The following is a 50,520-nucleotide window of genomic DNA, read 5'->3' as shown; positions in this document are numbered from 1 at the left end:
GCAGCCAGACCACGTGGGCCCACGTGACGCTTGGCTGCAGCGCCACGAGCGTGAGCAGCCACCGCTCGGCGGCCGCGACCACGGTGGGCTCGTGGGCGAGCGTCGTACGCAGAACGACGCCTGAGGCGTTGCCGGCCGCGCAGCGCTCGACCAGCTCAACCGCATCCTCCGCGTCGCGGAGGCCCAGCCCCAGCACCAGGTCGCCAGGCTGGCCGGTCGCGGGCTCCTGCGGGTCGGCGAGGAAGACGTCACGGACCTCTCCGTCGCCCTTGCCGGTCACCACCACTTCGAACAGGGCGGGGCCGACGGCGACGATCAGGTCAGGCGCGGTGATCATGCAGGTTATTGTGCTCTGAGCACAGTGATTTGTCTCTTCAGTGGTGTGATCGCACCATGACAGCCGTGCGCGGCGGCCGCACCATCGATACATGGCCGCTGTTGGTTCCACACACATCGTTCCCGATCGCGTCGCTGTCGTCGGCGCGGGCATGGTCGGACTCGCCACCGCCTGGTTCCTCCAGGAAGCCGGCGTCGAGGTCACCGTGCTCGATCGCGAAGGCGTCGCCGCGGGCGCGTCCTGGGGTAATGCAGGCTGGCTGACGCCCGGCCTGGCCACCCCGCTGCCGGAGCCGGCAGTCCTCAAGTACGGCGTCCGTGCGGTGCTGAGCCCCTCGTCACCGGTGTACGTTCCGCCGACCGCGAGCCCGCGGCTCCTCAAATTCCTCACCCGCTTCGCTCGCAACAGCACCGCCGGACGCTGGAAGACCGCGATGGAGTCGCTGGTCCCGATCAACCGTCAGGCCCTGCCCGCGTTCGACTTCCTGGCCAAGGCCGGCGTCGAGGCGCAGACGTACGAGGCCAAGTCGTTCCTGGCCGCGTACCGCACCGAGGCCGAGCGCAGCGTGCTGCTCGAGGAGATCGAGCACATCCACGCGGCCGGCCAGGGCATCGAGTTCGAGGCGATCAGCGGTGACGACGCCCGTGAGATCGAGCCCTCGCTGTCGGACGAGATCGGGGCCGCGATCCGGTTGCACGGGCAGCGGTTCATCAACCCGGGCCAGTACGTGCAGATGCTGGCCGACTCGGTGACCGCCCGGGGCGGGCAGATCATCAGCGGGGTCGTCGTGAAGGACATCGTCGACGAGATCCGCGGCGTCCGCCTCGTCACCGGCGACGGCGAGACCGACCCGTTCGACGCCGTGGTGATGGCGACCGGCGCGTGGCTCGGCGACCTGTCCCGGCAGTTCGGCGTGAAGAGCGTCGTCCAGGCCGGGCGTGGGTACAGCTTCAGCGTGCCGATCGCGCACGTGCCGGCCGGCCCGGTGTACTTCCCGGCGCAGCGGATCGCCTGCACGCCCCTCGGTGACCGGCTGCGGGTCGCCGGGATGATGGAGTTCCGCAAGCCCGACGCGAAGCTCGATCCGCGCCGGATCGACGCGATCGTCGAGGCGGCCCGGCCGCTGCTGCGCGACGCCGACCTGGACGCCCGGAGCTTCGAGTGGGTCGGACCGCGGCCCTGTACCCCGGACGGTCTCCCGCTGATCGGCGCGACCGCGTCGCCGCGTGTGTTCGCCGCCGGCGGTCACGGTATGTGGGGTATCACCCTCGGACCCATCACCGGACAGTTGCTGGCCGAGACCATCACCACCGGCCGTACTCCGAGCGAGTTGGCTCCGTTCGACCCGCTCCGCTGACGGCAACGGGAGGGACCCCAACGACGTGGTCCCTCCACCCGGCGCTGACCCACACGTCGTGCGGCCTCCGCAAGGTGGCCCTCCCGGGCGGTTTCTGCCTCACCCGCCCTGCGCCTCAACGGCTCACCTCCGCCGCACCGGTCAGCCCCCGGAGCGGGCCCTGGCGAAAGATCTCCTGCCCAGGGCCCGCTCCCGCCGTTTTGTCGGCGGCTGATGACAGGGTGGCCTCCTTGACCCTGCGAGGAGGACCGTCTTCATGGTGCTGCGCTGGTACACCCTTGTCATCGACTGCCACGACGTGCGCAAGCAGGCCGCCTGGTGGGCCGAGGCACTCGGCTGGAAGACGATCTACGAGACCGACGAGGAGTGCGTGAACGTCCCCGGCTGGGTCGACGAGCAAGTCGTGCGCGACACCCCTTGGGAGCGGATCGGCCCGGGCATGACCTTCGTCCCGGTCCCCGAAGGCAAAACCCTCAAGAACCGCCTCCACCTGGACCTCGCCCCGCACACCACCCAAGACCGCGACGCGGAAATCGCCCGGCTGGAAGCCCTGGGCGCCCACCGCACCGACGTCGGTCAACCCGCCGACGCCGGCTTCACCGTCCTGACCGACCCCGAAGGCAACGAGTTCTGCATCCTCAGTTCACGGGACGACTGACCTCCAACGTTGCCGAACGTCCGCCCTGGGCGCACCATCGGACTCAACCGCACCAAATCAGGGAAGGCCGGGGGATGCCAGACACGTACGACGGCCCGCCGGCCACGGCTCGCGGCGCTCCACCGCAGTTCCAGCCGCGGCCTCCGACCGAACGGCAGCGGAAGAGCAGCTGGCTCGATCAAGCACCGAGCACGCTTGATGTAGCCGCCCGTGCTGCCTGTTTGCTCGCGGGGGCGGCGTTGCTGGTCACGAGCATCGTCGCGCTCTTCGCGGACGTCGATCGGACCAGCCTGTTCGCCGTACTCGTCGCGGGCCTGCTGTTGCTGATCATGCCGACCGTCGTCGATCGGATCCGGACGCAGCGGCTCGGCCAGTTCGAGGTGCAGCTGGTCCGGCAGATCGCCGGGAGCGCCCGGGGTGCGGCCCAGACGCTGCAGCGGCTCGGCCTCGGCCGCGAACTCGACGCCTATGCCACCGTGTACACCGAGTTGCGCGGACCGGAGCTCAAGGACGTCCGGGGGATGGTCCTGGACCGGATCGTCGACCGCGTGGCCGGCGCCGCCCGGGTGGAGAAGTTCGACAAGGACGAGGTGAAGGCGATGTTCACCGAAGGCACGCCGGTCGTGCGCGTGCTGGCGCTCGGCCTGATGGAGGGCGATCCGTCCTTGGTGGACGCTGCGGTGCTGCTGGAGGCGGTCAGCCGATCCTCGAGTGGGAACGAGCAGTACCACGCGCTGAGGCTGGTTCGGGACCAGTGGAGCCGGCTGTCGCCGGCCGAGCGCGCCAACCTGCGGTCAGCGATCGAGGCAAGTCCTCAGATCGAGCCTGGAACGGCCCGGCACCGGGTGGCAGACGAAATCCGGATGCTCACCGTGTGAGCATCCGGATTCGTTCGGGCACGTGCGGTCAGTGCGTGTGCGGCTCGGTGCCGTGCTCGGCTTCGTGGGCGGCGATCTGGGCGCGGACCTCTTCCATGTCGACCGCGCGGAGCTGGCCGATCAGGTCCTCGAGAGCCGCGGCCGGGAGGGCGCCGGGCTGCGAGTACAGGACCACGCCGTCACGGACCGCCATCAGGGTCGGGATCGAGCGGATCTGGAACGCCTGGGCGAGCTCGACCTGCGCCTCGGTGTCGACCTTGCCGAAAGTGATGTCCGAGTGCGTCTCGGACGACTTCTCGAACACCGGTCCGAACATCTTGCACGGGCCGCACCACTCCGCCCAGAAGTCCACCAGCACGAGGCCCTCGCCACTGACGACCTCGTTGAAGTTCTCCTGGGACAGCTCGACCGTTGCCACTACGACCTCCGAAGTTAGACGAATACAGCCTCTACAACACCAGGCCGGCCGCCGGTGTTCCCGCCCGGCTCGCGGGTCCGCCGTACAAGCGCTTGACCCTGACCGGAATGCGGATCGGCGAGTGTGACCTGGCACACGTCGAGGTCAGATCGGCATGTCCACGAAGGGTGACGAGTAGTCCTGCACCTCGCCGAGGATCGACGCGGCGTCCTCCGGGGTCAGATCGGCCCGCTCGCGCTCGGCGATCACCATCTGCTGCAGCAACCGGGTCTCGCCGGCGGTGGCCAGGCCGGTGATCTCCGGGTGCCCGTTCAGCAGCCACGCGGTCGCCGCGGTGATGTAGCGCTGCTCGTCGAACGGCCGGTACCAGGTGTCGTACGTCTTCTCCTCGCCTTCCTGCCAGTTGCGCCGGGCAATCATCTTGATCGTCATCAGGGCCGCGTCGGACGCCTTCACCGCGTCCACCAGGGCTGCGTAGTCGGCGGCGTACTGCGGATCCGTCGACAGCCGGTAGTTGAGCGGGGTCAGCACACTGTCGAAGTCGAACCGGCGGAGCCCCTCGGTGTGCACGGCCGGCGCCTGCGCGGTGTGCCCGGTGATTCCGATTGCCCGGACCAGTCCTTCTTCCTTGGCACGGATCGCGGCTTCGAGCGATCCGCCTTTGCCGGTGACGAGATCGAGGTTCTCCAGGTCGCAGACGGCGTGCATCTGGATCAGGTCGACATGGTCGGTCCGGAGCCGCTCGAGCGAACGGTTGATCTCGGCCCAGGCTTCTTCGTAGGTACGGCGGCCGGTCTTGGTCGCGAGGAAGATCCGGTCCCGGATCTCCGGCATCCGCGGACCGAGCCGGATCTCCGCGTCGCCGTAGTCGGCGGCGACGTCGAAGTGGTTGATGCCGGCGTCGAGGGCCTCCTGGATCGAGGCGTCGGCCCGATCCTGGTCGACCCCGCCGAGCGACGCGGCGCCGTAGATCAGTACCGAGCTCTCGTGGCCGAGTCTGCCCAGTCGGCGAGTTTCCATCCTGGTCCTCCAGGGGGTAGCAGGGTTACTGAGACCCTATGCCCGCACCGCGGTTTTGACCCCTCGCCACGGGAGAGTTTTCCACAGGCTGGACGCATCAATCGGTTACTATGCGTGATCAGTTGATGCATTCTTTACCATGTTGTTCGCACGGATCTTCGAACCTGTCCGCCGCGTGTGGCATGGTGTGCGCTGCCCGATCGACCGGATCGGGCATGAGAGAGGAGCTATGACGACGGTACCGAAGGTGTCACTCTTGCCCATTGAGGGTGACACTGCCCGCGAGCGGGGTAACAGTATGGCTGCGGGGAGCGATGGAGCATCCGGATCCTGGTCTCAGGCCTCCCGGAGGGCAGTTGCTTGCCGTATTGTCCCGGCTACTGTCCGCGTAACTGCTGTCTGAGGGGCGGGTAGCGATGAGTTGGTGGCGAACGTTGCTGAACCTGCCGCCAAAAGGTGAGCACTGGTCGGACCAGCGCCGCACGAAGAAGCCGGGCAAGAGTCGCCCGTCGAGCACCGCGCCGGAGTGGTGGGACCACCCGGATGGCCCGGTGTCACCCACCCCTCGCCAGGCACAGGGCGTAGCCGCGCAGTACTCGGCTCCGCAGCCGCATCCGCCGACCGGCGGAGTGATGGCTCCGCCGCGCCGCCCGTCCGGTCGCACGCCGGACAGCGCGCATCGCACACCCGAACGTTTGAAACAGCGTTCGCCTCATGGTGCGCACCCCGCGCCCGCTCCGGTCCGGGAGCCGTTCGATCACGGGCAGCCGCCGTGGTCGACCGAGCCCGAGTCGTCGTTCTCCACCTGGGCACGGCGGTTCTTCCGCGGCCTGGTGGTCGTCGTGCTGCTGCTCGCCGCGATCAGCGGAATCCGCTCCTGGGTCGCGCCGAACCGCGCGCCGGAGACCGTCGTCAGCAATCAGAACAGCTTCCCGGTCGACGAGGCCCGTGCGGTCGCGACCAGGTACGCCGTTTCCTACCTGAACTGGGACGAGGCGAACCCGGACGCCCGTCCGAACCTGATCGCCCTCGACCTGGCGGCCGGCCTGGATACCCGGGCCGGGTGGAACGGTCGCGGGAAGCAGACCGCCGACACGGCGTACCCGGGAGAGGTGAAGGTCGACTCCGCCGGCGTCACGGCGGTGGTCGACGTACGCGTAGAGGTTCGGTCGTTCACCAAGCGCGGGCAGGCCTGGGTTGCCGGTCCGTACTCGTGGGAGCGGCTGTCCGTCCCGGTCGCCCGGACGGCGTCGCGCGTGGTGGCCAGCGGGCCGCCGACGTTCGTGCCGGACGAGCGGGCCGCGCTGCCGGAGAACATGCCGGAGGCCGGCATCGCGGACGACGATCTGACCGCGGCGACGCTGAAGGACGCGGAGGCCTTCTTCAGCGCGTACGCGGAGTCCGACAACAAGGTGTCGGCGGTGACCGCGCCGGGCTCGACGATCCGCAGCCTGAACGGCTCGGTGAAGTTCGGCGAGCTGAAGGACTGGCAGGTCTACACCGGCAACGACGACGAGCGGCGGGCGACCGCGGCCGTCACCTGGGACGGGGCGGGGGAGATCACCCTGGACCAGACCTACACGCTCACGCTGCGGCGGACAGTCGCCACGGACGGAGCACAGCGATGGCAAGTGGCTGCCGTCGGATGACACCAGCGACCCGCCGTCGGATGACCGAGGCAACAAGGGAGACACCGCAATGATGACGCACGAACTTGCTGCGAGCGTGGTTCAGCTCGCCGCGCCACTGGTCGACAGCAACGTCCCGACGGGCGCGGACTTCAAGGACTGGGTCCTGGTCATCGCGGGGAACATCTTCATCGCCATCCTCGTGCTGCGTGCCATCGGGCACTACTTCAAGCGCGAGTGGGGCGAGCTGTTCGGCCATATCGCGGCCGGGGTGCTGGTCGGTGGGCTGATCTACGCCAACAACCAGACCATCAACGTGCTCAAGGGCTTCTGGGGATTGCTGTCCGGAGGTAATTGATGCGCGTCGGCCGTACCCTGACCCACCACTTCGAGATCGAGACCAGGCAGTACGACCTGCTCGGCATCGACCTCGGAGAAGGCGCCCGGCGCCGGATGATCATCTTCGGAGCGGTCATCATCGTGCTCTGGGTCGCGCTGCTGATCCCGTTCATCGGGGTGCCGCAGAAGACCACCGTCAGCCTTTACATCGTCCCGCCGTTCGTGATCACCGCGTTCGGCTGGCGACCCGGTAAGTTCCACGAACGCCGCCGCCGCGTGACCGAGTGGGCGCTGGCCGTCCGCTACGCGTTGCGCGCCCACCGCCCGATCATCGGACTCGGCGCCCGGGCCGCCGACAAGACGGAGTACTTGCCATGGCGTGAGCGCGTCGCGACCCAGAAGGTGGCCAACCTGGCCAAGGCCAGGGTGACCCCGGAGTGGGAACGCGAGGTCGTGGTGGAGCTGGATCCGAGAGTCCGCGCCGGCGCGGACATCACTGTGAACCAGCGGGCCCGCCTGCTTGGGGCGGACCACGTGCAGCGGGTCAGTCGCAGGACGTCGTCTGGGAAGGTGCACGGATGAAGATCGCTGACAAGCTCCTGAACCTGGTGGGGGTCGGTCGTGAGCGCGGCCTGCCGCCGCCCCGGCTGGTCGCCATCGCGGACGGCCTGCTCGTCACCGAACGCAGCGCCGAGGCGTGGTTCCTGATCTCGGTGGCCAACACCGACCTCGCCACCGAGGCCGAGCAGGACGCGGCCCTCGACGCCGCGGTGAGCGCCGCCGCGACCATCCTCGGCGACCGGCTCAGCCACTTGAAGGTCGTGTGGGGCCGGTCCACCGGCCAGGACTACATCGACAGCGTGACCGGCCATTACCGGCTCGGCGACCACGAGTCCTGGGCACAGACCAGGGCCGACCGCATCGACGAGATGCGGATGCCGGAGCGGTACGTCGCCCTCGGCGTCCACCTGTCCGACCGCGACCCGCGCGCCACCGCCCAGGTCCGCGGCTCGATCAGCGACGCCCTCGGTACGACGTCCTGGCGCGTGAGCGCCCGTGAGCTCGCCCACCTCGACGAGCGGGTGCGCAAGCTCGCTCGCCAACTCGGCTCCACCGTCTGGCGAGCGCACACGGCGCCGGCCGAGGTGATCTCCTGGCTGATCAGCCGCGAGATGCACCGCGGCGCTGTCGCGGCCCCGCGCCGCGGCCTCATCACCGGTGCGTCGCTGGCCCGGCTCACGTCCGGTCGGGTCGTGCCGTACACCGACCACCTGCGCATCTACGACACCCGTGGCCAGATCGCGGCGTACACGACCGTGCTCGCGATGACCGACTTCCCCGAGGAGCTCGAGACACCGGGTGCGGGGGAGTGGCTGCGGACGCTGTCGGAGATCAAGGCGATCGACGACGACGGCGACGAGATCGACGTCACCGTCGAGGCGTCGGTCCGGTTCCGGGTGCTGACCAAGAAGACCGCTCGGCACCTGGTCGACGAGACCCGCAAGAGCGCCAAGGAACAACGTAGGTCCGCAGCCAAGGGCACCGCGGAGGAGACCGCTGACGAGATCGTGGAGACCGAGCGCGTCATGCGCGAGGTCAAGCGCGACATCAACCGCAGCGGCCTGACCCTTGTCGAGGACCACCCCCGTCTCCTGGTCAGCGCGGACACCCGCGAGGACCTGGAGGCGTACGTCGACGCCGTCATCGCGCACTACGCCGACCGCGGCATCACCGTCGCCGTCGGCGCGGACGAGCAGCGCGACCTGTGGCTGGAATCCTTGCCAGGTGACCAGTTGCGCGTCCCCGACCTCGGTCATGTCCGGGAGTCGACCGCGTTCTTCGGCTCGTGGTTCTGGGGTGGCGCGTCGATCGGTGACGCGACCGGTCCGGCCATCGGCTACCTGACCGGGTCGACGCCTGGTCTGGTGCGTTTCGATGCGGCGGCCGGTTCGGCTCTGGGTGACGCGACGACGACCTTGTTCCTGGGCCGTTCCGGTCGAGGCAAGACGACGGCCGCGATGCTTGGTGGTCTGGATTCGGCGTTCGCCGGCGCGTGGGTGCCGCTGCTCGACCTGAAGGGTGACGCGGCCGGCGTGTCCGCGGTCGCTGCGGAGTACGGCGTACCGACGGCTGTCATCGAGATCACCGCACAGTTCTCCGGCGCTGCCGACCTGCTGCGCGTGCTGCCGGTCGACGACGCGTTGCTGCAGGCGCCTTCGCAGCTGATGCTGCTGCTTCCGCCGCACCTGCGTGGTGCGGCCGAAGCTCCCGTCGTCGCCGCGACCCGGGCCGAGATCCAGTCGCCCGACCCGTCCTCGTGGGGCGTGATCCAGCGGCTGTGCCAGTCGGACTCCGAGACCACGCGTACGGTCGGTTTCGCCCTGCGCGACCTGGTCGAGACCGGTCTTGGCTCGGTCGTCGCCGGCCCGCCGTCCGGCCTGTCGTCGCTGACCACGAACCCGGGCCTGTGGGTCGTCCAGATGCCTGGCCTGACGCTGCCCTCACCCGAGTCGGCGCCGGAGTCCTGGTCGCCGATCGAACGTGTCGGCATGGCCTGCCTGCGCGGCTGCCTCGCCTGGATGGTTCGTACGACGGGACGCCGCGAGTTCCGTGGCCGCTCCAAGGTCGTCATCGTGCCTGAGGTCCACCTGCTCACGAAGACCCCGGACGGCGCGTCCTTCCTCGACTACATCGCGCGTGTCGGCCGTGCGCTCGGCGCCTCCCTGGTCCTCGACACCCAGGACCCGGCGTCGATCCTGAAGCTGCCGGGTCTGGTCGAGCAGATCACCACGCTGTTCGCGTTCAGCCTGCGCTCGCGCGAGCAGGTCGATTCCTTGCTCGAACTGCTCGGCCGGCCGCAGACCCCGCCGTACCAGACGCTCGTCCGCGGCATCAACACCGCCGCCAACGGCAAGAGCATCCGCCACGGCCACTGCATCATGCGCGACCGCTGGGACGAGGTCGCCACCGTCCAGATCGACATCCCCAGCCAGCAGGTGGCCGCCCTCCTCCGCACCACCCCGGAGTCCGAGCACGCCACCGAACCCACCCAACCCATCCTCCCGCCCGTCGAAGCAGACCCCTTCGCCGACGACGAGGAAGAAACCCCCCAACCCGCCGCCACCGCCACCGCCCAAGCCGAGGCCCACACCACCCAACACCCCGAGCCCGCGCACCCTGGCTCGACGCACCCCGCGCCGGCTTACGCCGAGCCAACACCCAACGGCTCGACCCAAGCCCAGCCGGCCTACGCCGAGCCATCGCCCAACGGGGCAACCCAGCCCAACCCGACGTACACCGAGCCAACGCAGCCGATCCCGACGCAGCACAACTCCCAGCCTGCGCCCGACCCAACGCCTGCCGAGCCGGCCCCCGCGGTGGCACAACAGAACGGCCACCCCCCAACCCCCAACGGCCAAGACCACACCCACCCCCTCCGCTACGAGTCCCCCATCGGCCCCGACGAGGTCTACGACCAAGAAGCCGACGAAGCCGCCTACAACGAAGCCATGTACCCCGCCTACGGCGAAGCCGGAGGCGAACAAACCCAACCCAAACCCCCCGGCAACAAGGAGCACGTCGCATGAGATGGCGGCGCCGAACCCGAACGGCGCTCACCGTCCTGGCGATCTCGACGATCCTCATGAGCCAGGTAGCCCTGGCCGCGGACCCCAACCAGGGGCCCACCAACCCGACAGGCTTCGCCGACCTCCTCCCGACCCCGGACCTGACGCACGGCGATACGCGCACGTTGTTCGAGCAGTACAGCCCGATGGTCTACGGCCTGGATTTCGACACCGGGATCTCGGACTCGTTCAACATGATCTTCAACGGCTACGCGTATCTCGTGATGATGTACATCGTCGCGCTCACGCGAGCCGCGATCTCGGTAGGTTGGTGGCTGTTCTCGTTCACTGATGTCAAGCCGCTGACCGACGCGACCTCGGCCGTCATTGGCGCGACCGGGAACCAGTTGGTTGGTTGGCTACTTCCGTCAGCCCTCGCGTTCGGTGCGGTCGCTGCCTACACCCAGCGACGGGCCACTGGAAGTGCCATGGGCCAACTGGTGTGGGTCTTCGTCGCAGGCATTCTCAGCATCAGCTTTGCGCTTGCTCCTGCGACCTGGCTCCGTGGGGTCGATGGAGCCCGCCAGTTGGGCGCCGGGGCAGTTATGACCGCCTCCTCCGATGCGTTGGGGCCGACGATGCAAACCCCGATCCCATGGCCGGAGCCAGGTTTCGCCGGTACGCCGAGAGACACTCTGCTGAGGAAGTCAGCGGATGCAAGTTGGCGCGGGTTTGCTGTTACACCGTGGTGCATCGCCGAGTTCGGTTCGATCGCCGCCTGTGAGCGATACGGCAAGGGGATGCTGGACGTCGGCAGCAACCCCGCTGACAGACGTGAATACATCAACAAGGTCGTCATCCCCGCCGAGGGAGGTGAAGACTCGCCCACTGCCAAATGGGTCAAGGGAGACAACCCGTTCGGCCGCACGGCAGTCGTCATGCTCGCTGCCATCGCGGCCACTCTGTTCGGTTTCCTCAACATAGGCCTGGCATTCACGGCGTTGATGGCGTTTATCGGTGCTTTGCTCCTACTTGTCGTCGGTGTCTTCTTTGCGTGTCTGTGGATCATTCCAGGCAGACCTCGCCAGTGGGGTTTGAACTGGTTCGAAGCACTCGTCGGTCTCGTGCTGCAGTCATTTCTCGCGATGCTCGTGTTCGGCACCGCGCTGACCTTGGTCACTGCGGTCTTCACGTTGAGCGGGTCGCTTGGCTGGCTTCCTGTCACCGGTCTGGCGATTGCTGTTCTGATCGTTGGATTCAAGCTGCGCCGGCTGTTGGACAGTCTCACCACAATGATGCGTCCGGGTGCTGGAAGCATCATGCTCGGTGGGCTTGCCCGACGTGGTGCCATGACAGCTGTCAGGCGAGTCATGGGTGCGTTGGGCAGCCGTGGTGCCGCGCCGGTTCCGGCCGAGCGGGGTCGGGACCGCGTACGCACTGGAGAGAGCGCCACTCAACGCGTGACATCGGTTCGCGTGTACCGCCAGGCTCCTGTCGTTGGTTCGTTGGGGCGGGGAGCTGCTGCCAGTTCGCCATATGAGCTCACGGCCGGGCCTGAGCGGCGGAAGGCGGATGGGACTGGAGCCCCAGGTGGATCCGGGCCAGGTGGACAGCAGGCGGGCGCTGAAGGTGGGGCCGTGCGGGCAGCGGGCGTGAGCGGACCCACCCGGAGCACCTCGGCCCTGAACCTCGCCCGCGCACGATCCCAGTCCAAGGGCGAAGGTCGCCGTACGATCTCCGTCTCGGCCGCCAACGTCGCGTCGGCAAGCGGCTCAGGGACCCGCAGCACCTCGGCAGAAGCCCGGAAGGCCCGTCACTCCCGCCGGCCGGCCCCGGCCGCGGCGTCGGTCAGTGAGCCGCGGTACGAGCCGAGGGCGTACACGCATTCGGCCAGCCTTCGCGAGGGGCCGCCCAAGGGCCGTCAGCGGCGTCGGGCGCCGGCTCCGCAGCCTCGCCGGTTCCGCGAGTACTCCGCGATGACGAAAGACGGCGTGACCATCCACGTGCCGACGCGCAGGTGATCGCGGATGGCACGCAAGCACCGATCGCCTGAGGATCGACGGGAAGGCGCGCGTCGCGCCTCGAGCCGGCACGCCCGCGACACCGGCTCCGAGTACGACGAGTCCGGCGAATACGAGGAGTACGACGACCGCGGAGAGCGTCGGCGTCCGGACGCACCGGACGGTTGGCGTTCGCTGATGAGCACGGACTACGACTATCCCGAGGAGATGAGCGAGCTCCGCGGTCGCGATCGCCGTCGCGCAAAGAAGGAATGGCGGCGCGACGACCACGCGCAGCGGATGGCTTGGCTGCGCAACCAACGTCAGGCCGAGCCGACCAGTCCGGCCGTCATCGTCGCGTTGGTCGTCGTACTGGCGATCATCATCCTCGGCCTCGGTGGCGGTCTGCCGCGCCTGCTCGGCCGCGAAAGCTCCGACGACGGCGCTCCCGTCGGCCTGCTCACACCCGGACGCTCAGTGGTCCTGCCGACCGCGCCATCGAACACCCAACCAGGACCAGGAAGTTCCGAAGCCACACCGCCGCCCCTGACAACTCCGCCGCCGCAAACCCAGCGCCCGGCGGCCGAGGCGACCGCGCTCGCCACCGATGTGGTCGGCACCTGGGCACGTGCCTTCTACACACGCGATCCAACCACCGAGTCGTACTCGGCTCTGGTCGCGAAGGCTGCGAAATACATGACGGCTGAGGTCGCGTCCAGCTTCACCTCTGCGGGCGATCCGACCTTCGAGGCCCTCAAGAAGGACGGCGGGAAGTCGACGGTGATCGCCGCCCCGGTCAGCGCTCCACCGGCCAACGCGGAGGCGCCGGTCGATACACCCGACCGGATCACGAGATTCGTCAAAGTCACCATCGACGTCACCGGAAAGCACGCTCAGCGATTCGACGTACCCCTGCTCGTCACGCTGGTGAATCAGAACAACCAATGGGTCATCAGCGAGGTTTCAGGCGGTACCGGGCCATGACCACGTCGGTGGAGGGCTGCGATGTTCGATGAGCGCGATCTCGGCAGGGGCATTTTCGCAGTCGCGAACAGGGGCGTGTTCGTCAAGGCAGCGGCCGCGCTGGCGGTGGTCGGGGTGGCGAGCCTGCTGATGCTCGCGCCGTTCGGCGGAACGAGCAAGCCGCAGGCTGCCTGCCTGCCGCTCGACCCCGGGCAGGCTGTGAACCCGAATCCGCGCGGACCGTTGCGGGCCACCCAGATCGCCTGGGCCAAGCTCATCGACCAGGTCGCCGTCGAGCGCGGCCTTCCCGGGCAGGCGACGCTGATCGCGCTGATGACGGCCCTGGTGGAGTCGGATCTGCAGAACCTGGCCTACGGCGATGCCGACTCGGTCGGGCTCTTCCAACAGCGGCCCGGGGCGGGATGGGGCGACGCTAAGAAGATCACGTCGGACCCGGTGTATTCGATCAAAGCCTTCTTCGGTGGTAAGGACGCGCCGGATCCGCCGGGCTTGGTGGACATCAACGGCTGGCCGTCGATGGCGTACGGCGACGCCGCGCAGGCCGTTCAGGTTTCGGCGTTCCCGGACCGCTACGCGCTGCGTGAGCAGGAGGCGCGGGAGATCGCCGCACAGGCCGGCATCGACCTCACGCGCCCCGGTAACCCGTACGCCGGCCGAGCAGGCACGGTTCCGAGCGGCGGCATCGAAGGCGTCGCACAGGACGACGACTGCGGCAGCGGCGAGGGATTGATCTCCGGCAAGCCGGTCAACGGCGTGTGGCCGCCGGAGGAGCAGTCCGTCACGGACCCGACCGGCACCGGCGGCATGGTCACCCCGCGTACGGCGGCCTGGGTCGCCCAAGCCCGCCAGAACCTCGGCACCCTGAGCATGAGCTGCTGGGACGCACACGTCTGGAACCCGACCAGTGACCACCCCCGCGGCAAGGCCTGCGACCTCATGGTCGGCGCCGACGCCCGACGTTCGTCCCCGGCGCGCGCCCGCGGCGACGAGATAGCAAACTGGGCCGTGAAGACCGCCGGCCAGACCGGCGTGCGCTACGTCATCTGGTACGGCAAAATCTGGTCCGCCCGCCGAGGCACCTGGATCCCGTACAACGGTGGCGGCGTCTACAGCCCCACCGACGCCACCGGCGGCCACTACGACCACGTCCACGTGTCCGTGTACTGATAACGGATGACGACTGCCGCCAGATCGAACTGTCGTAGGAAGAGAGCATCCAGATGACAGGCCCTGGGAATCACGACGAACACAACGGTGCCTGGCCTCAGGGCTCCGGACCAGGTCCGGCGCAGCCGCCGAACCCGGCCATGCCGCCGGGCAGCGTGCCACCTCAGTGGGCACAGCTTCCGCCGGCCGGCGGAAGCCAGGGTGGACCGGCGGCGTCGCGGCCACGACCATCTGTCGTCCTCCCGGAAGCTTCTGCATGGACGGCCTTGCTGGCGGCTGTGCCGTGGTTCTTCTGGAGTCTTGTTCTTGTCACGTGGATCGCTGGCGCCATCGGCTTCGGCTGGGGATGGATCGTGGTGGCCATCTGGATTCTGTCTGGTGCCGTCAGCTTCCTGCCCGTGACAGAGGACCTGATGGCCAGGTATCTCTTCCGGCTGCGCAAACCGACTCTTGTCGAGCAACAACGGCTGGGACCGGCTTGGCACCAACTTTTGCAGCGTGCTGGTATCCGTGAGGGCCGTTTCTCTCTGTGGATTCAGGAATCGGATGACGTGAACGCGACGCCTACGCCAGGGCACATCGTTTCCACGACAAGATGGGCGCTCTACACGTTGCCGCCGGCGCATCTCGAGGCTGCCCTGGCGCATGAGCTCAGTCACCACCTGGGCGGGCGTGCCTGGCTCAGTATGCTCAGCTTCTGGTACTCGATCCCGGCGCGGTGTGGACTGATTGCGGCGCGAGGCGTCGCCCGATTGATCCGGCGCGTGCCGGCTGTCGGATGCCTCATCGTTGGATTCCTCGTCATGGCCTATGTCGGGCTCGCGCTCGCTGTCTTTGCCTTGGGCTATGGCCGCATCTGGCTCTTCCTGTACTTGACACCGTTCATCGCTCCTCCGTTCCTTGCATGGCTCAACCGCTGGCACGTCAAGCAGGCGGATCGAAGGGCCGCGCAGATGGGGTACGGCGAAACGCTGGTGCAGGTCCTGTACGGCTGGCAGATGCAGCATCAGCAGACTCTTGGCCGGGAGACGAGCCGCAAGGACCAAGTCATGAGCAACACGCCTGCTTTGACTGAACGCGTCAGCACTCTGGAGCAGGCCGGCATGCAGGCACCGCCGAGTTGAAGTTGAGTTCCTCGGACCCCGAGAGGCGGCAGCTCAGGCCGTGAACTTGACTTCGTGCGTTGCGCCTGGGGACGTGAAGGCCAAGAGGTTGTGGGCTTCGGCTTCCAGGGCGGTTCGGATGGGGCGGGTGAGGGGGATGATGGGCTGGATTTCCAGGGTGGCTTGGGTTTTGGTGGATTTGGTTTGTTTCCAGAGGGCGGTGGCTCGGCCGTTGTGGAGGGTGGAGCCTCGGGTGAGGACCTCTTGGAGGGTTAGGGCCTGGCGGGTGGGGGTGTCGATCCAGCGGGAGCGGTCGGCGTGGGAGAGGAGGAGGTTGTCGTACTCGGGGAGGAAGCGGGTGGGGACCTCGGTGTCTTCGTCGGGGAGGGTGATGTCGGGGAGGTCGTAGAGGGTGCGGCCGGACTCGGCGTCGGTGTAGGTGCGGAGGTCGAGGCGGTCGAAGACCTCGGACAGGCGGGTGAGGCCGGACCAGGTTTGGGCGTCAGCGACGGAGGCGGGTCCGTAGGCGGCGAGGTAGCGCCGTACCAGGTCGTCGACGGACGGGTCGGGGTCGACGGGGGAGCCTAGCCAGAGGTCGGCGGTGGACATCGCGGGGTTGCCGCCCTTGCCCCAGATGCCGCGGGGCGGGGTCTGGATGGTGGGGAGCAGGCAGCGTACGGCGTGGGCGAGCGCGGCCGGTTCGCGGTCGGGCCAGAGCGGCCCGAGGTGTTCGCGGAGTTGTACGGCGGTCGCGGGGCCTTCCGCCATGCGTTCGATGCCGGCCTTGAGTACGGCGTCGATGTCGAGACCCTCGAGCCGGTGCCGCCCGTACGTCATGTTCTGGAACACCTCGCGCTCGAGCCGCGGCTGCGTCACCGCGCGGAACGCGAGGAAGTCCCGGCTCGACATCAGGTGGATCGTTGCCCGCATCATCGAACCGCGGACGGCCTCGCGGCTCTCGAGCAGCCCGGCGAGCTCGGCGGGCTGGAAGTTGTTCAGGCGGGTCCAGAGTCCGACGTACGGCGCGAGCGGCGACTGGGCCTGCATGCCGACGAGGTGTTCGATTGCCTCGAGTGCGGTGGCGTCGTGGCGCTCGATCAGCCACTGGCGGTGCAGGGTGGCGCGGTTCTGGGCTTGCAGGCTCAACTTCGACATGGCTGATCCTCTCCTGGTTTACGGATCAAACGCTAGGAGGGGAAGCGGTCAGGATCGGTCCTCTACTCGGTGCGGGCGCCGAGGCCGGCGAGGAAGCTCGTGAGTAGTTGTTGCCCTTGCGGCCAGGAGCCGAGGTTGCTGTCGGAGTTGAGGTGGCCGTGGCTGCCGGTGACGATCAGCGGGACTCCCCAGGCGGTGGCGAGGCGGGCGGCGGCGTCGACGGTGCAGTACGGGTCGTTGTCGCTGGCAATCAGCACTGCTGGGACGGGGAGGGGGCTGGGGGTGAGGTCGGTGAAGGTCGGAAGCAGGTCGGCGGGGAAGGTGGGCGCCGTCGGGTCGGGCGGTGCGACCAGGAAGACGCCGCGTACGGCGGACTGGTGAGAGCGCACCGTGGACGGTGGGGAGCCGTCGGCGGGCGACGAGAGGTGGGCGGAGGGCCTCACCCTGGTCGGCCCGTCCGGCTGCGGCAGGAGCGGATTAGTGGCGGCGACAGGGGAGAGCTCGGTCTCCTCGGTGAGGTAGTGGGCGGCGGCGTGGCAGCCGAGGCTGTGGGCGATCAGGACGGTTGGTTCTGGGGTCAAGGCGTCGGTGATGGCTTTGGTCCAGTCGGGGAGGTCTGGAGTGGTCCAGGAGGCCGGGGCGATGCGGGTCGCGCCGGGGAGCCACGTGGATTCCCAGACGGACTGCCAGTGGTTGTGGTCTGAGCCGTTGAGGCCGGGGACGATGATGAATCGCATGGGTGGCTCCTGAGTGCTTTGGTGAGCTGTCAGGATGGGCGAGGTCATCGGGGTCGGGCCAGACGAGCTGATGAAGTGAAGGCGGATGGGCGAATCGACGAGTAGTTCATTGGATGACATCGACCGGAGATCCTGGCGATTCTGCAGGAGAACGGGCGGCTGAGCGGTGCGGACATCGGCCGGAAGGTGAACCTGTCCCAGCCCGCGGTGTCGGCGCGGATCCAGCGGCTCGAGCGGTCCGGGGTGATCACCGGCTACCGGGCCGTCGTTGATCCTGCGCGGGTCGGTCTCAACATCCATGCCGTCGTACGGGTCCGTACGTCGCACGCGCGGATTCCCGATGCGCTCGAGTTGTTCGCCACGCTTGACGAGGTGACCGCGACGTACAGGTTGACCGGTGAGGACTGCTTCCTGCTCGACGTGCACACGCCGGACGCCGGCCGGCTCGAGCAGGTGGTTGACGCGATCGGGCGGCTCGGGCCGGTGACTACCTCGCTGGTACTGCGCGAGTACCCCGTCAAACCGCTCGCGTCCGGCTGAAGGAAGCGATCCGGTCGGCGTAGGCCGAGCGGGCGGCGTCGTCGACGGTCAGGCCGCGGTCGTCGCCGGCGACGCGGCGGCCCCAGGCCGTGAGTGGTGATGGGAGTAGGCCGTCCAGGACCTTCCAGCCGCCGAGCCAGCGCGGGACCGTCAGTTCTGCCTGTCGGGTTCGGCAGGTGCGCAGTACGGCGGCCGCGACGTCCTCCGGGTCGACAGTCGGCAACAGACCGCCGAGGCGGACGCCGGAGGAGAGCGAGGTGCGTACGGCGCTGGGCAGTACGGCGCTCGCGGTGACGCCGGTGCCGTGGAGCTCGCGGCGTACGGCCGCGGTCAGGCCGACGGCGGCGTACTTCGACGCGTTGTAGACCGCCATCCCGGGGAACGGGATCTTGCCGGCCATTGAGGCGATGTTGACCACGTGACCGTTGCCGCGGGCAATCATGCCGGGGAGCACCAGGCGCATGCCGTGGATGAGTCCCCAGACGTTGACGTCGAGGGTGGTCCGGCTCAGCTCGTCGGGCTCGTCGAGGAACCGCCCGAGCGGCATCACGCCGGCGTTGTTCACCAGGATGTCGATCCGCCCACTGTCGGCAATCACATTGTCAACAAAAGACACGAACGAGTCGCGGGACGTGACGTCGAGAAACCACGGCCCGTAGATCCGCCCGGCGACTGCAGCCGGGCCAGCGCTGGCGGGCGAGGCGCCGGCGTAAGGCGGGCCGGCGGTCGGATGGGTGTGGTCGGGGGAGGCGCTGGCATGAGGCGGGTTGGCGGTCGGGCGGGTGTGGTCGGGGGAGGCGCTGGCGTGAGGCGGGCCGGCGGTGGGTCCGGTGCTGCCGGGCGAGGCGCTGGCGTGAGGCGGGCCGGCCGTCGGGTGGGTGTGGTCGGGGGAGGGTACGCCGGGACGTGGGGCAGTGGGGTCGGTCGGCGAGGTGTCGGGGTGCGGGTAGCGGCCGGGGGTGTCGGGGTTCGGGTAGAGGCCGCGGGTGTCGGGGTGACGGGAGACGCCCGGGGTGGCGGGAGGTGGGGTGGGGGCGTCGAGGTCGCCGGTGTAGACGGTGGCGCCGGCTGTGGCGAAGGCTTGGGCGGTGGCTCGGCCTATGCCTCGGGTGGCGCCGGTGACTACCACCACGGCGTTGGTGAGGGGGAGGGGTTTCATCGGACCAGCTCCAAGGGGGCGGTGATCGTGTAGGCGGTGGGGTCGAAGTGGGCGACTTGGGTGCGTAGGCGGGCGCTGGACCAGGGCCAGCTGAAGCTGTTGCGGCCGTTCACGTCGTGGTAGTAGCTGGCGCAGCCGCCGGTCTCGTAGACGGTGCCGGCCAGGGCCGACTGGACCTTCGCAACAAAAGACGCCTGGACCTCAGGGCGTACGTCGAGGCTCGACCAGCCGCGATCCAGCAACGACGAGACCGCGCCGAGCACGTGGTCGAGTTGCGCCTCCAGGATCATGAAGGCCGACGTGTGCCCGGTGCCGAGATTGGGCCCGAGCAGGTTGAAGAAGTTCGGGAACCCGGCCACCGCGGTGCCGAGGTAGGCCTGCGGACTGCCCTGCCAGTGATCGGCGAGACTGCGGCCGGATGCGTCGAAGACGGTGGTTGCCACCGGCAAGTCCAGGATCCGGAATCCGGTGCCGAGCACAACCACATCCGCCTCGACCCGAGTCCCGTCCGCCCCGATCACCTGCCGTCCGTCAAACCCCGCCACAGCGGTGGGATGCACCGAAACGTTGTCCTGGGCAAGCGCCGGGTAGTACGTGTTCGACATCAGCAATCGCTTGCAGCCAAGGGTGTACGACGGAGTGAGCGCCGCCCGCAACGAGGCCGACGGCACCGAACGACGCAGGTGCAGCAACCCCACCTGCTGCACCGCCCGCATGATCCACGGATGCCGGAACCCGAGCCCCAAGACCTCCATCCCGACGTACTCGGCCCGCCGCAACAACCGCTGCAACACCGGGAACCGCCGAAACGCCCACCGCTCCACCCCTGGCACCCGGTGATCCGGCTTGGGCAACACCCACTGCGCCGTCCGCTGAAACAGGTGCAACGACGACACCAACGGCTGGACCGCCGGCACGAACTGCACCGCCGACGCACCACTGCCCACCACGGCCACCCGAAGACCGGTCAGGTCAAGCGAGTGGTCCCACCGCGACGAGTGAAAGACCGGCCCGTCGAACGTCCCCGGGATCGACGGGATCAACGGCTGATGCCAGGGCCCGGTCGCCGTGATCAAGACCCGTGCCTCCAAAGGCCCGTCACTGGTCTCGAGCAACCACCGCTCAGCCGACGCATCCCAGTGCGCCCGCAGCATCTCCACCCCGAAGCGAAGATGAGGAACAACGCCGTACCGAGCAGCCGTGTCGGAGAGATACGCCTGGATCTCAGACTGCCCGGCAAACGCCCGAGACCACGAAGGGTTCGGCGCAAACGAGTACGAGTACAGCGCCGACGGCACATCGCACGCACACCCCGGATAGGTGTTGTCCCGCCATGTCCCACCCAGCGACGACGACTTCTCCAGTACGTCGAAGTCCGTGATCCCCGCCTGCTTCAACCGGATCGCCGCGCCGAGCCCGGAAGCCCCAGCACCAACCACAACGACGTCCATGGACGACCACCTCCAGAAACCGACGGTATCCGAATACCCAGGGAATGCCAATACCGCAGGCACTAGAGTCGGACCATGCCGAGGATGACGCGGGCGGAGAGCCAGGCGCGGACCCGCGAGACGCTGGTCGCGACCGCGACCGAGCTGTTCCTGCGGGACGGGTACGGCGCCACGTCGCTGGAGAAGGTCGCGGACGAGGCCGGCTACTCCAAGGGTGCGGTCTACTCGAACTTCCGGAACAAGGACGAGCTCTGCCTGGCCGTGGTCGACGCGATCCGCACCGACCAGGCGCACCGGATGGCCCAGGCACTGGAAGGCGCCGCCACGCTCGAGGCGATGCTGGAGTCGTTCCAGCGCTGGGCCGAGGCCACCATCGGCGACCAGGCCTGGACCGTCTTCGAGGTCGAGTTCGCCACTCGGGCCCGCCAGGACGACGTCGTACGGCGGGAGCTCGCCCAGCGGAACGCGCAGATCCGGGACGCGGTGACCGTCCTCCTCGAGGAGCACGCGAAGGAGTTCGGCATCACGTTGCCGATGCCGGCGGCCGACTGCGCCACCGCGTTGCTCAGCCTCGGCGTCGGCCTGGGCGTGCAGCGCGCGATCGACCCCGACGTCGGCGTCTCGGTGCTTCCCAACGTGATCCGCCTGCTCGCGGGTGGCTGATTTCCCTTGCGCGCGCGGACCGGCGTGACTTTCTGCTTCCCACCGGGCACTGGCGCGAACTAGGGTCGACGGATCGTAGTTGTTGGGTTACGCAACTCGTCTACCTAGGAGGGGAACACATGGCGAAACGCGTGATCGCGGTCGTCACCGCCGGTCTGGCCACCGTGTCGATGGGGATGTCGTTCACCAGCGCCGCGGGGGCGGCGCCGGACAGATCCGCGGCTGATCCGTCCGGCCTGAAGCTGATCAAGACCAAGACCTCGTTGCTCGGCAAGCACTACTGGTACCAGCAGACGTTCAAGGGCCTGCCGGTCATCAACGGGTATTACGCCAAGCATGTGACCACATCCGGCGGTGTCCAGATCGCCGACGGGCGCGACGCCGTACCGGCGAACCTGGACGTGACCGCCAAGGTGCCGTCGGCAACAGCGACCAAGTCGGCCAACGCGGCGGTCAGCGCCCGCGCCGCCCGGGCCCGGATCGCCGGGCCGGAGAAGGACGTCACGCCGGCGCCGACCGCGACCGACGGCGCCGCGCAGCTCGCCGTCCTCGGCGGCCCCGACGCGCGACTCGTCTGGAACGTCACCAGCCGGTCGGCCCAGGGCGTCACCCGCTCTCTCGTCGACGCCAAGTCCGGTGACGTGGTCGAGTCGAAGGTGATCAGCGACCACGCCGACGGCCGCGGCATCGTGTTCGACCCGAACCCGGTGGTCAGCGAGCGGAACGAGAAGCTGACCGACCAGGACGACGCGAACACCGACGAGCTGTTCCCCGCCCACAAGAGCGTGATCCTGCGCAACCTGGCCGGCACCGGCAAGCTCGAGGGCACCTACGTCAACATCGTCAAGGCGAAGGGCGGGCTGGCCGAGAGCACGGACAACCGGTTCCTGTACTACCGCGACGACGACCGGTTCGAGCAGGTGATGGCGTACTACCAGGTCAACCAGACCCAGGAGTACATCCACAGCCTGGGCTTCACCGAGGTGAACAACGAGTCGCAGGACTTCGAGATCAACACCTACAACGGCGACAACTCGTTCTACGACCCGTCGAAGGACGTCATCACGATGGGCGAGGGCGGCGTCGACGACGGCGAGGACGCCGAGGTGATCTGGCACGAGTACGGCCACGCGATCCAGGACGACGTCGTTCCCGGGTACGGCGAGTCGCTGCAGGCCGGCGCGATCGGCGAGGGCTTCGGCGACTACTGGGCCGTCACGATGTCGGTGCCGGTGAGCCGGAACTTCGACCTGCCGTGCGTGATGGACTGGGACGCCACGTCGTACACGACCACCGAGCCGCACTGCCTGCGCCGTACCGACACCGGCAAGACCACCGACGACATCGTCGGCCAGGTGCACGACGACGGTGAGATCTGGTCGAACGCGCTGTGGGACATCCACAAGGCGCTCGGCCGGACCAAGGCCAACAAGGTGATCCTCGAGGGCACGTTCTTCTACGCGCCGGACACCTCGTTCGCCGACGCCGCCCGGGTCACCGTCCAGGCCGCCCGGCTGCTCTACGGCAAGGCCACGGCCGCGAAGGTGACCGAAGCCTTCCAGGCCCGCAAGATCCTCTGACAATTCAGGTCGTGCGCCCACGGATACTGTGGGCGCATGACCTGGAGTACGGCGGACATCCCCGACCTGACCGGACGGCGCGCGCTCGTCACCGGCGCCACCAGCGGACTCGGCTACGAGACGGCGCTCGAGTTGCTCCGGCACGGCGCCGAGGTGCTGATCGCGGCCCGCAACCCGGAGAAGGCGGCGCGAAGCGCCAGCGACCTCGAGCAGGCATCCGGCCGGGAGCCGATCGTCGTCGAGCTCGATCTGGCCGATCTGACGAGTGTCGAGAAGGCGGCCGACCAGGTCACGAAGACCTACGACAGGCTCGATCTGCTGGTCAACAACGCCGGCGTGATGGCGACGCCGTACCGGCAGACCGCGGACGGGTTCGAGCTGCAGCTCGGCACCAACCATCTCGGTCACTTCGCCCTCACCGGGCGGCTGCTGCCGTTGTTGCTCAAGGCACCTTCCAGCCGGGTGGTGACCGTCAGTTCGATGATGCACCGGACGGCGCGAACCATCCGCGAGTCCGACCTCCGGCGGCCCGAGCGGGGGTACTCGAAGTGGGTCGCGTACGGGAAGTCCAAGCTCGCCAACCTGCTGTTCATGCTCGAGCTCGACCGGCGGGCGCGGGCGGCCGGGACCAACCTGCTCAGCGCCGGTGCGCACCCCGGCTACGCCTCGACGCATCTCCAGACGCACGGACCGGAGCTGGCCGGGCGGTCCCTCGAGGCCAGGGTGTGGACCGGCATCAACAAGCTGGTCGCGCAGTCGGCGGCCGCCGGCGCCTGGCCGAGTCTCTACGCCGCCACCAACCCGGATCTGCGGCCGGGCTCCTATGTCGGGCCCGGCTTCTTCGAGTACCGCGGTAAGCCGGCGATCGTGCTGCCGACCCGGACCGCGCAGGACCCGGCGCTGGCCGAGCGGCTGTGGACCTGGTCGGTCGAGGCGACCGGGGTGGATCCGGTACTCACCGTGCCGAGGTAGTGACACAGCGGCAGATTTGTGGCTACTCTCCGGTAATCCCGAGCCGGAGGTCGTCCTCGTGCGCAGAATCGCAGCCGCTCTGGCGGTCGTCCTTGCCCTGACAACGGCCCTGACCACGGCCCTGACAACTGCCCTGGTCTCGATCGGCCCGGCCGTCGGCGCCGAGGCGGATCAGGCCGGGTTCAGCACGTCGTACCAGCGCATCCCGGGCGCGGGCGGGATCGAGATCGGCGCGGTCGTGCTCACGCCGACCGGGCAGGGGGCCGGCCCGTTCCCGCTGGTCGTGATGCCGTCCAGCTGGGGCGTCCCGAACGTTGAGTACGTCGGCCAGGGCGCAAAGCTGGCCAAGTCCGGGTTCCAGGTCATCTCGTACTCGAGTCGCGGCTTCTGGGACACCGGCGGCGGGATCGACATCGCCGGTCCGCCGACCGTCGCCGACGTCAGCGAGGTGATCGATTGGGCCGACGAGCACACGCCGGCCGACACGAGCCGGGTCGCGGCGGTCGGGATCTCGTACGGCGCCGGCACGTCATTGCTCGCGAGTGCGCAGGACCCACGGATCAAGGCGGTCGGCGCGATGAGCGGCTGGGCGGACCTGATCGCCTCGCTCGATCCCAACGAGACCGTCGCGCTCCAGTCCGTCGCCGGTCTGCTTGCCCTGGGCAACGTCACCGGCCGGCCGGGCCCGGAGATGGCGTCGCTGCAGGCGAAGTTCGTCAGCGGGAACTTCGACGGCGCGATCGCCGAGGCGAAGCAGTTGGCCCCCGTCCGGTCCGCGGCGACCGTGGTCGACCGGATCAACGCCAACCGTCCGGCCGTGTTGCTGGCCAACGCGTTCGAGGACTCGATCTTCCCGCCGACGCAGTACACCGACTTCTTCACCCGGTTGACCGGGCCGAAGCGGTTGCTCCTCGCCCACGGCGACCACGCGACGCCCGAGGCGTCGGGTGCGATCGGCCTGCCGAACGAAACCTGGGACGAGCTCGCCGCCTGGCTGCACCACTACCTGACGGGCGCGGACAACGGCGCCGACGACGAGGCTCCGGTCCAGCTGATGTCGCAGCGCGGAGTCTGGCGGGGCTACTCGAGTTGGGCGGCCGTCGGGCAGTCGCGTACGTCGTACCTCACCAAGCCGATCGGGTTGTCGCGGACCGGGGTGCTGCAGGCGCAGGCGTCGACGGGATGGAACAACGGGATCGGCACGGGTGTGCCGACGATCGCCGACAGCGGTGTGGCGCTCGTTTCCGGCGCTCTGCAAGGGTTGCTGTCGATTCCGACCGGAGTCGTGACGCCGTTGGTGGACCGGTCGTTCGCGGGCGTCTGGTCCGGCCCGGTCTACACCAGTGGCGCCGTCATCAACGGTGCGCCGAAGCTGCATCTGACCGTGCAGCCGTCCGGTCCGGACACCTCGCTGTTCGCCTATCTGTACGACGTTGACGCGCTCGGCGTCGGCTCGTTGATCGCGCACAAGCCGATCACGTTGCGCGGGGCGACACCCGGCAAGGCGGTGCCGCTCGACATCCGGCTGGAAGCGACCAGCTGGGAGGTGCCGGCCGGTCATCACCTGGTACTGGTGGTCGACACGGTCGATCCTCGTTACCTCGGTCGCAGTGTGATCGGCAAGACCGTCACCTTCAGCTCCCCGGCCGGCGACCCGTCCTCGATCACCATCCCGGTGGCGTCATGACCCTCACCCGCGCAAGCACATCAAGGTCGAGCCGGACCGCTGGTACTACTGGGCCGACAAGCTCGGGCTGATGGTGTGGCAGGACATGCCGTCGTCGAAGACGGACGCGATGCCCGAACCCTGGCGGACGCAGTTCAAGGCGGAGCTCCACGAGCTGATCGAGGAACACAAGAGCTTCACCTCCATCACCGTCTGGGTGCCGTTCAACGAAGGCTGGGGTGAGTGGGAGCAGGCCGAGACCGGGCGGATCGCCGACTCGGTCAAGGCGCAGGACCCGTCCCGCCTGGTCAACGCGCACAGCGGCGTCAACTGCTGCAACTCCAAGGGCGACTCGGGCCGCGGCGACCTGATCGACCACCACGCCTACCTCGGCCCGGCCACGCCTTCGCCGGCCGGTGAGCGCGGCGCCGTGGACGGCGAGCACGGTGGCTTCGGTCTGAAGGTCGCCGACCACATGTGGTTCGGCGACGGCTTCGCCTACGAGATGACACCGGACTCTGCCACCCTTACCCGCCGGTATGTCGAGAACCAGCGCGACGCGTCCTGCGATCGGCGAACACCTGTGGCATCGGCGGCTCGGTCTACACCCAGATCACCGACGTCGAAGGCGAGCTGAACGGCTTCTTCACCTACGACCGGCAGGTCCCGAAGATGGACTTCGCCCAGGTGCGGGCCGTCAACCAGGCCATCATCACTGGCGCCGACGGCACTGGGACCGGCGGCCCGAACCCGGGCCCGGGCACCCCAGGACCCGACGGCATCCACTTCTACCCACTCGACGGAACCACCGAAGATGCCGTCGGCAACAACGACGCAACTCTGGTGGGTGGAGCAATCTTTGCCCCCGGCAAGAATGGCGAAGGCGTTGCGCTGCACGGATCCGGCCAGTACGTCGACACCGGCGCCGCGCTGCTCGACACCAACGGCAACTACTCGGCCGCCGCGTGGGTGAAACTGAACAAGGCCGACGGCGCGTTCCAGACCGTGGTCAGCCAGGACGGCACACGCGACAGCGCCTTCTTCCTGCAGTACTCCGGCCAGGACCAGCGGTTCGCGATGAGCTTCCCGGGGGTGCGCGCACTCTCCCCGACGAAGCCGAACCCGGATCAGTGGTACCACCTGACCGGCGTACGGGATGTGGTGAAGGGTGAGCTGAAGCTCTACCTGGCCGGCCGGCTCGTGGCCACGAAGTCCGCGTGCAGCCTGGACGCGACGTCGACCGGGAACACGGTGATCGGGCGGGCCAAGTTCGGCGGCAACCAGGTCGACCACCTGGACGGGACCGTCGACCAGGTCCACGTCTACGACCGCGCGCTGACCGATGCGGAGGTGCGAACCCTCTACGAGTCCGGTCGCTGACCCAACGCGAGGGTTCGGGATGCGAGTTCGGTCCCCAACCCCGATCCTGGTAGGGACTTGCCGGCCCAGGGGAGGTGACAGTGCGATGGCTGCTCCCAGTCACGCTCTCACGCCCCTTGCGGCGAGCAAGTTCCGGCCACCCCGGTTCGGGCTCGGTGGTTCGCGACTCGGCGAGCCACTGGGCCCGGACGGGGACGCGAAGGCGGTCGCCACCGTCGACGCGGCGTACCAGGCCGGTATTCGGTTCTTCGACACCTCACCGGCGTACGGCGTCGCCGAGCAACGACTCGGTACGGCGCTGCAGCGGCGGCCTCGTGGTCAGTTTCTGGTGTCGACGAAGGTGGTCGGCGACGCGCGAGAGTCGGTGAAGGCGAGCATGGAGCGGCTCGGGCTCGCCGTCGACCTGGTGTTCATCCAGGATCCGGCTGCGGTCGAGACGACGTACCCGGAGCTGGACGAACTGCGGCGCGACGGTGTGATCAAGGCGATCGGTGTCGCGTCGGGCGACTGGCGACTGCTCGACGAGATCGTTCGCGACGTCGAGCTGGATGCGGTTCTGCTGGCCGGGCAGTACTCGCTGCTCGACCAGTCCGCGCGGCCGCTGCTCGATCGTTGCCTGGCGCGCCGGGTGTCGGTGATCGTGTCCGGCATCCTCACGCCGCAGGTCCTGCAGACCGAGCAGTCGAGTGACCCGGCAACGATCCGCGCGCGCCGGATCTCCGCGGTCTGCGAGCGGTACGGCGTCTCGCTGCCACAGGCCGCACTCGCCTTTCCCACCAGGCATTCCGCGGTCACGTCGGTGCTCATCGCGGCAGCCAGCGCGGCCGAGATCCGAGCCGACGCGGCGCTTGTCCGGCAGCCGGTGCCCGTCAATCTGTGGCGCGATCCGGACTTGGCGCGATTGGTATCCTGAAAGGGAGGAGCCGCGATCTGCGGCTCCCCGGACGAGTGGCGTCGTACCCGGTCCACGACAAGACGGCGCCCACCCCCAGGAGGGGGTACTCCGATGCATGCCATTGACATCGTCGAGATCGCCGGTGCGCTCACCATCCTGACCGCCTTCGCGGCCGCCCAGGCCGGATGGTTGCGGCAGCGCACCACGTCGTACCAGCTGCTGAACCTGGTGGGTTCGGCTGTCCTCGCGGTGATCGCCGCGGTCGAGTCGTCCTGGGGCTTCCTGCTGCTGGAAGGCACCTGGGCCGTGATCAGCCTGATCGGCCTGCTCAGCCTGACCCGCGCGCGGGAGTCGACGAGCTAGAACTTGTCGCCTGGATCGCCGGTGCCGGGGCTGCCGCTCGTGCTGGGCAGCGTCGTCGGGATGCCGCTGGTCGGGCTCCCCGGTGTCGGGCTGGGACCGGTGGTCGGCGTCGGCCCGGTGGTCGGCGCCGGCGGCGGCGTGGTCGGGGTGACCGTGACCGTCGAGGTGTTGGTCGGGGTCGGGATGACCGGCTCCGGCTCGAGCGGCTCCGCGTTCCGGAACAGCAGCCAGGCCAGCAGCACGGCCAGCGCCATCACGACCGCCATCGCGACCAGGGACAGGATGAGCGCCCACCGCGACGCCGCCCGCAGCGCGCTCGGCCACGGCAACGGCCAGATCCGGAACAGGCCCGGACGCCGTCGGCCCTCCCAGTAGTGCAGGAAGTCGGGGCCCCGGAACCGCCCGATGTGCGGAATCCGGTCCATCAGTACGGCGGACAGCACGTCCTCACCGCGTCGCTCGGCGATCAGCCGCTCGTCCGAGGCCGCGCTGGACCCGTCGTCGGCCCGGATCGGCCCGATCGCCACCCACAGCGCCAGGTCGTCGTCGTCACCGTCGTTGTGCGCCAGGACGGCCTCGTCCGGCAGGTCGTCGACCGCGGTGACGAACCGGTCCCGGGCCGCGGCGTCGTCGGCCGAACCCTCGGTCATCATCGCCACGACCGCGTCCACGCCGGTCTCGTCGCTGGCGGCGTACAGGTAACCGGCTGCGTTGGCGCCGAGCCGTCCGCGCAGCCAGAACGCGCCCACCCGGGGCGGGTCCTCCGGCAGCAGCGGCAGCGCGTCCGGAATCGCCCGGGCAGGTGCCTGCTCCGGCGCATCCGCCGGCCGCACCTCGGTGGGGGATTCGGTCGCAGTCATCACCCCCAATCCCACCACATCCCCGGTAGCACTGTCGCCACACCCGGATTCCGGACGGGCATCCCACGAGCCGCCGTAGTCACCGGGCGTGACGACAGGCCGCTCGGTGCGTGCGGACTTGAGTGGGCGGGGAGGATAGGGATGGACCTGGTGGGCCGTGCGCCCGGGGGACCCGGGGATCTGATGGAATGGCCGGTGTTGTGAGTGCGCCGGGAGACGGCGCGGCGTTGACAAGGTCCGAGGCGGACCCCGGAAGGACAGGCATGACCGAAACCACTGTGCCGGCTGGATCGGTGGCCCAGCAGTCCCGGCTGATCGGCGAGGCGATCAGCGAGGTCAAGCGGGTGATCGTCGGCCAGGAGCACATGGTGGAGACGCTGATGGTCTCACTGCTCGCGAAGGGTCACTGCCTGCTCGAGGGTGTCCCCGGCGTCGCCAAGACGCTCGCGGTGCGGACCTTCGCCTCGGTGGTCGGCGGCACCTTCGCCCGGATCCAGTTCACCCCCGACCTGGTCCCCTCCGACATCGTCGGCACCCGGATCTACCGGCAGACCCGGGAGACGTTCGACATCGAGCTCGGCCCGACCTTCGTGAACTTCGTCCTCGCCGACGAGGTGAACCGGGCCCCGGCCAAGGTGCAGTCGGCGATGCTGGAGCTGATGGCCGAGCGGCAGGTGTCGATCGGCGGCCAGACCTTCCCGATGCCGAAGCCGTTCATCGTGATCGCCACCCAGAACCCGATCGAGTCCGAGGGCGTCTACCCGCTGCCGGAGGCGCAGCGGGACCGGTTCCTGGTGAAGATCGACGTGCCGCACCCGCGCGGGCACGAGGAGTTCGAGATCCTGCGCCGGATGAGCGTGGACCCGCCGGAGCCGCGGCAGGTGCTGAAGCCGGAGACGATCCTCGAGCTGCAGCGGTCGGCCGAGCAGGTCTTCGTCCACAACCTGGTCGCTGAGTACGCGGTCCGCCTGGTGATGGCGACCCGGACGCCGTCCGACTTCCACCTGCCCGACCTGGAGCCGATCATCGAGCTCGGCGTCAGCCCGCGCGCCACCCTCGGCCTGATCTCGGCCGGCCGGGCGCTGGCGCTGATCCACGGCCGCGACTACCTGCTGCCGAGCGACATCCAGACCGTCGCGCTGGACGTGATGGGTCACCGGCTCGGCCTGACCTTCGACGCGGTGGCCGACAACATCGACCCGCGCGCCGTGATCGAGCGGATCCTCGCCACCGTCCCGCCGCCCCAGCCGGTCTGGCGCGACGGCACCGACGGCTCCGGCCGTCCGGAGTTTGTGTAGTGCCCAACCGACCAGACCCGCGGGCTGCGATGACGATCTCGCAGCTCGCTCCCGAGCGCGCACTGCGGCGGCTCGAGCTGACCGTCGTACGGCGCCTGGAGGGGTACCTGCACGGTGAGCACCTCGGCCTGCTGCCCGGTCCCGGCACCGAGCTGGCCGAAGCCCGCGAGTACCAGGTCGGCGACGACGTACGGCGGATGGACTGGGCGGTGACCGCGCGTACGACGGTGCCGCACGTGCGGGACCTGATCGCGGACCGTGAGCTGGAGACGTGGGCCCTGGTCGACCTGTCGGCCTCGATGGACTTCGGTACGTCGCAGCTCGAGAAGCGGGAGCTGGCAGTCGCAGCTGTGGCGACGGTCGGGTTCCTCACCCATCGGCTGGGCGACCGGTTCGGCGGGCTGATGCTGCGTGACTCGGCGCTGCGGCGTTGGCCGGCGCGGTCCGGGCGGCTGGCGCTGTACGGGCTGCTCCGGGCGCTGCTGGCCGAGCAGGTGAACGGCGATCAGGAGGCGCACCGCAGCGACCTGGCGGCGGCGCTGGAGTCGATGGCCCGCACGCAGCGCAAGCGTGGGCTCCGGGTGATCGTGTCCGACTTCCTGACCCCGGAGGACAGCGAGATCGACCCCCGCATGGAGCCGTCCTGGGAGCGGGCGATGCGCAAGCTGACCGCGCAGCACCAGGTGCTCGCGGTCGAGATCGTGGACCCGCGCGAGCTGGAGATGCCGAACATCGGCGTCGTGCTGGTCGGCGACCCCGAGACCGGTGCGGTGCGCGAGATCGACACCCGGCGGCGCAAGGTGCGGGAGGCGTTCGCGACCGCGGCCCTGGCGCAACGGGAACGAACCAGGACCGCTTTGCGTAGGGTAGGTGCGGGGCACCTCGTCCTCAGGACCGACCGGGACTGGGTCGCCGACACGGTGCGGTTCGTGCTGGCCTACCGGCGGGTCGCGCCCCGCCTGCACCAACCGCCGAAGGGAGTGGCTCGCTGATGGAGTTCCTGTCTCCCGGGCGGCTGTGGTTCCTGCTGATCATCCCGGTCGTGGTCGCGGGCTACATCTTCCTGCAGCACCGCCGGGCGCAGTACGCGCTGCGGTTCACCAACATCGCGCTGCTCGACCGGGTCGCGCCGCGGCGCCCGCAGTGGCGGCGGCACCTGGCCGTCGTACTGGCGCTGCTGGCGGCGTTCTCGTGCATCGTGGCGTTCGCGCAGCCCAAGGACGAGGTGAAGGTGCCGCGCGAGCGGGCCACCATCGTGGTCGCGATCGACGTGTCACTGTCGATGATGGCCACCGACATCGAGCCGAACCGGCTGGAGGCGGCGAAGAAGTCGGCGAAGAACTTCATCAACCAGCTGCCGGGCAAGTTCAACGTGGCCCTGGTCAACTTCGCCGGTACGGCGTCGATCATCGTGCCGCCGACCACCGACCGGGCCACGGTACTGCGCTCGGTGGACGGGCTGGAGCTGGCCGAGTCGACCGCCACCGGTGAGGGCATCTTCACCTCGCTGCAGGCGCTCACCCAGGTCCCACCGGACCCGGACCACCCGAACGACCCGGCCCCGGCGCGCATCGTGCTGCTCTCGGACGGCAAGCGGACGGTCGGCCGGACCGCCCAGGAGGGCGCGCAGGCCGCGAAGGCGAGGAACACGCCGGTCTACACGATCTGCTTCGGCACCGACTCCGGCTTCATCGAGATGGACGGCATCCGGCAGCGGGTGCCACCGGACCGCGCCGAGCTGCGCAGCGTCGCCGAGATCAGCGGCGGCGAGGCGTACACGGCGGAGTCGGCCGGCGAGCTCGAGGACGTCTACAAGGACATCGGCTCCTCGGTCGGTTACGACGAGGTGGACAAGGAAGTCACCGCCCGCTTCGCCGGCATCGCGATGCTCTTCACCCTGGCCGCCGCCGGCGCCTGCATCGCCCTGGCCTCCCGCTTCCCGTGACCTTCTGAACCTGAGAACGCCCGCGCGACTCGTCGCGCGGGCGTTTTGCGTTTCAGGCCTGGTTGTCGGCGGTGAGCCAGGTACGGCGACGGGGCCCGGGTTCAGCGAGTGCGCCCGGAAGCGGTGGTGCTGGTTGTGGCTGGACCGCTCGCCGTAGCCGGTGACGTAGCACGTGCCGACCGCGTTCCGGCCGAGCAGGTAGTCGAGTGACTCCAGGGCCGCCGAGCGGTTGGCTGATCGCGCGCGTCCACGTAGGACGCACGAAGGGCGCGAACCCTGAGGTTCGCGCCCTCCACGTGGTGCGGCCGCTGTTTGCGACAACCGGGGGTGTCCCGACACCCGGTGGCCCAGCGGCCACGGCCCCTCCCACCCTGGTGAGATGTCTGATGCTCAGTCTTGGCGAAAAGTTCGAGGAAGTCCTTACCTTTCACGGCTTTCTTCTGAAGTTCTCAGGTTCCGCTCAGCCATGAGAGCTCAGACGACCTGGTGCAGCCAGCGCACCGGCGCGCCGTCGCCGGCGTAGCGGAACGGCTCGAGCTCGTCGTCCCACGGCCGGCCCAGCAAACGTTCGACCTCCTCGGCCAGGTCCGCCTCGCCGGTGGCCGCCTTCAGCATCGCTGCCTTCAGCCGCTCCTCCGGCACCATGATGTCGCCGTGCACCCCGGTGGTCGCGTGGAAGACGCCGAGCGTGGGCGTGAACGAGTACCGCTCACCCTCGACACCGTTGCTCGGCTCCTCGGTCACCTCGAACCGGAGCTTCTGCCACCCGCGCAGCGCGGACGCCAGCTTCGCCGCGGTCCCGGCCTCGGCCTGCCAGGACAGCTCGGCCCGGTAGGTGCCCTGAGCCGCGGGCTGGGGCGTCCAGTCCAGTTTCACGGGCACGCCAAGTACGCCGCCCGCGGCCCACTCGACATGCGGGCACAACGCTGACGGCACCGTGTGGACGTAAAGAACGCCACGAGTCGTCGCCACCGGGACCTCCTGTGCTCGAGGGGCGCCTTCCCCAGCGTTCTCGAACACCCGCTCGTCGATCCCGGCGGACTACTCGTACATCTTGCACCACGGCCCCCACCAACACCAGTAACCTCGCCGTGTCAACCACATCACTGTCGTGTCGCGGCCCGGATCCGGCCACCGGACACGTCAGAGCGGGATGTTGCCGTGCCGGCCGCGGACCCGGCCGGCTGCCTCGGCGTCGAGGATGGCGGCGGCCAGCGCGGAGCGGGTCTTGGCGGGGTCGACGACCTCGTCGACGACGCCGATCTCGCGGGCGCGTTCGATGCCACCGGCAATTTTCTCGTGCTCGGCGGCCAGCTCGGCCTCGACCTGGGGCCGGAGCTCGGGTTCGACCTCGGCGAGCTTGCGCCGGTGCAGCACCCGGATCGCCGCGACCGCGCCCATCACCGCGACCTCGGCCCGCGGCCACGCGAACACCCGGGTCGCGCCGAGCGACCGGGCGTTCATCGCGATGTAGGCGCCGCCGTACGTCTTCCGGGTCACCAGCGTCACCCGCGGCACGACGCTCTCCGCGAACGCGTGCAGCAGCTTCGCGCCTCGCCGTACGACGCCGTCCCACTCCTGACCGACACCGGGCAGGTACCCGGGTACGTCGACCAGCACCACGATCGGGACCCCGAAGGCGTCGCACATCCGCACGAACCGCGATGCCTTCTCAGCGGATAGAGCGTCGAGGCAACCACCCAGCCGGAGCGGGTTGTTCGCGATCACACCGACGGTCCGCCCGCCGAGCCGGCCGAGCGTGGTGACGATGTTCGGCGCCCACCGCCGGTGCAGTTCGACGGAGGTGTCCTCGTCGAGCACCCCTCCGACCAGCGGATGGACGTCGTACGCACGCTTGGCCGACTCCGGCAGGAAACCGGACAGATCGGTGTCCGGTACGTCGGTCGCGACCGACCCCTGGTTCGCGAGCAGGTCCGCGAGCCGGCGGGCCTCGTGCAGGGCGGCCGCCTCGGAGTCGGTGGTGATGTGGACGACCCCGGAGCGCCGTCCGTGCGGCTCGGGGCCGCCGAGGCGCAGCATGTCGACGTCCTCACCGGTCACGGACCGAACCACGTCCGGACCGGTGACGAAGATCCGTCCCTCCGGGCCGAGGACGACGATGTCGGTCAGCGCCGGACCGTACGCCGCGCCACCTGCGGCCGGGCCGAGGACGACGGAGATCTGCGGGATCTTCCCCGAGGCCTGCGTCATCGTGTAGAAGATCTTGCCGACCGCGTGCAGGCTCAGCACACCTTCGGCCAGGCGGGCGCCGCCGGAGTGCCAGAGCCCGATGATCGGCAACTCCTCGCGGCGGGCCACCTCGTAGGCCTGGACCACGACCTCGCAGCCCTCGTCGCCCATCGCGCCACCCATCACGGTGGCGTCCGAGCAGAAGGCGATGACCGCCGCGCCCTCGATGGTCCCGCGCGCCGCGAGCATCCCGCACAGGTTGTCCGGCGTGATCAACTCCAGACCGCCCTCATCGAGCAGTTCAGTCAGCCGGGCGACCGGGTTCCGCGGGTCGTCCTCGCGGGGGAGTTTGGCGGGTTTGGGCGGGGCAGCGCTGGTCATGGGGCCTCCCGGCCTGGACTGAGGAGCGGAGCGACGAGGGAAGGCCGGGAGTCACAGCCCCATGACCCGCCGCGCCGGAGGCGTGGCATCAAGAGAGTCATGGAGCCTCCGGGTGTTGGAATTACACCGTTTTGAAGGCGATGGCGGCGTTGTGGCCGCCGAAGCCGAAGGAGTTGTTCAGTGCCGCGATGTCCCCGTCGGCCAGCTTGCGCTGCTCCGTCGCGACGTCCAGCTCGATCTGGTCGTCGAGCTTGTCCACGTTGATGGTCGGCGGCGACACCCGGTGGTGCAGCGCGAGCACGGTCGCGATCGACTCGACCGCGCCGGCCGCGCCGAGCAGGTGCCCGATCATCGACTTCGGCGCGGTGGCGACCGCGTGGTCGGCCTCCTTGCCGAGCGCCTGCCGGATCGCCAGCGACTCCGCGATGTCGCCCTGCGGGGTCGAGGTGGCGTGCGCGTTGATGTGGAAGATGTCGGCCGGGGTCAGGTCGCCCTCGGCCAGCGCCCGCTCCATCGCCCGCCGCGCTCCGGACCCGGTCGGGTCGGGCTGCGCGATGTCGTGACCGTCGGCGGAAATGCCGGCACCGGCCAGCTCCGCGTAGATCTTCGCGCCACGCGCCTTGGCGTGCTCGTACGACTCCAGCACCAGGATTCCGGCGCCCTCACCCAGCAGGAAGCCGTCCCGGTCCACGTCCCACGGCCGCGACGCCTTCTCCGGGTCGTCGTTGCGCTTGCTCAGCGCCTGCATCATGCCGAACGCCGCCAGCGGCAGCGCCATGATCGCGCCCTCGGTCCCACCGGCCAGTACGACGTCCGCGCGGCCGAGCCGGATCTGGTCGAGGCCGAGCGCGATCGCCTCGTTGCCGGAGGCACAGGCCGAGACCGGGGTGTGCACGCCGGCCTTGGCGCCGAACTCCAGGCTCACGTACGCGGCGGACGAGTTCGGCATCAGCATCGGGATCGCCAGCGGCGACACCCGGCGCGGGTTGGACTTCAGCGCGTCGTAGTTGGCCAGCGTGGTGTGCAGGCCGCCGATACCGGAGGCGCAGGCGACACCCAGGCGCTCCTTGTCCAGCCCGGAGTCCTCCAGGCCGGCGTCGGCCCAGGCCTCACGAGCGGCCACGACGGCCAGCTGCGCGTTGCGGTCGAGCCGCCGGGCCTTGACCCGCTCGATCACCTCGGTCGGCTCGACCGCGGCCGGGGCCGCGATCTGGACCGCCAGGTTCTGCACCCACTCGTCGGTCAGCCGCCGCGCGCCGGAGCGCCCGGCCAGCAACCCTTCCCAGGTGCTGGAGACGTCACCCCCGAGCGGGGTCGTGGCTCCGAGCCCGGTGATGACGACTCGGGTCTTCGACATGGTTACCTCATCCTTCAGAGTTCGGGGATCCGGTCAACGAGGGGTGTTGCTGGTGCTCGCCGGACCAGGCCCGGCGAGCATCGGCCAGCGCAAAGCGGGGTCTGTCAGCCGTTCTGGGCGCGCTCGATGAACGCGACCGCGTCGCCGACGGTCTTCAGGTTCTTCACCTCGTCGTCGGGGATCTTCACGTCGAACTTCTCCTCGGCGGCCACCACGACCTCCACCATGGAGAGCGAGTCGACGTCGAGGTCGTCGGTGAAGGACTTGTCCAGCTGGACGTCCTCGACCGGGATGCCGGCGATCTCGTTCACGATCTCGGCGAGGCTGGAACGGATCTCTTCGGTGCTGGCCATGTTCTTGGTTTCCCTTTCGGAGTTTCTCTGGCTTGCTACAGCCGGGCCGGCCACCTGAGCCGGCCCGGACAACTATGGGGGAGTACTACGGCAGCCGGATGACCTGGGCGGCGTACACCAACCCGGCGCCGAAGCCGATGATGAGGGCGAGATCGCCGCTCTTGGCCTCGCCGGCCTCGCGCATCGCGGTGATCGCGAGCGGGATCGACGCGGCCGAGGTGTTGCCCTGCCGCTCGATGTCGCGCGCCACCTTGACCTGCTCGGGCAGTTTCAGCGTCCGCCGCATCGCGTCGGTGATCCGCATGTTGGCCTGGTGCGGCACGAACAGGTCGAGGTCCTCGGCCTTCACGCCCGCCACGTCGAGCGCCTGCTGCGCGGTCTTCGCCATCTCGAACGACGCCCACCGGAACACCGGGTTGCCGTCCATCTCCAGGTGCGGCCAGTTGGAGCTGCCGACCGCCTCCTGCCAGGACTCCTTCTGGCTGATCACCTCGTGCTGGGTCCCGTCGGAACCCCACACGACCGGGCCGATCCCCGGCTCGTCGGCCGGTCCGACCACCGCGGCGCCGGCGCCGTCGGCGAAGATGAACGCCGTCCCGCGGTCGGTCCGGTCGGTGAGGTCGCTGAGCCGCTCGACGCCGATCGCCAGCACGTACTTCGCGGAGCCGCCCCGAACCATGTCGTTGCCCAGCGCGATGCCGTAGCAGAAGCCCGCGCAGGCGGCGGAGACGTCGAACGCGGCCGCGGTCGGCGCACCGACCTCGACGGCGACCCGGGTCGCGATCGCCGGGGTCTGGTACAGGTGCGTGACGGTGGAGACGATGACGCAGCCGATCTGGGCCGGGTCGATCCCGGACTCCTTCAGCGCGTCCTTGGCGGCGTTCACCGACATCATCAGGACGGTCTCGTCGGCGCTGGCCCAGCGCCGCTCCTTGATCCCGGAGCGGGTCTGGATCCACTCGTCACTGGAGTCGATGTGCTCCAGGATCTCCGAGTTCGGCACGACCCGGCGCGGCCGGTACGACCCGATCCCGAGGACGGCGGCGTACGTCGTACCCGTCGAGGGGGTGATCGTGGCACTCATCAGTTGCCTCCGTTGGGGTGCAGGCGGACCAGCGGCTGCCCGGGGGAGACCGGGTCGCCTTCCTCGACCAGCCACTCGACGACGATGCCGCCGTGCGGCGCCTGGACGTCGAGCTCGTCGCGCAGGCTCTGTACCTTCGCGACCACCTCGCCGGCCTCGACCGAGTCACCGGCCTCGCGCGGGGTCTGCCCGGCGCGGGTGAAGGTGCCCTTCATCGGCGCGACCAGCAGCCGCCAGGTCGGCGAGGCGTCGATCTCGGACGGGCTGCCGTGCTTGTCGACGAACGCGCGGGCGTCGTCCAGCTGGTCCGGAGTCTTGAGCGCGAAGGTTTCCACGCCCTTGAGCGCGCGCTTCGCGATCCCGGTCAGCGTGCCGGCCGGCGGCAACTCCAGGATGCCGGTCACCTGCAGGTCGGCCATCGTCTGCATGCACAGGTCCCAGCGGACCGGCGAGTTGACCTGGGTGACGAGCCGGTTCAGCGCCTCGCGGCCGTCGTGCACGACCTGGCCGTCGCGGTTCGAGATCAGCCGGGTCCGCGGGTCGTGGGTGCTGATCGCGGTCGCGTACTTCGCCAGCGTCTGGACGGCCGGCTCCATGTGCTTGGTGTGGAACGCGCCGGCCACCGACAGCGGGATCAGCCGGGCCTTGGCCGGCGGGTCCTCGGCGAACGCGGCCAGCTCCTCGACCGTGCCGGCGGCGACGATCTGGCCGGGGCCGTTGTCGTTCGCGGGGGTCAGGCCGTGCTCGGCCAGCTTGGCCAGGATCTCGTCCCGGTCGCCGCCGAGGACGGCGGTCATCGAGGTGGCGGTCAGCGCCGACGCGGCGGCCATCGCCTTGCCGCGCTCGCGGACCAGCACCATCGCCTGCTCGGCGCTGAGCACGCCGGTGCCGGCCGCGGCCGCGATCTCACCGACGCTGTGCCCGGCGACGGCGCCCACCTTGGTGAACGCGTCGGACGGGTGCGGGAAGACCGCCAGGGCGGCCAGCATGCTGGAGGCGACCAGCAGCGGCTGCGCGACCGCGGTGTCCCGGATGGTGTCCGCGTCGGCCTTGGTGCCGTAGTGGGCGAGGTCGAGGCCGGCCACCGCGGAGAGCCAGTTCAGCCGGCTCTCGAACGCGGGATCCGCCAGCCACGGCTCGAGGAAACCTGGGGTCTGGGCACCCTGACCGGGCGCGACGATGACGAGCACGTGACAACTCTCCCTGAGCCGGGCCGTCCGTGGGCCGGAATGCAGCACGAATTCTACCGGCCCGTCTTTGTAGGTATCCTACAAAACGGTGCTTCCGGGCTCCGGGTTGAGCAGGCGGCCCAAGGCCAGTGCGACACGCAACGTGAAAGCGTCGCGGGGATTGAGCGGCGAGTAGCCCGTGATCTCGCCCACACGCTTCAGGCGGTACCGGACAGTATTCGGGTGGATGAACAGCACGCGAGCGGTCGCCTCGATCGATCCACCAGAGTCCAGGTACGCCGACACTGTGTCGAGCAGCACCCCACCGCCTATTGTGAGCGGGCCGTAGACGTCGGAAGCTAGTTGCCGGCGGGCGTGGCCGTCTCCGGAGAGTGACCGCTCCGGGAGTAGCTCGTCGGCCTGCACAGGTCGCGGGGCTGCCGGCCAGGCCGGCGCCGCGCGGAGACCGGCTACGGCCGCCCGGGCGGACGTCACGGCCGCCATCAGGTCTTTCACCACCGGTCCGACGACGATCGGGCCCGGTCCAAACCATTGGGCCAGGTTTTGTACGATCTCGACAGGTTTACTCGTACCACCGAGTACCACCACCAGGCGGTCGCCCTGCATCGCGCACAGAGCGTCAGCGCCGGCCTCCCGCGCCGCGTGCCGGACCAGGTCGGCGACGTTGGCGCTGCCCGGCTCCGACTCCGGCGCCCGGCCGACGACCACGGCCACCTCGGAGGATCCCGTCGTACCGGCTCCGGTCCAGCCGAGGGCGGACGCGCGGGAGCGGACCGACTCGTCGGCCTCGCCGCGGATCACCGAGTCGACGACGAGCGCTTCGAGCCGGGCGTCCCAGGCGCCGCGCATCTCCGCGGCCTGGGCGTAGACGGTGGCGGCGGCGAACGCGACCTCGCGGGCGTAGCGCTGCATCGCCTCGCGGACCACCGGCACGTCCTCGGCCGGGAGCAGGTCGCCGATGGTGTTCTCGATCATCTCGATCGTGGTGCGCAGCAGCTCGACGGTCTGGTGCAGCGAGATCACCCGGGTGAACTCCCGCGGCGCCGAGCCGAACATCCGGGTCGGCATCGACGAGTGCGCCTCGGGATCGCGGAACCAGTCGACGAACGCGGTGATACCGGACTGGGCGACCAGGCCGATCCAGGACCGGTCCTGCGCGGACAGCTTGCGGAACCAGGGCAGCTGCTCGTCCATCGCGGCCATCGCGGCGGTGGCCAGCGCACCGGTCGCGCCCTGCAGCCGCTCGGCTCGCGCGAGATGCCCCTTCTTCGCCACCCCTCGACTGTAGTGGCGGACCGCCAGGCCATCACAACGGCGCCACATCCGCCGATCCCGGCGTGGCCGATCGCCGGCCGCGCGATTGCGATGGCCTGGGGGTCCGCGCTGACATGATGGGCAGATGACGGACAAGGCAGGCGTGGCGGATGCGATCGCGGCGCTGCGGGCGATCGGGTACTACCTCGAGCGTGACCGGCAGCCGACCCACCGAGTGAAGGCGTACCGGCGGGCGGCCGACACGATCGCGGCGCTGCCGGCGACCGAGGTGCGGGCCCGGCGCCGGGCCGGGACGCTGACCGAGCTGCCCGGGATCGGGCCGAAGACCGAGGCCGTCATCGTCGAGGCGATGGACGGCAGCACTCCGGCGTACCTGGTCAAGCTGGAGGAGGCGGCCGGTGAGCTGACCGCGGCCGGCAAGCGGATGCGCGAGGCGCTGCAGGCCGACCTGCACCTGCACTCGGAGTGGTCCGACGGCGGCAGCCCGATCGAGGAGATGGCGCGTACGGCGTACCGCCTGGGGCACAAGTACATCGCCCTGACCGACCACTCGGCGCGGCTCCAGGTCGCCAACGGACTGTCTCGCGAACGCCGGCTGCAGCAGCTCGAGGTGGTCGCCGAGCTGAACAAGAGGCTGGCCGACGAGCTCAACGGGTTCACGATCCTGAACGGCATCGAGGTCGACATCCTGGAGGACGGCTCGCTCGACTGCGACAGCGAGATCCTGGCCCGGCTCGACCTCGTGGTCGCCAGCGTGCACTCGAAGCTGCGGATGGCCGCCGGGCCGATGACCGAGCGGATGGTCCGGGCGATCGCGAACCGGCACGTCGACATCCTCGGCCACTGCACCGGCCGGCTGATCACTGGTGGCCGGGGGACGCGACCCGAGTCCGAGTTCGACGCCGAGGTGGTGTTCGAGGCCTGCCGCCAATTCGGTACGGCGGTGGAGATCAACTCCCGCCCGGAGCGGTTGGACCCGCCCAAGCGACTGCTGTCCCTCGCGGTCGAGATGGACTGCGTCTTCTCGATCGACACCGACGCCCACGCGCCGGGCCAGCTCGACTGGCAGGTCTACGGCTGCGAGCGCGCCGAGGACTGCGGCGTCACCCCCGACCGCGTCATCAACACCTGGGACCAGGAGAAGCTGCGCGGCTGGGTCAACTAGCGGTGGCGCGCTGCGTGGCGCGCGACTCGAGCACGGTTGCCGCAGGACTGCTTGCACCACTGCTGCTTACCGTGGCTCTGGACGAAGTAGCGGACGCAGCGGGGAGCCTGGCAACTGCGGAGGCGCCTGCCCAGCGGACCGGTGAGGAAGTCGGTCACCGCGAGCGCGAGACAGCCGAGGACGAGCGCGTCACCTCGGCTTGTGGTGGTACGGCGTACCTCTAGTGAGCCGCTGGTCAGGTCGACCTCGCTGGACAGCTGCAGACCGGCGATCGCCTCCGTCAGCAGCCCGCCGGCCTTGGATGCGGTCATCAGGTTCGCGGCGTCCGCGCGGCTCGGCGGAGCAGGGGACACGGTCGCGGCGAAAGCTGCGCGGGCCGCCCGGCGAAGCTCTCTCACCCGCGTCGCATCGACGCGCGCCCTCGGCCAGCGTTCCGCGATCCAGGCCGCGAGTTGCTCGTCGGTCTCGAGGTCGTCCGCCACGCCGCCGTCGCCGTCGTGCCGGATCGTGCTGACGAACGCCAGGGCGAGTTCGCCGTCGGCGCCGCTGTCCAGGATCATGGACATACCCTAACGGATAATCTTGGTTATGCATTAGCCTCCCGGTCATGACTCTCACAGTTCTTCACCTCAGCGACCCCCATCTGACCGCGGACCCCGGATCGAGCGAGCGGCTGCGGCAGGTCCTGGACCTTCCCGCATCGCGCCGGCCGGATGCGGTCGTCGTGACCGGCGATATCGCCGATCACGGCCTGCCGGAGGAGTACGACGTCTTCGCCGCCGCGATGACCGGGCAGCCGCCGTGGCTCGCCGTACCGGGGAACCACGACGATCCGGAGACGCTGCGCAAGGTGCTCGGGCAGGACGAGTGCCCGGTCCTCGACGTGGGGCCGGTGCGGGTGATCGGGCTCGACGTCATCGTCCCTGGCGAGGACCACGGCTTCCTCCGCCCCGAGACCGCTGACCTTGTCGTGGCCGCCGCCGCGGGCGCGGAGCGAGTCGTGCTCGCGTTCCATCAGCCGCCGGTGCCGATCGGGCACGCGTACGCCGACACGATGCCGCTGACCAACCCGGACGCACTGGTCGAGCTCACCCGTCGCGTGCCGCCCGTGGTCGCGATCCTCTGCGGACACGTGCACACCGCGGTCGCGTCCTCCCTCGACGGCATCCCCGTGCTCGGCGCGCCCCGGGCATCGCGTCCACGCTCGCGATCGACCCGGACCGGCGCCCCCGCACCCTCGGCGACGTCCCGCCCGGCCTTGCCCTGCACCAGATCGCCGCGGACGGACGGCTGACGACGACTTTCCACCCGGGTAGTGCGGCTGTGCCGGACCCGTAGGTAGTTGTTTCTGACTCTGGTGCACGGGACTAGATTTTCTCCATGAGCGATCTGGAGAAGGACCCGGCGGAGATCGTGAGTGTCTGTGGCGACGGTGGACCCGTGCTGGAGTTCCTCGAGCCGCGTGAGGTGATCCTCGGCCGGACGACGAAGGTGCGGCGGTTGCTGCCGAACAAGAACCGCCGGATGGTCGGCGCGTGGTGCTTCGTCGACCACTACGGTCCGGACGACATCAGCCAGCGCGTCGACTCGTACGACGTGCCGGGGGACCGCGGGATGCAGGTCCCGCCGCACCCGCACACCAGCCTGCAGACGGTGAGCTGGCTGTTCGAGGGCGAGATCGAGCACCGCGACAGCGTCGGGTCGCACGCGATGGTCCGCCCAGGCGAGCTCAACATCATGACCGCCGGCAACGGCATCGCCCACTCCGAGGTCTCCACCCCGGACGCTCCGCCGATGCTGCACGGCGCGCAACTGTGGGTCGCGCTGCCGGACTCCGTTCGTACGACGACCCCGCCCGCCTTCAACGCGTACGCCGACCTGCCGTCGATCGACTTCGACGGCGCCCGCGCCACCGTGATGGTCGGCACCGTGGCCGGGGTGACCTCACCGGCGCCGGCGTACACCCCGCTCGTCGGCGCAGACATCACCATCGACCCGGGGCGCACCTTGACGCTCCCGCTGACGCCGTCGAACGAGTACGCCGTACTGGTCGTCGACGGATCGCTCACGGTCGGGGAGCTGACGCCGTCGTTCGGGGAGATGGCCTACCTCGGCTCCGAGCGGGAATCCGTCGACCTGGTTGCCTCCGACAACGGTGTCCGGTTCCTGCTGCTCGGCGGCGAGCCGTTCGAGGAGCAGCTGGTGATGTGGTGGAACTTCATCGGCCGCACCCACGACGAGATCGTCGCCGCCCGCGACGCCTGGCAGGAGGCGATCGCCGCCGGCGGCACCGACCGCTTCCCGATGGTGCCCGGGTACGACGGCGCTGCGCTGCCGGCCCCGGCGTTGCCGGCTACCGTGCTGAAACCACGGCCACGGGCGCGCTGACCCGGCGGCGGTAGTACGCCCAGGTGAGGACGAGGAGGGACGGGCCCCAGAGCTGGAGCGGGGCGTAGCAGGCGATCATCAGCGTGGCCCAGGCCGGGGTGGCGAACGGGATGAACTCGTCGCTGAAGACGTCGCGGAAGCCGTACGTCCAGATCGCGATCAGGGCCAGCGAACCCAGGACCGCCGGGACGATGGCGGCCCACGGGTTCACCCGGCGGCCGCCGATCCACGGGATCCGGCGCGGCGCGACCTCACCCCACGGCTTGACCAGGCCGAAGGCGATCAGGGCGACCGCCTCGGAGAAGATCGACAGGAAGACGATGTAGACCTTCTCGGCGGTGTCGACCACGTACATCGGATGGCCGGCGTCGTCGAGGACGCCCATCGACGACCCGGCGACCAGCCCCAGCCGCCACACGCCGGACGGCAGCGTCATCAGCGGGATCGCGTGGGCGAGCCGGTAGGCCCACCGGGGGACGGGGCGCTCAGTCGTGTTCACTCAGCCGAGCATCCACCGCGGGCCGCGCGTAAACCTCACCCGTGAGAGTGAATCGATTCCCTCCGGAGAGCGTTTCAGAGCAGGTCGTGGTCGCGCGCGTACGCGGCCGCCGCGGTCCGCGACGGCACCTCGAGCTTGGTGAAGATGTTGGTCAGGTGCCGGGCGACCGTCTTGTCGCTCAGCACCAGGCGCTGCGCGATCTCGGTATTGCTGTTGCCCGAAGCAACCAGGCGGAGCACCTCGAGCTCGCGTCCGGTCAGCCCGCCGGCCGTCTCGCGGTGCAGCAGCTTCTCGACCTCCTGCCGGGCCGGCGCGGTGCCGAGCTCCTCGAACGACCGCATCGCCGCAACCAGCTCGGCCGACGCCGAGTCCTCGTCGCCGAGCAGCCGGAACGCCCGTCCGACCAGCACCTTCGACCGCGCGACGTCGTACGGCGCCTGCAGGCCACTCCACAGCTGTGTCGCCGATCGGGCATGCGGCAACGCCCGCTCGGACTCGTCGGCCGCGAGCGCCACCAGGCTCTCGCAGTACGCCGCCATGGCGCGCAGCCCCGAACATCCGAAGCGGCTTGCGACATCACTCAACTCGGCTGCGACCGCCACCGCCTCCTCGAGATGCCCGCCCACCAGGAACACCTCCACCGCCGCCGGCAGCAGCCGTGCTCGGTGGACCGGATCACCGGCCTCGGACAACAACCGCCGTACGGTGGCGACGGCTCCCGGCGTTCGGCCGCGAGCGAGCAGCAACAGCGCACGACCCGGCTGGGGCTCATACCCGTAGCTCGCGGCTTTCTCGTAGGCAGTCTCGGCCGCCGCGTAGTCGCCCCGGATCCGCAGCACGTCGCCGGCTTCGCTCAGCGCGAGACCCGCGGCCCCGAGCGCCCCGGTGTCCGCATAGCGCTTGCAGGCCCGGTCGAACTCGTCGAGCGCCGGCCCGAAGGCTCCGCGCAGCCGCAGGATCTGACCACGGTGTACGGCGCACTGTCCGGTGTACGGGACGAGATCCGGCTGGCTGTCGCACCACCGCGTCAGCGCAGTCGTCCACTCGGACGCGCGGTCGAAGTCCAGCACCTCCTGGCAGCCCTCGATCATCGCGCAGTACACGTTGCCGGAGACGATCGGCGACACCTCTCCGGCGGCGACGCCGACCATCGCCTCGTCCATCTGGGCAAGCCCCTCCGGCACCCGGCCCGTGTACAGCAGCAGCCGGCCCTGAGCGATCAGGCCCAGCGCGAGCAAGTCCGGCTCCCCGAACCTGCGCGCCGCCTCGGTGACCTCAGCGGCGGCGCGGTCCGCCTCGGCGAAGTCACCCTGCCCCAGACTCCGGAAGAACGCGGTCAGACGCAGGTAGCCCCGCTCCACGACGTCCTCGGGGTACTCGGCCAGCAGCCGCTCGGCTCGGGCGGCCCAACCGCCGGCGACCGCCATCTCGCCCCGGAGGCTGAGCACCAGCGAGAGCCAGAAGGCGAACCGGACCGCGCCCGGGATCTCACCGCGGTCGACCTGCAGCCGGAAGCCGCGCTGCAAGGCCCGGACGCAGGCGTCGTTGTCGCCGACCAGGTACGCCGCGGTGCCGAGCGCCAACAGGTCGTCCGGGCCCAGCGCGGTGTCCGCGCCGCCGGCCGACAGCCGGTCGTAGGCCACCGCCCAGTCGCGTCGCTCGAACGCCGCCCGGGCCCTCTCGAGATCGTCGACAATCCCCATCACACGGCTCCCACTCGCGAGCATGCGCGCCGAATCAGGCCGCGGCAAGACTCCGCCCGGATCGGGCCGCGATCCGCTTGGCGACGTACGCTGCGTCCCGCCCGACCCCCGGCAGCACCATCGAGCTGAAGGCGAACTGGAAGGACAGCCCGCAGAAGAACAGCCCCGGCGCGTCGGTGACCACCCCGCGCTCCTCGACCGGCCAGCCGTCCGCGCCGAAGATCGGCAGCCGGATCCAGTCGAAGACCTGCTTGAACCCGGTCGCCCAGACCACGTTCGCCACGTCCAGCACCCGGTCGTCGCCGAGCACCGGCAGCCCGTCCCGGACCCCGGTGACCCGGTCGTGGACCCGCTCGACCCCGCGCGCGAGCAGGTCCGTGCGCTTCACCCGGAGCATCGGACCGCCGTGGAAGCGGATCTCGTCCTTCGCCTTCCGCCCGATCGGGGTCCGCCGGGTGACCACGTGCTTGCCGACGAACAGGAAGACCGGGAAGAACACGTGCGCGCCGCGGCTGTCCAGCCGGACCGGGATCTGGCCCGGGTCACGGCCGCACAGGACGGTCGGGTGGCTGGTCGCGACCTCGTAGGCGATGTCCGTCCCCGAGTGCGAGCCGCCGACGACCAGCACCGGGCCGTCCTTCAGCTGCTCGGACCGGCGGTACTCGCTGGAGTGCAGCTGCCGGATCCCCGGGTCCAGGTCGACGGCGAAGTCCGGCAGGTACGGCGTCCTGCCGAAGGTGCCGGTGGCAACGACCACGTTGTCGGCGTGGATGGTGCCGGAGCTCGTGGTGACGGCGTACCGGTCGCCGTACGCCTCGAGCTTCTCGACCCGGGTGCTGCCGCGGACCGGGAGGTCGAAGGTGGCGGCGTACGACGCCAGGTAGTCGGCGACCTCGTCCTTGGTCGGGTACGACCACGGCGTGCCGGGGAACGGCATCCCGGCCAGCCCGTCGTACTTGCGCGGGGTGTAGAGCCGCAGCGTGTCCCACTGCGCCCGCCACTGGTCGCCGACCCGGGCGTTGCCGTCCAGGATCAGGAACTCCCGGTTCCGCTTGCGCAGGTGGTAGCCGGTGGACAGCCCGGCCTGGCCGCCGCCGATGATGACGGTCTCGACACTTTCGGTGTTCATCACGCGAGCCTCCGCTCGTCTCGTGAGACGCCGCGTTGCGCGGTGTGGTAGCGCAGCCACCACAGCAGCATCACCGCGGACGTCACGACGTAGAAGCCGTGCAGGGCCCAGATCGGGCCCGGCGGCAGGTGCACCACGTAGATGCAGTGGACGGCGTTGCCGACGTTGGCGAGGACCAGGTTGGCCGGGCTGTACGACTTCAGGTCGCGGGTCCGGACCGCCTTGATCACCATCGGCATCGCACTCGACGCGAAGAGGATGGTGGACACCGTCCCCGCGAGAAGAGCAACGCTTACGCCAGTCATGTCACTGACGGTAGGAACCGGGGGCCGTCCGGCGCGTCGGACGGAATGCGCAACCTGCGCAGGCGGCCGGCTACGAGGTTTGTCGTACGTCGGTGTGCCGCCGGATCCACGGCGACAGGAAGTAGAGGATCAGCGCAAAAGGCGATCGTGACAACGGCCAGGCCGCCGAAGTACGCCGTGTCCGACCCGCCCTCGCTCGCCTGCACCAGCTGCGCCGAGCACGGACACCAGGTAGACCGAGGCGCCGTAGATCGAGACGACCGCCTCGCCGAGCGACTGGCCCAGCCCCCGAGACCGTGCGCCTAGTCGGTCAGGTAGAGCAGCAGGACACAGGAAAGCCGCCCACCTCGCGGTGAGCGGCTTTCCGGGACGGCGGCGTCAGGCGCCGGCGCCCTCCTGCTTCACGCCGGCGACCGCGGTCGGGTCGTCGATGCGGTACTTGCGGGCCGCCTCGGCGGCGACCTCCGGCTTCACGTCACCGCGCTTGGCCAGGATCTCCAGCGTGGCGACCACGACCGACTCGGCGTCCACGTGGAAGTGCCGCCGGGCCGCCGCCCGGGTGTCGGCCAGGCCCCAGCCGTCGGTCCCGAGCGAGGTGTAGTCGTTCGGCACCCAGCGGGAGATCTGGTCCTGCACCGAGCGCATGAAGTCGCTCACCGCGACGACCGGGCCCTTCGTGTCCTTCAGCTGCTCGGTCACGAACGGCACCTGCTCCGGCTCCTCCGGGTGCAGCAGGTTGTGCTCCTCGGCGGCGACCGCGTCCCGGCGCAGCTCGTTCCACGAGGTCACCGACCAGATGTCGGCGGCCACCGAGTACTCCTCGGCGAGGATCTGCTGGGCCTTGCGGACCCACGGCAGCGCGACACCGGACGCGAGCAGCTGCACCCGCGGCACGTCGTCGCCCTCGGCCGTCTCGTACTCGCTGAACCGGTACATACCCTTCAGCAGCGCCTCGACGTCGAGGTTCTCCGGCTCGGCGGGCTGCGGAACGGGCTCGTTGTACACGGTCAGGTAGTAGAAGACGTCCTCGCCGTACGGACGGTCCTTGTCCAGGCCGTATCCGTACATCCGGCGCAGGCCGTCCTTCACGATGTACGCGACCTCGTAGGCGAAGCCCGGGTCGTAGTGCACCGCGGCCGGGTTGCTCGAGGCAAGCAGCGGCGAGTGGCCGTCGGCGTGCTGCAGGCCCTCACCGGTCAGCGTCGTCCGCCCCGCGGTCGCGCCGACCAGGAAGCCCCGGCCGAGCTGGTCGCCGAACGCCCAGAGCGAGTCACCTGTCCGCTGGAACCCGAACATCGAGTAGAAGATGTAGAACGGGATCATCGGCTCGCCGTGCGTCGCGTACGCCGTGCCGGCCGCGATCATCGAGCCCATCGCACCGGCCTCGCTGATGCCCTCGTGCAGCAGCTGGCCCTGCTCGGACTCCTTGTACGACAGCAGCAGGTTGCGGTCGACCGCCTCGTACTGCTGGCCGTGCGGCGAGTAGATCTTCGCCGTCGGGAACATCGAGTCCATACCGAACGTGCGGTACTCGTCCGGGGCGATCGGGACGATCCGGGGACCGACCTCCGGGTCCTTCATCAGGTCCCGGAACAGCCGGACCAGCGCCATCGTGGTCGCGACCGGCGCGTTGCTGCCCTTGCTGAGCGGCTTGTAGACGTCGTCACCAGGCAGCTTCAACGAGGTCTTCGGCGTCACCCGGCGCTCCGGCAGCGAACCACCGAGCTGCTTGCGCCGCTCCATCATGTACTGGTACTCCGGCGAGTCCGTGCCGGGGTGGAAGTACGGCGGGTTGTAGGCGTCCTCGAGGTCCTTGTCCTCGATCGGCAGGTAGAGCCGGTCCCGGAACGCCTTCAGGTCGTCCGAGGTCAGCTTCTTCATCTGGTGGGTCGCGTTGCGGCCCTCCAGCGCCTCGATCGTCCAGCCCTTGATGGTCTGGGCCAGGATCACCGTCGGCTGCCCGACGTGCTCGGTCGCGCTCTTGAACGCCGCGTACACCTTGCGGTAGTCGTGACCGCCGCGCGGCAGCTTGCGCAGGTCCTCGTCGGACAGGTTGCGGACCATCGCCTGCAGCCGCTGGTCGCCGCCGAAGAAGTTGTTCCGGATGTACTCGCCGGACTCGACGGAGTAGGTCTGGAACTGGCCGTCCGGGGTGGTGTTCATCTTGTGCACCAGCACGCCGTCGTGGTCCTGCGCCAGCAGGTTGTCCCACTCCCGGCCCCAGATCACCTTGATGACGTTCCAGCCGGCGCCGCGGAAGTAGGCCTCCAGTTCCTGGATCACCTTGCCGTTGCCGCGGACCGGTCCGTCCAGCTGCTGCAGGTTGCAGTTGATCACGAAGGTGAGGTTGTCCAGCTCCTCGCGGGCGGCCAGGCCGATCGCGCCGAGCGACTCCGGCTCACCCATCTCACCGTCGCCGAGGAACGCCCAGACGTGCTGCTGGCTGGTGTCCTTGATGCCGCGGTGGTGCAGGTACCGGTTGAACCGGGCCTGGTAGATCGAGTTCAGCGCCGCCAGTCCCATCGAGACGGTCGGGAACTCCCAGAAGTCCGGCATCAACCGCGGGTGCGGGTACGACGACAGCCCGTTGTGCGGGCCGCGGGACACCTCCTGGCGGAAACCGTCCAGCTGGTCCGCGGACAGCCGGCCCTCGAGGAAGGCACGCGCGTACATACCGGGGGAGGCGTGGCCCTGGATGAAGACCTGGTCGCCGCCGCCGGGGTGGTCCTTGCCGCGGAAGAAGTGGTTGAAACCGACCTCGTACAGGCTGGCCGCGGACTGGTAGGTGGCGATGTGGCCGCCGACCTCCAGGCCCTTGCGGTTGGCCTTGCTCACCATCACCGCGGCGTTCCACCGGATGAAGGCGCGGATCCGCCGCTCGATGTGCTCGTCGCCGGGGAACCACGGCTCCCGCTCGGGCGGGATCGAGTTGATGTAGTCGGTGCTCCGCAGCGCGGGCACCCCGACCTGTCGCTCCCGGGCTCGCTCGATCAGCTTGAGCATCAGGTAGCGCGCTCGCGCCTTGCCCCGTTCGTCCAGGACCGCGTCGAGCGATTCGACCCACTCCCGTGTCTCGTCGGGGTCGATGTCGGGGAGCTGGGTGGGCATCCCCTCGGTGATGATGGCTGGTGGTTCGTGTCCGGAAGCCACGGTGTCCTGCCGTTCTCTCTGGTTGCTCTTCCCTGCAATCCTGTCACCTGTTCGGAATGCGTTCTACTTCGCCTTCCACAGGGGCCCGATTCTGGCCGTCCGGGCGTGTTCCCACCGGACACGCGCCGTACCCACCACGCGGATACCGGACACGTCACGGAACCCTCGTGCATACTTGCGCGACGCGGTAGGCCACGATGGACTATCGCTACTGACGCCTACCCCCGGGCAA

At 69.5% G+C, this 50,520-nt stretch carries 46 protein-coding genes, 2 pseudogenes and 1 riboswitch; of the genes and pseudogenes, 26 read left to right on the top strand and 22 right to left on the bottom strand.

Translation table 11 applies throughout. The features are described from left to right. A pseudogene (locus tag ACWCOV_RS22360) lies at positions 1 to 337 on the bottom strand (PucR family transcriptional regulator); the annotation flags it as partial. Between the two features lie 91 nt (positions 338 to 428). Here ACWCOV_RS22360 and ACWCOV_RS22355 point away from each other — a divergent pair. The 3 genes from ACWCOV_RS22355 (at position 429) to ACWCOV_RS22345 (ending at position 3,230) form a co-directional block, all read left to right on the top strand. Continuing rightward, a complete protein-coding gene (locus ACWCOV_RS22355) occupies positions 429 to 1,694 on the top strand; it encodes an NAD(P)/FAD-dependent oxidoreductase (protein WP_449831214.1) in 1,266 nt (421 codons plus the stop codon). Positions 1,695 to 1,950: 256 nt separating this feature from the next. Beyond that, a complete protein-coding gene (locus ACWCOV_RS22350; protein ID WP_449831213.1) occupies positions 1,951 to 2,352 on the top strand; it encodes a VOC family protein in 402 nt (133 codons plus the stop codon). Between the two features lie 74 nt (positions 2,353 to 2,426). Then, positions 2,427 to 3,230, top strand: coding sequence for a hypothetical protein (locus ACWCOV_RS22345; RefSeq protein ID WP_449831212.1), 804 nt, complete (start codon positions 2,427 to 2,429; stop codon positions 3,228 to 3,230). Between the two features lie 28 nt (positions 3,231 to 3,258). Here ACWCOV_RS22345 and trxA read toward each other — a convergent pair whose 3' ends face one another. Both trxA and ACWCOV_RS22335 read right to left on the bottom strand, forming a co-directional pair. Then, positions 3,259 to 3,648, bottom strand: coding sequence for a thioredoxin (trxA, locus tag ACWCOV_RS22340; protein ID WP_449831211.1), 390 nt, complete (start codon positions 3,646 to 3,648; stop codon positions 3,259 to 3,261). Between the two features lie 144 nt (positions 3,649 to 3,792). Continuing rightward, positions 3,793 to 4,668: an aldo/keto reductase gene (locus ACWCOV_RS22335; RefSeq protein WP_449831210.1), complete on the bottom strand. Its 876-nt coding sequence runs from the start codon at positions 4,666 to 4,668 to the stop codon at positions 3,793 to 3,795. 416 nt (positions 4,669 to 5,084) lie between these two features. Here ACWCOV_RS22335 and ACWCOV_RS22330 point away from each other — a divergent pair, with 416 nt between their 5' ends. From ACWCOV_RS22330 to ACWCOV_RS22295, 8 genes are all read left to right on the top strand, one after another. Beyond that, the gene (locus ACWCOV_RS22330) at positions 5,085 to 6,317 is read left to right on the top strand and encodes a conjugal transfer protein (RefSeq protein WP_449831209.1); all 1,233 of its coding nucleotides are present in this window, start codon (positions 5,085 to 5,087) and stop codon (positions 6,315 to 6,317) included. Between the two features lie 52 nt (positions 6,318 to 6,369). Then, positions 6,370 to 6,654, top strand: coding sequence for a hypothetical protein (locus tag ACWCOV_RS22325; RefSeq protein WP_393150258.1), 285 nt, complete (start codon positions 6,370 to 6,372; stop codon positions 6,652 to 6,654). Next, positions 6,654 to 7,217: a hypothetical protein gene (locus ACWCOV_RS22320; protein WP_449831208.1), complete on the top strand. Its 564-nt coding sequence runs from the start codon at positions 6,654 to 6,656 to the stop codon at positions 7,215 to 7,217. The genes ACWCOV_RS22325 and ACWCOV_RS22320 overlap by 1 nt, the downstream gene beginning before the upstream one ends. After that, entirely contained in the window at positions 7,214 to 10,222 is a 3,009-nt protein-coding gene (locus ACWCOV_RS22315; protein WP_449831207.1) for an ATP-binding protein, read from the top strand. Before ACWCOV_RS22320 ends, ACWCOV_RS22315 begins: the two co-directional genes overlap by 4 nt. Continuing rightward, a complete protein-coding gene (locus tag ACWCOV_RS22310; protein WP_449831206.1) occupies positions 10,219 to 12,222 on the top strand; it encodes a hypothetical protein in 2,004 nt (667 codons plus the stop codon). Before ACWCOV_RS22315 ends, ACWCOV_RS22310 begins: the two co-directional genes overlap by 4 nt. A 6-nt stretch (positions 12,223 to 12,228) precedes the next feature. After that, a complete protein-coding gene (locus ACWCOV_RS22305) occupies positions 12,229 to 13,185 on the top strand; it encodes a hypothetical protein (protein ID WP_449831205.1) in 957 nt (318 codons plus the stop codon). A 21-nt stretch (positions 13,186 to 13,206) separates the two neighbouring features. Next, positions 13,207 to 14,352, top strand: a complete 1,146-nt coding sequence (locus ACWCOV_RS22300) for a hypothetical protein (RefSeq protein WP_449831204.1) — start codon at positions 13,207 to 13,209, stop codon at positions 14,350 to 14,352. Positions 14,353 to 14,630: 278 nt separating this feature from the next. Further along, the gene (locus tag ACWCOV_RS22295; RefSeq protein WP_449831203.1) at positions 14,631 to 15,476 is read left to right on the top strand and encodes a M48 family metalloprotease; all 846 of its coding nucleotides are present in this window, start codon (positions 14,631 to 14,633) and stop codon (positions 15,474 to 15,476) included. A gap of 33 nt (positions 15,477 to 15,509) precedes the next feature. Here the strand turns inward: ACWCOV_RS22295 and ACWCOV_RS22290 are convergent, their stop codons facing one another. Then, positions 15,510 to 16,610 (bottom strand): winged helix DNA-binding domain-containing protein, encoded by a 1,101-nt coding sequence (locus ACWCOV_RS22290; RefSeq protein WP_449831202.1) that lies wholly within the window; start codon positions 16,608 to 16,610, stop codon positions 15,510 to 15,512. A 62-nt stretch (positions 16,611 to 16,672) separates the two neighbouring features. Further along, the gene (locus ACWCOV_RS22285) at positions 16,673 to 17,347 is read right to left on the bottom strand and encodes an RBBP9/YdeN family alpha/beta hydrolase (RefSeq protein ID WP_449831201.1); all 675 of its coding nucleotides are present in this window, start codon (positions 17,345 to 17,347) and stop codon (positions 16,673 to 16,675) included. A gap of 129 nt (positions 17,348 to 17,476) precedes the next feature. On the opposite strand from ACWCOV_RS22285, the gene ACWCOV_RS22280 reads away from it, so the two are divergent. After that, a complete protein-coding gene (locus tag ACWCOV_RS22280; RefSeq protein WP_449831216.1) occupies positions 17,477 to 17,887 on the top strand; it encodes an Lrp/AsnC family transcriptional regulator in 411 nt (136 codons plus the stop codon). Here ACWCOV_RS22280 and ACWCOV_RS22275 read toward each other — a convergent pair. Beyond that, on the bottom strand, positions 17,865 to 19,046 hold the full coding sequence (locus ACWCOV_RS22275) for an SDR family NAD(P)-dependent oxidoreductase (protein ID WP_449831200.1): 1,182 nt from the start codon (positions 19,044 to 19,046) through the stop codon (positions 17,865 to 17,867). The genes ACWCOV_RS22280 and ACWCOV_RS22275 overlap by 23 nt on opposite strands. Beyond that, positions 19,043 to 20,497, bottom strand: coding sequence for a flavin-containing monooxygenase (locus ACWCOV_RS22270; RefSeq protein WP_449831199.1), 1,455 nt, complete (start codon positions 20,495 to 20,497; stop codon positions 19,043 to 19,045). Before ACWCOV_RS22270 ends, ACWCOV_RS22275 begins: the two co-directional genes overlap by 4 nt. 75 nt (positions 20,498 to 20,572) lie before the next feature. Here ACWCOV_RS22270 and ACWCOV_RS22265 point away from each other — a divergent pair, with 75 nt between their 5' ends. From ACWCOV_RS22265 to ACWCOV_RS22230, 8 genes are all read left to right on the top strand, one after another. After that, complete coding sequence (locus ACWCOV_RS22265) at positions 20,573 to 21,160, top strand: TetR/AcrR family transcriptional regulator (RefSeq protein WP_449831198.1); 588 nt, start codon at positions 20,573 to 20,575, stop codon at positions 21,158 to 21,160. A gap of 119 nt (positions 21,161 to 21,279) precedes the next feature. Next, positions 21,280 to 22,740 carry a M36 family metallopeptidase gene (locus ACWCOV_RS22260; protein WP_449831197.1) on the top strand — a complete coding sequence of 487 codons (1,461 nt, stop codon included), beginning with the start codon at positions 21,280 to 21,282 and terminating at the stop codon, positions 22,738 to 22,740. A 36-nt stretch (positions 22,741 to 22,776) separates the two neighbouring features. Further along, positions 22,777 to 23,712, top strand: a complete 936-nt coding sequence (locus tag ACWCOV_RS22255; RefSeq protein ID WP_449831196.1) for an oxidoreductase — start codon at positions 22,777 to 22,779, stop codon at positions 23,710 to 23,712. A 58-nt stretch (positions 23,713 to 23,770) separates the two neighbouring features. Next, positions 23,771 to 25,399: a CocE/NonD family hydrolase gene (locus tag ACWCOV_RS22250; RefSeq protein WP_449831195.1), complete on the top strand. Its 1,629-nt coding sequence runs from the start codon at positions 23,771 to 23,773 to the stop codon at positions 25,397 to 25,399. Positions 25,400 to 25,469: 70 nt separating this feature from the next. Next, on the top strand, positions 25,470 to 26,015 hold the full coding sequence (locus tag ACWCOV_RS22245; protein WP_449831194.1) for a hypothetical protein: 546 nt from the start codon (positions 25,470 to 25,472) through the stop codon (positions 26,013 to 26,015). A gap of 35 nt (positions 26,016 to 26,050) precedes the next feature. Continuing rightward, a complete protein-coding gene (locus tag ACWCOV_RS22240; protein ID WP_449831193.1) occupies positions 26,051 to 26,758 on the top strand; it encodes a LamG domain-containing protein in 708 nt (235 codons plus the stop codon). Between the two features lie 85 nt (positions 26,759 to 26,843). Then, positions 26,844 to 27,671: an aldo/keto reductase gene (locus ACWCOV_RS22235; protein WP_449831192.1), complete on the top strand. Its 828-nt coding sequence runs from the start codon at positions 26,844 to 26,846 to the stop codon at positions 27,669 to 27,671. A 4-nt stretch (positions 27,672 to 27,675) separates the two neighbouring features. Further along, positions 27,676 to 27,743: riboswitch (guanidine-III (ykkC-III) riboswitch) on the top strand. Positions 27,744 to 27,764: 21 nt separating this feature from the next. Then, positions 27,765 to 28,016: a CBU_0592 family membrane protein gene (locus ACWCOV_RS22230; protein WP_449831191.1), complete on the top strand. Its 252-nt coding sequence runs from the start codon at positions 27,765 to 27,767 to the stop codon at positions 28,014 to 28,016. On the opposite strand, the gene ACWCOV_RS22225 is transcribed toward ACWCOV_RS22230, so the two are convergent. Beyond that, positions 28,013 to 28,876 (bottom strand): hypothetical protein, encoded by an 864-nt coding sequence (locus ACWCOV_RS22225; RefSeq protein WP_449831190.1) that lies wholly within the window; start codon positions 28,874 to 28,876, stop codon positions 28,013 to 28,015. The two genes, ACWCOV_RS22230 and ACWCOV_RS22225, sit on opposite strands and share 4 nt — an antisense overlap. Before the next feature lie 263 nt (positions 28,877 to 29,139). On the opposite strand from ACWCOV_RS22225, the gene ACWCOV_RS22220 reads away from it, so the two are divergent. Genes ACWCOV_RS22220 through ACWCOV_RS22210 form a run of 3 tightly spaced genes read left to right on the top strand, consistent with a single transcriptional unit; the run spans position 29,140 to position 32,119 of the window. Then, positions 29,140 to 30,174: an AAA family ATPase gene (locus ACWCOV_RS22220; protein ID WP_360520810.1), complete on the top strand. Its 1,035-nt coding sequence runs from the start codon at positions 29,140 to 29,142 to the stop codon at positions 30,172 to 30,174. Between the two features lie 29 nt (positions 30,175 to 30,203). Next, entirely contained in the window at positions 30,204 to 31,166 is a 963-nt protein-coding gene (locus tag ACWCOV_RS22215) for a DUF58 domain-containing protein (protein WP_449831189.1), read from the top strand. Then, positions 31,166 to 32,119, top strand: coding sequence for a VWA domain-containing protein (locus ACWCOV_RS22210; RefSeq protein ID WP_449831188.1), 954 nt, complete (start codon positions 31,166 to 31,168; stop codon positions 32,117 to 32,119). The genes ACWCOV_RS22215 and ACWCOV_RS22210 overlap by 1 nt, the downstream gene beginning before the upstream one ends. A 108-nt stretch (positions 32,120 to 32,227) precedes the next feature. Here ACWCOV_RS22210 and ACWCOV_RS22205 read toward each other — a convergent pair. The 8 genes and pseudogenes from ACWCOV_RS22205 to ACWCOV_RS22170 all read right to left on the bottom strand — a co-directional run. Beyond that, positions 32,228 to 32,458: pseudogene (locus tag ACWCOV_RS22205) on the bottom strand (glycoside hydrolase family 9 protein); the annotation flags it as partial. A gap of 135 nt (positions 32,459 to 32,593) precedes the next feature. Beyond that, entirely contained in the window at positions 32,594 to 33,091 is a 498-nt protein-coding gene (locus tag ACWCOV_RS22200) for a DUF3145 domain-containing protein (protein ID WP_360520828.1), read from the bottom strand. A gap of 171 nt (positions 33,092 to 33,262) precedes the next feature. Next, positions 33,263 to 34,690, bottom strand: coding sequence for an acyl-CoA carboxylase subunit beta (locus tag ACWCOV_RS22195; RefSeq protein WP_449831187.1), 1,428 nt, complete (start codon positions 34,688 to 34,690; stop codon positions 33,263 to 33,265). Positions 34,691 to 34,811: 121 nt separating this feature from the next. Beyond that, positions 34,812 to 36,047, bottom strand: coding sequence for a beta-ketoacyl-ACP synthase II (gene fabF, locus ACWCOV_RS22190; protein WP_449831186.1), 1,236 nt, complete (start codon positions 36,045 to 36,047; stop codon positions 34,812 to 34,814). Positions 36,048 to 36,151: 104 nt separating this feature from the next. Further along, positions 36,152 to 36,400, bottom strand: coding sequence for an acyl carrier protein (locus ACWCOV_RS22185; RefSeq protein WP_130380551.1), 249 nt, complete (start codon positions 36,398 to 36,400; stop codon positions 36,152 to 36,154). Between the two features lie 85 nt (positions 36,401 to 36,485). Beyond that, on the bottom strand, positions 36,486 to 37,484 hold the full coding sequence (locus tag ACWCOV_RS22180) for a beta-ketoacyl-ACP synthase III (protein WP_449831185.1): 999 nt from the start codon (positions 37,482 to 37,484) through the stop codon (positions 36,486 to 36,488). Continuing rightward, on the bottom strand, positions 37,484 to 38,674 hold the full coding sequence (locus tag ACWCOV_RS22175) for an acyltransferase domain-containing protein (protein ID WP_449831184.1): 1,191 nt from the start codon (positions 38,672 to 38,674) through the stop codon (positions 37,484 to 37,486). Before ACWCOV_RS22175 ends, ACWCOV_RS22180 begins: the two co-directional genes overlap by 1 nt. A 78-nt stretch (positions 38,675 to 38,752) precedes the next feature. Continuing rightward, positions 38,753 to 39,949, bottom strand: a complete 1,197-nt coding sequence (locus tag ACWCOV_RS22170) for a PucR family transcriptional regulator (RefSeq protein WP_449831183.1) — start codon at positions 39,947 to 39,949, stop codon at positions 38,753 to 38,755. 124 nt (positions 39,950 to 40,073) lie between these two features. On the opposite strand from ACWCOV_RS22170, the gene ACWCOV_RS22165 reads away from it, so the two are divergent. Next, the gene (locus tag ACWCOV_RS22165; RefSeq protein WP_449831182.1) at positions 40,074 to 41,114 is read left to right on the top strand and encodes a PHP domain-containing protein; all 1,041 of its coding nucleotides are present in this window, start codon (positions 40,074 to 40,076) and stop codon (positions 41,112 to 41,114) included. On the opposite strand, the gene ACWCOV_RS22160 is transcribed toward ACWCOV_RS22165, so the two are convergent. Next, the gene (locus ACWCOV_RS22160; RefSeq protein ID WP_449831181.1) at positions 41,111 to 41,674 is read right to left on the bottom strand and encodes an ABATE domain-containing protein; all 564 of its coding nucleotides are present in this window, start codon (positions 41,672 to 41,674) and stop codon (positions 41,111 to 41,113) included. The genes ACWCOV_RS22165 and ACWCOV_RS22160 overlap by 4 nt on opposite strands. 47 nt (positions 41,675 to 41,721) lie before the next feature. Between ACWCOV_RS22160 and ACWCOV_RS22155 the strand changes: the two genes are divergently transcribed. Beyond that, positions 41,722 to 42,408 (top strand): metallophosphoesterase family protein, encoded by a 687-nt coding sequence (locus ACWCOV_RS22155; protein ID WP_449831180.1) that lies wholly within the window; start codon positions 41,722 to 41,724, stop codon positions 42,406 to 42,408. An 86-nt stretch (positions 42,409 to 42,494) separates the two neighbouring features. Continuing rightward, positions 42,495 to 43,502: a pirin family protein gene (locus ACWCOV_RS22150; RefSeq protein WP_449831179.1), complete on the top strand. Its 1,008-nt coding sequence runs from the start codon at positions 42,495 to 42,497 to the stop codon at positions 43,500 to 43,502. Here the strand turns inward: ACWCOV_RS22150 and ACWCOV_RS22145 are convergent. The 5 genes from ACWCOV_RS22145 to aceE all read right to left on the bottom strand — a co-directional run bounded on the left by ACWCOV_RS22145 (position 43,468) and on the right by aceE (position 50,246). After that, positions 43,468 to 44,001, bottom strand: a complete 534-nt coding sequence (locus ACWCOV_RS22145; protein ID WP_449831178.1) for a hypothetical protein — start codon at positions 43,999 to 44,001, stop codon at positions 43,468 to 43,470. The genes ACWCOV_RS22150 and ACWCOV_RS22145 overlap by 35 nt on opposite strands. Before the next feature lie 74 nt (positions 44,002 to 44,075). Continuing rightward, positions 44,076 to 45,704 (bottom strand): LuxR C-terminal-related transcriptional regulator, encoded by a 1,629-nt coding sequence (locus ACWCOV_RS22140; protein WP_449831177.1) that lies wholly within the window; start codon positions 45,702 to 45,704, stop codon positions 44,076 to 44,078. 34 nt (positions 45,705 to 45,738) lie between these two features. Continuing rightward, positions 45,739 to 46,833, bottom strand: a complete 1,095-nt coding sequence (locus tag ACWCOV_RS22135) for a flavin-containing monooxygenase (RefSeq protein ID WP_449831176.1) — start codon at positions 46,831 to 46,833, stop codon at positions 45,739 to 45,741. Continuing rightward, positions 46,833 to 47,138, bottom strand: coding sequence for a hypothetical protein (locus ACWCOV_RS22130; RefSeq protein WP_449831175.1), 306 nt, complete (start codon positions 47,136 to 47,138; stop codon positions 46,833 to 46,835). Before ACWCOV_RS22130 ends, ACWCOV_RS22135 begins: the two co-directional genes overlap by 1 nt. Positions 47,139 to 47,516: 378 nt before the next feature. Next, entirely contained in the window at positions 47,517 to 50,246 is a 2,730-nt protein-coding gene (aceE, locus tag ACWCOV_RS22125) for a pyruvate dehydrogenase (acetyl-transferring), homodimeric type (RefSeq protein ID WP_449831215.1), read from the bottom strand. Positions 50,247 to 50,520: the final 274 nt, after the last annotated feature.

The organism is Kribbella sp. NPDC002412 (genome assembly GCF_053592935.1).
This window is presented reverse-complemented; position numbering and strand designations above follow the sequence as displayed.

Excerpts from the sequence above, each read along its gene's own strand:
- ACWCOV_RS22355 (WP_449831214.1), top strand. The coding sequence starts at position 429 with ATGGCCGCTGTTGGTTCCACACACATCGTTCCCGATCGCGTCGCTGTC.
- ACWCOV_RS22350 (WP_449831213.1), top strand. The coding sequence starts at position 1,951 with ATGGTGCTGCGCTGGTACACCCTTGTCATCGACTGCCACGACGTGCGC.
- ACWCOV_RS22345 (WP_449831212.1), top strand. The coding sequence starts at position 2,427 with ATGCCAGACACGTACGACGGCCCGCCGGCCACGGCTCGCGGCGCTCCA.
- ACWCOV_RS22335 (WP_449831210.1), bottom strand. The coding sequence starts at position 4,668 with ATGGAAACTCGCCGACTGGGCAGACTCGGCCACGAGAGCTCGGTACTG.
- ACWCOV_RS22330 (WP_449831209.1), top strand. The coding sequence starts at position 5,085 with ATGAGTTGGTGGCGAACGTTGCTGAACCTGCCGCCAAAAGGTGAGCAC.
- ACWCOV_RS22325 (WP_393150258.1), top strand. The coding sequence starts at position 6,370 with ATGACGCACGAACTTGCTGCGAGCGTGGTTCAGCTCGCCGCGCCACTG.
- ACWCOV_RS22320 (WP_449831208.1), top strand. The coding sequence starts at position 6,654 with ATGCGCGTCGGCCGTACCCTGACCCACCACTTCGAGATCGAGACCAGG.
- ACWCOV_RS22315 (WP_449831207.1), top strand. The coding sequence starts at position 7,214 with ATGAAGATCGCTGACAAGCTCCTGAACCTGGTGGGGGTCGGTCGTGAG.
- ACWCOV_RS22310 (WP_449831206.1), top strand. The coding sequence starts at position 10,219 with ATGAGATGGCGGCGCCGAACCCGAACGGCGCTCACCGTCCTGGCGATC.
- ACWCOV_RS22305 (WP_449831205.1), top strand. The coding sequence starts at position 12,229 with ATGGCACGCAAGCACCGATCGCCTGAGGATCGACGGGAAGGCGCGCGT.
- ACWCOV_RS22300 (WP_449831204.1), top strand. The coding sequence starts at position 13,207 with ATGTTCGATGAGCGCGATCTCGGCAGGGGCATTTTCGCAGTCGCGAAC.
- ACWCOV_RS22290 (WP_449831202.1), bottom strand. The coding sequence starts at position 16,610 with ATGTCGAAGTTGAGCCTGCAAGCCCAGAACCGCGCCACCCTGCACCGC.
- ACWCOV_RS22285 (WP_449831201.1), bottom strand. The coding sequence starts at position 17,347 with ATGCGATTCATCATCGTCCCCGGCCTCAACGGCTCAGACCACAACCAC.
- ACWCOV_RS22275 (WP_449831200.1), bottom strand. The coding sequence starts at position 19,046 with ATGAAACCCCTCCCCCTCACCAACGCCGTGGTGGTAGTCACCGGCGCC.
- ACWCOV_RS22270 (WP_449831199.1), bottom strand. The coding sequence starts at position 20,497 with ATGGACGTCGTTGTGGTTGGTGCTGGGGCTTCCGGGCTCGGCGCGGCG.
- ACWCOV_RS22265 (WP_449831198.1), top strand. The coding sequence starts at position 20,573 with ATGCCGAGGATGACGCGGGCGGAGAGCCAGGCGCGGACCCGCGAGACG.
- ACWCOV_RS22260 (WP_449831197.1), top strand. The coding sequence starts at position 21,280 with ATGGCGAAACGCGTGATCGCGGTCGTCACCGCCGGTCTGGCCACCGTG.
- ACWCOV_RS22255 (WP_449831196.1), top strand. The coding sequence starts at position 22,777 with ATGACCTGGAGTACGGCGGACATCCCCGACCTGACCGGACGGCGCGCG.
- ACWCOV_RS22245 (WP_449831194.1), top strand. The coding sequence starts at position 25,470 with ATGGTGTGGCAGGACATGCCGTCGTCGAAGACGGACGCGATGCCCGAA.
- ACWCOV_RS22240 (WP_449831193.1), top strand. The coding sequence starts at position 26,051 with ATGGACTTCGCCCAGGTGCGGGCCGTCAACCAGGCCATCATCACTGGC.
- ACWCOV_RS22235 (WP_449831192.1), top strand. The coding sequence starts at position 26,844 with ATGGCTGCTCCCAGTCACGCTCTCACGCCCCTTGCGGCGAGCAAGTTC.
- ACWCOV_RS22230 (WP_449831191.1), top strand. The coding sequence starts at position 27,765 with ATGCATGCCATTGACATCGTCGAGATCGCCGGTGCGCTCACCATCCTG.
- ACWCOV_RS22225 (WP_449831190.1), bottom strand. The coding sequence starts at position 28,876 with ATGACTGCGACCGAATCCCCCACCGAGGTGCGGCCGGCGGATGCGCCG.
- ACWCOV_RS22220 (WP_360520810.1), top strand. The coding sequence starts at position 29,140 with ATGACCGAAACCACTGTGCCGGCTGGATCGGTGGCCCAGCAGTCCCGG.
- ACWCOV_RS22215 (WP_449831189.1), top strand. The coding sequence starts at position 30,204 with ATGACGATCTCGCAGCTCGCTCCCGAGCGCGCACTGCGGCGGCTCGAG.
- ACWCOV_RS22210 (WP_449831188.1), top strand. The coding sequence starts at position 31,166 with ATGGAGTTCCTGTCTCCCGGGCGGCTGTGGTTCCTGCTGATCATCCCG.
- ACWCOV_RS22195 (WP_449831187.1), bottom strand. The coding sequence starts at position 34,690 with ATGACCAGCGCTGCCCCGCCCAAACCCGCCAAACTCCCCCGCGAGGAC.
- fabF (WP_449831186.1), bottom strand. The coding sequence starts at position 36,047 with ATGTCGAAGACCCGAGTCGTCATCACCGGGCTCGGAGCCACGACCCCG.
- ACWCOV_RS22185 (WP_130380551.1), bottom strand. The coding sequence starts at position 36,400 with ATGGCCAGCACCGAAGAGATCCGTTCCAGCCTCGCCGAGATCGTGAAC.
- ACWCOV_RS22180 (WP_449831185.1), bottom strand. The coding sequence starts at position 37,484 with ATGAGTGCCACGATCACCCCCTCGACGGGTACGACGTACGCCGCCGTC.
- ACWCOV_RS22165 (WP_449831182.1), top strand. The coding sequence starts at position 40,074 with ATGACGGACAAGGCAGGCGTGGCGGATGCGATCGCGGCGCTGCGGGCG.
- ACWCOV_RS22160 (WP_449831181.1), bottom strand. The coding sequence starts at position 41,674 with ATGATCCTGGACAGCGGCGCCGACGGCGAACTCGCCCTGGCGTTCGTC.
- ACWCOV_RS22155 (WP_449831180.1), top strand. The coding sequence starts at position 41,722 with ATGACTCTCACAGTTCTTCACCTCAGCGACCCCCATCTGACCGCGGAC.
- ACWCOV_RS22150 (WP_449831179.1), top strand. The coding sequence starts at position 42,495 with ATGAGCGATCTGGAGAAGGACCCGGCGGAGATCGTGAGTGTCTGTGGC.
- ACWCOV_RS22140 (WP_449831177.1), bottom strand. The coding sequence starts at position 45,704 with ATGGGGATTGTCGACGATCTCGAGAGGGCCCGGGCGGCGTTCGAGCGA.
- ACWCOV_RS22135 (WP_449831176.1), bottom strand. The coding sequence starts at position 46,833 with ATGAACACCGAAAGTGTCGAGACCGTCATCATCGGCGGCGGCCAGGCC.
- ACWCOV_RS22130 (WP_449831175.1), bottom strand. The coding sequence starts at position 47,138 with ATGACTGGCGTAAGCGTTGCTCTTCTCGCGGGGACGGTGTCCACCATC.
- aceE (WP_449831215.1), bottom strand. The coding sequence starts at position 50,246 with ATGCCCACCCAGCTCCCCGACATCGACCCCGACGAGACACGGGAGTGG.